The organism is Ruegeria marisflavi (assembly GCF_025673445.1).
In the GTDB taxonomy this organism is placed as follows: Bacteria; Pseudomonadota; Alphaproteobacteria; order Rhodobacterales; family Rhodobacteraceae; genus Ruegeria_B; species Ruegeria_B marisflavi.
On record NZ_JAOVQN010000004.1, the window covers coordinates 55173 to 111217 of the forward strand.

The window sequence follows — 56045 nt, forward strand, 5'->3', positions numbered from 1 at the left end:
CGGTGCGGCCGCCTTGCTTGCCGCTGGCGGCCTCGCGCCGCATGCGGGTGTTGGTGGCGCGCGGCAGCATGCCGTATTCGGCGGTGACCCAGCCCAGGCCAGAGCCCTTGATAAAGGGGGGCACGCGATCCTCGATAGTGGCGGTGCACAGCACATGCGTGTCGCCCATCTTGATCAGGCACGAGCCTTCGGCATGTTTTGTGAAACCGGTTTCGATTGAAACCGGGCGCATTTCGCTTAGATCTCGTCCAGAGGGTCGCATGGGTCATCCTTTGTCTGTTGCGCAGGGGATACCGCCCGCAGGGGCGGCGATGCAAGCCCGATTGACCTTTTCCGGACAGCGGATTTAATGACCTGACAGTCAGGGAAGACAGATGAGTGACGCACGCAAAATCCTGGACGATCTGAACGATCGCTCGCGCGAGGTGTTTCGTCTGATCGTCGAAAGCTATCTCGACAGTGGCGAACCGGTCGGCAGCCGGACCTTGACCCGCACGTTGAGCGAAAAGGTCAGCGCGGCCACGGTGCGCAACGTGATGCAGGACCTCGAATATCTGGGCCTGCTGGACAGCCCCCATGTCAGCGCCGGGCGGATTCCGACGCAGATGGGATTGCGGATGTTCGTCGACGGGTTGTTGGAGATCGGCGATCTGGACATGGGCGACAGGCAAAAGCTGGATGCCACCATGGGCGGTAACACCGGCGATGTCGGCGGCGCGCTGGACAAGATTGGTGCGGCTCTGAGCCGGGTCAGCCAGGGCGCCTCGCTGGTGCTGACGCCCAAGCACGAGACCGAGATCAAGCATATCGAGTTCGTATCGCTGGGTCATGACCGGGCGCTGGTGGTGCTCGTCTTTGCCGATGGGCATGTGGAAAACCGTCTGTTCATCCCGCCGCCGGGGCAGACTCCCAGTTCCATGCGTGAGGCGGCCAATTTCTTAAACGCGCTGATCGAGGGCAAGACGCTGAGCGATGTCCGCCGGATGATGCAGACCGAGATCCGCGCCCGCCAGCAGGAGGTCGACGGGCTGGCACGCGAAATGGTGGAAAGCGGCCTTGCCGTGTGGGAGGGGCAGGGGGCCGATACAGCGCGGCTGATCGTCCGGGGCCGGGCGAATCTGTTGGGCGGTGCTGGTCAGGAAGAGGAGCTGGAGCGTATCCGGACGCTGTTTGATGACCTGGAACGCAAGCGGGACATCGCCGAATTCCTGGAATTGACCGAACAGGGCGAGGGTGTGCGCATTTTTATCGGGTCCGAGAACAAACTTTTCTCACTTTCGGGTTCCTCTTTGGTGGTGTCTCCTTATATGAACGCTGACCGAAAGATCATCGGAGCGGTCGGGGTCATCGGACCCACCCGCCTGAACTATGGACGGATCGTGCCGATTGTGGATTACACGGCACAACTGGTCGGGCGGCTGATTTCCGACCGGAGCTAGAGGTAGAAGAATGGCAGAGTCGAAGAACGAAGAGTTTCTGGACGATATCGCAACCGCCGAAGCCGAGGAATATGCTGAGGACATGGCGGAGATCACCGGCGAGGCCGCCGAGGTCGATGCGCTGCTGGCCGAGCGGGACGAATACAAGGACAAGTTCATGCGGGCGCTGGCGGATGCCGAAAACGTCCGCAAGCGCGGTGAGCGCGCGCGGCGCGAGGCCGAGCAATACGGCGGCTCGAAACTGGCGCGCGACATGCTGCCGGTTTACGACAACATGAAACGCGCGCTGGAGGCGATGACCGATGAACAGCGGGCGGTTTCGGGCGCGCTGATCGAGGGGATCGAACTGACGATGCGGGCGCTGCTTGATGTGTTCGGCAAGCATGGTATCCAGGTCCTGTCGCCGCAGGTGGGCGACCGGTTCGATCCGCAGATGCACGAGGCGATGTTCGAGGCACCGGTGCCGGGTACCCGGGCGGGTGATATCATCCAGGTATCGGCCGAAGGCTTCATGCTGCACGACCGTCTGTTGCGCCCGGCGCAGGTTGGCGTATCGTCGATGCCTGCCGGCTGATTTTGGCTTCGCCAAGCCTCCGGCGGGAGTATTTTCAGCGAGATGAAGAGGCGGTCAGGATCTGGCCGCCTCTTTCAGTTTATAGAGTACTTCCAGCGCCTGGCGGGGCGTCAGCTCGTCGGGGTGGATGTCTTTGAGCATCGCGTCGGCGGGTGAGGTCTTTGGCGCGGGCGGCGGCGGTGGCGGCGCGGCGGAGAACAGCGGCAGATCGTCGATCAGCGCCTTTTGCTTGCCGCCTTCGCGTTCGGATTTCTCCAGCTGGTCCAGCACCACCCGGGCGCGGGCCACGACCGAGGGCGGCAGACCCGCCAGCTGTGCCACCTGCACGCCATAAGAGCGGTCGGCGGCGCCTTGGCGCACCTCGTGCAGGAAAATCACTTCTCCCTCCCACTCCTTGACCGCGACGGTCAGGTTTTCGACGCCGTCGAGGGTCGCGGCGAGCGCGGTCAATTCGTGGTAATGGGTAGCGAACAGAGCGCGGCAGCGGTTGGTCGCGTGCAGATGTTCCAGCGTGGCCCAGGCGATGGAAAGCCCGTCATAGGTGGCGGTGCCGCGGCCGATTTCGTCCAGGATGACCAGTGCGTGGTCGTCGGCCTGGTTCAGGATGGCGGCGGTTTCCACCATCTCGACCATGAAGGTCGAGCGGCCGCGTGCCAGATCGTCCGAAGCGCCGACGCGGCTGAAAAGCTGGCTGACCACCCCGATATGGGCGCTGTCGGCAGGCACGTAGCTGCCCATCTGGGCAAGCAGGGCGATCAGCGCGTTCTGCCGCAGATAGGTTGATTTACCGGCCATGTTGGGGCCGGTCAGCAGGCGGATTGCGGCGCCCTTGTCGGCGCTGAGGTTGCAGTCATTGGCCACGAACGGCTCGCCGCCCTGTCGGCGCAGGGCGTGTTCCACCACCGGGTGGCGGCCGCCCTCGATGGCAAAGGCGCGTGAGGCGTCGACGCTGGGTCGGCACCAGTTCTCGGCCCGTGCCAGATCGGCCAGCGCGGTCGCAAGATCAAGTTCGGCCAGGCCGCGCGCTGCGAGGTTGAGGCGGGCGGCGGCCTCTAGTATTGCGCCGGAAAGGCTGGAATAGAGCCGCTTTTCGATCTCGAGCGCGTGATTGCCAGCGTTCAGGATGCGGGTTTCCAACTCGCTCAACTCGACCGTGGTAAAGCGCACCTGATTGGCAGTGGTCTGTCGGTGGATATAGGTCTCGCTCAGCGGCGGGTTCAGCATCTTGGCCGCGTGCGTGGCGGTGGTTTCGATGAAATAGCCCAGCACGTTGTTGTGCTTGATCTTCAGCGAGGCGATGCCGGTATGTTCGGCATATTTCTGCTGCATCCCGGCGATGACGCCACGGCCCTTGTCGCGAAGCTCGCGCGCCTCGTCCAGTTCGCTGTCATAACCCGGCGCGATGAAGCCGCCATCGCGGGCCAGAAGCGGCGGCTCCGCTACCAGCGCGGTGTCGAGCAGGCCAAGCAGGTCGTCGAACCCGTTCAGATCGGCACAGGCATTGGCAATCAGCCCCGGCAGATCAAGCCCGTCGCAGAGGGCGGCAATCGCCTCGGCCTGGCCCAGCCCGTTGCGGATCGCGGCAAGGTCGCGCGGGCCGCCCCGGTCCAGCGCCAGGCGCGACAGGGCACGGTCCAGGTCGGGCGTCTTGCGCAGGGCGGCGCGCAGGTCGGCGGCCAGGGTGGTGTGGTCGATACAGAAGTCGAGCGCCGAGAGCCGTGCGTGGATGACGTCCAGATTGCGGGACGGGCTGGCGATGCGCTGTTCCAGCAAGCGGGCGCCACCGGGGGTGACCGTGCGGTCGATCACCGACAAGAGCGAGCCGCCGCGTTCGCCGGACAAGGAGCGGGTCAGTTCCAGATTGCGCCTTGTGGCGGCGTCGATCTGCATCACCCGGTCCTCGGCCTCTTGCACCGGAGGTTGCAGCAGCGGCAGTTTGCCTTTCTGGGTGAGGTCCAGATAGTCAATCAGCGCACCCATGGCCGACAATTCGGCGCGAGCGAAGGTCCCAAACCCCTCCAGCGAGCCGACCTTGTAAAGTTCGCACAGGCGCTTTTCGGCGGCCATGCTGTCGAAACTGGCCTTGCCCATCGGGGTCAGCGGAATGCGGTAATCATCGGCCAGCGGGCGCAGTTGCTGGAACACCGGTTCATCGACCACCAGCAGCTCAGAGGGGGCCAGCCGCGCAAGTTCCGGGCTGAGCCGGGGGCGGGTCACCGGCATCACGTGGAAATCGCCGGTCGAGATATCGGCCCAGGCCAGCGCCGCGCCACTGCGCACCTCGGCATATGCGACCAGGAAGTTGTGACGGCGCGCCTCCAGCAAGGCATCCTCGGTCAAGGTGCCGGGGGTCACCAGCCGCACCACATCGCGCCGGACCACGGATTTCGATCCGCGCTTCTTGGCCTCGGCCGGGCTTTCCATCTGTTCACAGACGGCGACGCGGAACCCTTTGCGGATCAGGGTCAGCAGATAGCCCTCGGCGGCGTGGACAGGCACGCCGCACATCGGGATATCCTCGCCCTCGTGCTTGCCGCGCTTGGTCAGCGCGATATCCAGCGCCTCGGCTGCGGCAATCGCGTCGTCAAAGAACATCTCGTAGAAATCGCCCATCCGGTAGAACAGCAAGGCGTCGGCATGGGCCTCTTTGATTTCCAGGTATTGGGCCATCATGGGTGTGACGGTTGTCAAGGCATTGTTCTCCGGCGGCTGGTGCGCGCGACCTTACAAATCCGGCCCCTGCGGCGAAAGGCGAAAACGCATTGTCGTTGAGGCGCGCGATTGCCTGCGCTATGACGCTGAAAGCCCGCATAGCAGAGAAACGACCCATCCCATGCCCAAAGCGAAGATCACAAACGAAGAGGCGCTGGCCTTTCACCTCGAACCGACCCCCGGCAAGTGGGAGGTGCAGGCCACCGTCCCCATGACCACGCAGCGCGATCTGTCGCTGGCCTATTCCCCCGGCGTGGCGGTCCCCTGCGAGGCGATCGCGGCCGATCCCGGGCTGGCATATGACTATACCAACAAGGGCAACCTGGTTGCGGTGATCTCGAACGGGACGGCGGTTCTGGGCCTGGGCAACCTGGGCGCGCTGGGCGGCAAGCCGGTGATGGAGGGCAAGGCGGTGTTGTTCAAGCGCTTTGCCGACGTGAACTCGATCGACATCGAACTGGATACCGAGGATCCGGATGAGTTCTGCCGCGCGGTGCGGCTGATGGGGCCGACATTCGGCGGCATCAACCTCGAAGACATCAAGGCGCCCGAATGTTTCATCATCGAGCAGCGCCTGAAGGAAGAGATGGACATTCCCGTCTTTCACGACGACCAGCACGGCACGGCGGTGATCTGCGCGGCGGGGCTGATCAACGCGCTACACATCTCGGGCAAGAAGATCGAAGATGTGAAGATCGTGCTGAACGGCGCCGGGGCGGCGGGCATCGCCTGTATCGAACTCTTGAAAACCATGGGTGCGCGGCACGAGAACTGCATCGTCTGCGACACCAAGGGCGTGATCTATCAGGGCCGTACCGAGGGCATGAACCAGTGGAAATCGGCCCATGCCATCAAGACCGAGCTGCGCAGCCTCGAAGAGGCGATGAAGGGGGCCGACGTGTTCCTGGGTGTCAGCGTCAAGGGCGCGGTGACGCAAGAGATGGTGCAGAGCATGGCCGACAACCCGGTCATCTTTGCCATGGCCAACCCTGACCCCGAAATCACGCCCGAGGAGGCGCACGAGGTGCGCCGCGACGCCATCGTCGCCACCGGGCGCAGCGACTATCCCAACCAGGTCAACAACGTGTTGGGCTTTCCCTATCTCTTCCGCGGCGCGCTGGATATTCATGCCCGCGCGATCAATGACGAGATGAAGATCGCCTGCGCTCATGCGCTGGCGGCGCTGGCGCGCGAGGATGTGCCGGACGAGGTTGCAATGGCCTATGGCAAGAGCCTGACGTTTGGCCGCGACTACATCATCCCGACCCCGTTCGACCCGCGCCTGATCCACCGCATTCCGCCCGCCGTGGCGCGTGCGGGTATGGATACCGGCGCGGCGCGGCGGCCGATCATCGACATGGATGCCTATGAGCTGGGCCTGAAATCGCGGATGGATCCGACCGCCAGCATCCTGCGCGGCATCAACGCCCGTGCCCGCAAGGCGCAAAGCCGGATGATCTTTGCCGAGGGCGACGACCCCCGCGTGCTGCGCGCGGCGGTGATGTATCAGCGCTCGGGCTATGGCAAGGCGCTGGTGGTGGGCCGTCATGACGACGTGAAGACCAAGCTTGAAGCTGCGGGCCTGGAGGATGCGGTGCGCGAGTTGGAGGTGGTGAACGCCGCCAACACCACGCATCTGGAGGCCTATAAGGAGTTCCTGTACTCGCGCCTGCAACGCAAGGGGTTCGATCAGAAGGATGTGCATCGCCTCGCCGCGCGCGACCGGCACGTGTTCTCGGCCCTGATGCTGGCACATGGGCATGGCGACGGGCTGGTGACCGGGGCGACCCGCAAGTCGGCGCATGTGCTGCACCAGATCAGCCATGTGTTTGACGCCGACGCCGCGCATGGGGCGGCGGGGATCACCGCATTGTTGCACAAGGGCAAGATTGTGCTGATCGGCGATACGCTGGTTCATGAATGGCCAAATGAATACGATCTGGCCACCATCGCCGAACGCGCCGCTGACGTGGCCCGCCATATGGGGCTGGAGCCGCGCGTGGCCTTTGTCAGTTTCTCGACCTTTGGGTATCCGATCTCGGAGCGGACCGAGAAGCTCACGAAAGCGCCCAAGGTGCTGGAAGAGCGCGGCGTGAATTTCGAGTTCGAAGGCGAAATGACCGTCGATGTGGCGCTGAACCCGCGCTCGAAAGAGGCCTATCCCTTCTCGCGTCTCACTGGCCCCGCGAATATCCTGATCGTGCCGGCGCGGCACTCAGCCTCGATTTCGACCAAGCTGATGCAGGAGATGGCAGGCGCCACGGTGATTGGCCCGATCCTGACCGGTGTCGACAAGCCGATCCAGATCTGTTCGACCGTCTCCACCGCCAATGACATTCTGAACATGGCGGTGCTGGCCTCGGCCGAGATCGGCTAGGCCATGGCGATCTGGAACCTCGGCTCGATCAATGCGGACATGGTTTATGCCGTGCCGCACCTGCCCGGGCCGGGCGAAACCCTGGCCGCCTCGGGGATGGAGCGGTTTCTGGGCGGCAAGGGCGCCAACATGTCGGTGGCCGCCGCCCGCGCGGGTTCGCATGTGCACCAAATCGGCGCGGTGGGGCCGGATGGGCGCTGGGCCGTCGACCGGCTGACCGAATATGGCGTCGATACCCGCCATATCGCGACGCTGGAGGCGCCCACGGGCCACGCCATCATCGCGGTTGAGCCGGGCGGCGAAAATCTGATCGTTCTGTTGCCCGGCGCCAACCGGGCGATATCACCCGAGCGGATCGCCAATGTGCTGGCGGATGCCACGCCGGGCGACCTGCTGGTGATGCAGAACGAGACCAGCGCCCAGGTTGAGGCGGCGCGGCTGGGTCGCGAACGCGGCCTGACCGTGTGCTATGCCGCAGCCCCCTTTGACGCGCAGGCGGTGCGGGATGTCCTGCCGTGGCTCGATTTCCTGATCCTGAACGCGGTCGAGGCCGAGCAGTTGCAACAAGCAACCGGCCTGTCGCCGGATCAGTTGCCGGTGCAGCATGTCATCGTGACACTGGGATCCAAGGGCGCGCGCTATTTCGACACTAATCGGGGGAAAACGGCGGAATACCCCGCGCATAAGGTCACTGCGGTCGATACCACCGGGGCAGGTGATACCTTTACCGGTTATGTCCTGTCCGGGATGGATCGCGGCCTTCCGATGCCGCAGGCGATTGCTCAGGCGATGCGCGCCGCCGCGCTGATGGTGATGCGTCACGGCACGGCCGATGTTATCCCCGATCTGAAAGAGGTTTTGGAGGCGCGGTTCTAGCTGCCCGCAAAGGGTGCCGCATCGCCCCAAAGCTGTTTCACCCGCGCATCGCGGCCACAGGAATTGCGATAAAGCTTGTACGCCGTGTGCTGTCGTTTCGGGCCGAACCGGGTGAGCACAAGGCTGTCGCCCTTGTAATAGTCCTGATGATACGCCTCTGCCGGATAAAAGGGCCCAGCATCCAGAACCGGGGTTACGACCTTTTGCCCCAACTGAGCTTCGGCCTTGGCCTTTGCTTGGGCCGCAAGCGCGGATTCTTCCTTGTTAGAGACAAATATCGCGGTGCGATAGCTGTCGCCGCGATCACAGAACTGGCCACCTGCATCGGTTGGATCGACCGAGCGGAAGAATAGATGCAGCAGGCGTTCACGTGAAACCCGGTCAGGGTCGAAGGTGATCTGCACCGCCTCAAAATGCCCGGTGCCACCGCGCGTGACCTGCTTGTAGGTGGGATTCTCGACCGTCCCGCCGGTATAGCCGGACACTGCACCCAGAACGCCGGGCACCTGTTCGAAATCGGATTCGACACACCAGAAGCAGCCGCCTGCCACGGTCAGAGTTTCGGCAGGGGCCGCCCGTGCAGGGGCGGGTTGCAGCACGGATGCCAGCGCCATGGCGGCAACAAGGGCGATGGATTTAAGCGTCTGGATCGGGGACATTTCGGACCTCCTCTTGCAGATATCTTCAGGCTGCCGCGATCGGACCCGTGCGACAAGCTGCCGACATGGTTTGTCACGCTCTGTTGATCGGCGGTTTACCCCTTGGAACCCGTGGGCGGGGCAGATAGCTTGCCCGCGAATTCACACCTTGAGGGGGCAGGGATGAAAATCGCGATGTGGTCGGGGCCGCGCAACCTGTCGACGGCGATGATGTACGCCTTTGGCGCCCGTACCGATTGCGCGGTAATTGACGAGCCATTCTATGCCGCCTATCTGGCGATGACCGGGCTGAACCACCCGATGCGGGAAGAGGTTCTGGCCGCCCAATCGCAGGACCCTGAGCAGGTGGCGGCGATGCTGGTCGGCGCCAATCCGGGCGCGCGGCCGTTCTGGTACCAGAAACACATGACCCAGCACATGATCCCCGGCATCCCGCGCGACTGGATGCGGTCGGTCTGCAACGTGTTCCTGATCCGCCATCCGGCGCGGGTGATCGCCAGCTATGCCGAGAAACGCGAAAACCCGACGCTTGAAGATATCGGATTCGCTCAGCAGGCGGAACTGTTTGACGAGGTATCGGGTTGGGGCGGCGACCCGGTGGTGATCGACAGCCATGATATCCGCGATAATCCGGCACAAATGTTGGAGCGGCTGTGTGACCGGATCGGCGTGCCGTGGTCGCCGCATATGCTGAACTGGCCCAAGGGTGGCCACAAGGACGATGGGGTCTGGGCGCGGCACTGGTACGGGGCCGTCTGGAACTCGACCGGGTTTGCCGGGCCCGAGGGCGAGTTGCCCGAGGTGCCGCGCGCGCTGCAACCGGTGCTGGATGCGGCATTGCCGTTTTACGAGCGGATGAAGGCAAAAAAGATCTGAACCGGGGAAAAGGGGCGCTGCCCCTCTGCGCCTTTGGCGCATTCACCCCGGGATAATTTGGGCAAGAGGAAAGGGCTATCGATGCGCAGATCTCTGGCTCATGTCGCGCTGGTTGTGCGGGATTATGACGAGGCCATCGGTTTCTATGTCGGCAAGCTGGGGTTCGAGCTGGTCGAGGACAGCTATCAACCGGAACAGGACAAGCGCTGGGTCGTGGTGCGGCCGGGCGCGGATAGCTGTTCGATCCTGCTGGCGCGGGCGTCCGACGCGCATCAGGCCCGATATATCGGCGATCAGGTCGGGGGACGGGTGTTCCTGTTTCTGAGAACCGATGATTTCTGGCGCGACTACCAGGCGTTTCGCGATCAGGGTATCGAATTTGTCCGCGAGCCCAGGGAGCAGCCTTATGGCATCGTGGCGGTGTTCCGCGATCTTTACGGCACGCTTTGGGATCTGGTCCAGTTTACAGACGGCAGGCCCTGAACGCAGGTCGTTACAGGAGCTGCCCCAGCTTCATCGCCACGGCCATGTTGCCGCTGATCTTGAGCTTGCCCATCATCACTCCGGTCATCGGGTTCAGCTTGCCGGTCAGCAGTTTGACCAGATTGTCCTGGCTCAGACGGATGGTGCAATCGGTGTCGCGGTCCTGGGTGCTGGCGGTGTTGTCGGCCAGAACGATCACGCCATCCTCGCCGCAATCGAATTTCAGCGATCCGTCAAAGCTTTTGCCCGCCAGTTCGGTCTGCATCTTGTCGGCGATGTCCTGAAGCATGTCGCACCCCTCGTGTTGCTGGGAAAAGCGGTAGGGGCCCGACGTAAGCTTGGCAAGCCTGACCAAGGGGCAGAGTCAGCCGCCCAGCGCGCTTTGTGTCAGGGGGCAGGGCGACCCGCCATAGAACCTGTCCAGAACAGCGCGGAACTCGCCCGGCGCGTCCGGCACCGCGGCAAACAGGGTCATGGAGGAGCGCAGTTTCCTGGCGTCGATACTGCCCAGGATATCCTCGGGCCGTTTGTCGGAGTGGCCGAGCATCAGGCGGCTGACCTCGACCAGGCGGGCGCGTAATATGGGGTGGGCCAGATAGGCGGCGGCCTCGTCCAGATCCTCGACTCCATAAAGCTGTGCCATATGCGACCGGCCCAGTTCGGCCAGTTGCGGAAAGACGAACCACATCCAGTGGCTCGTCTTCTGTCCCGCAGTCAGTTCACGCAGGACATCCGGCCAAACGGTGTCCTGCGCTTCGACGAACATCTCAAGTTCGTCGTCTTCGTCAAAGTCGTCTTCGGCGCTCACTTGTCCGCGACGCGACGGTTGCGGGTGGCGATCAGTTTCAGTCGCAGCGCGTTCAGCTGGATGAAACCTTTAGCATCCTGCTGGTCGTAGGCGCCCGCGTCTTCTTCGAAGGTCACGTGCTTTTCGGAATAGAGCGAATGATCCGACCAGCGGGCGACGGTACGTGCCGAGCCCTTGTAGAGTTTCAGCCGGACGGTGCCCGACACATGCTCTTGGCTCTTGTCGATCAGGGCCTGCAGCATCTCGCGCTCGGGGCTGAACCAGAAGCCGTTATAGATCAGCTCGGCATAGCGGGGCATGATCGAATCCTTCAGGTGGCCCGCGCCGCTGTCCAGCGTGATCTGTTCGATGCCGCGATGCGCCTCGAGCAGGATGGTGCCGCCGGGGGTCTCATAGACGCCGCGCGACTTCATTCCGACAAAGCGGTTCTCGACGAAGTCCAAGAGGCCGATACCGTGCTTGCCGCCCAACTCGTTCAGACGGGTCAGGATGGTCGCGGGCGACATCGCCTCGCCATTGATCGCCACCGCATCGCCTTTTTCAAAGGTGATTTCGATGAACTCGGGCGTGTCGGGGGCGTCTTCGACCGCGACGATGCGCTGGGCGACGTAATCGGGCGCCTCGACGCCCGGATCCTCCAGCACCTTGCCTTCGGACGAGGTGTGCAACAGGTTCGCATCGACCGAGAACGGCGCCTCGCCGCGCTTGTCCTTGGCGATCGGGATCTGGTTCTGTTCGGCGAACTCCAGCAGGCGGGTGCGGCTGGTCAGATCCCACAGGCGCCAGGGCGCGATCACCTTGATCTCGGGGTTCAGCGCATAGGCGGAAAGTTCGAACCGCACCTGATCGTTGCCCTTGCCGGTGGCGCCATGGGCCACCGCATCGGCGCCGTGTTCGGCGGCGATCTCGACCAAACGTTTCGAGATCAGCGGCCGCGCGATCGAAGTGCCCAGCAGATACAGCCCCTCGTACACCGCATTGGCGCGGAACATCGGAAAGACGAAGTCGCGCACGAACTCTTCGCGCACATCCTCGATATGGATGTTCTCGGGCTTGATGCCGAGCAATTCTGCCTTCTTGCGGGCGGGTTCCAGCTCCTCTCCCTGACCGAGATCGGCGGTAAAGGTAACAACCTCGCAGCCATATTCGGTCTGCAACCATTTCAGGATGATCGAGGTATCGAGGCCACCGGAATAGGCCAGGACAACTTTCTTGGGCGCGGACATCGGATTTCCCCTTAAACGCATGACGTGTGGGGCCTAGCGGGTTTTGCGGTTGGGGGCAAGTTGTGGCGTCGGATGTGCGACGAAATCGGGAGCAACCGGCGGCACACAAATGTATTCCTTGCCTCGGGCGCGGGGTTGCGGCAGTCAGGCGGAATGAGCGATTTCATGACCCGAGCCCGCGCTGCCGAACAGGCGATGCGCGATGTCTTTCCCGCCACGCCGTTGCAGCGCAACGACCATCTGTCGGCGCGTTATGGCGCCGATATCTGGCTCAAGCGCGAGGACCTGAGCCCGGTCCGGTCCTACAAGATCCGCGGTGCCTTCAACGCGATGCGCAAGCAGCCGGGGAAGGGGCTGTTCGTCTGTGCCAGTGCGGGTAACCATGCCCAAGGCGTCGCCTATATGTGCCGGCACATGGGGGTGCGCGGGGTGATCTTCATGCCGGTGACCACGCCGCAGCAGAAGATCCAGAAAACCCGCATGTTCGGCGGCGATCAGATCGAAATTCATCTGACTGGCGACTATTTCGACCAGACGCTGGCCGCCGCTCAAGTCTGGTGCGCGAAGGAGGGCGGGCATTTCCTATCCCCCTTCGACGATGCCGATGTGATCGAGGGGCAGGCCTCGCTGGCCGTCGAGATCGAGGAACAGTTGGGCGGGGTGCCTGATCATGTGGTGCTGCCGGTCGGCGGCGGCGGCATGTCGGCAGGGGTGGCGACCTGGTTCGGGGATCGCAGCCATTGCATCTTTGTCGAGCCCGAGGGCGGCGCCTGTCTGCGCGCGGCACTGGCGGCGGGGCATCCGGTGACGCTCGACCATGTGGACAATTTCGTCGATGGCGCGGCGGTGGGCCGGATCGGGGAAAAGACATTCGACCTGTTGAAGTCGCGGCACATGTCGGATGTGCTTGTGATGTCCGAGGATCGGATCTGCACCACCATCATAGAGATGCTGAATGTCGAGGGCATCGTGCTGGAACCCGCCGGCGCGCTGTCGGTCGAAGCGGTGGCCGATGTGCAAAGCTTCATCCGGGGCAAGACCGTGGTCTGCGTCACCTCGGGCGGCAATTTCGATTTCGAACGCCTGCCCGAGGTCAAGGAGCGCGCGCAACGGTATTTGGGGGTCAAGAAATACTTTCTGCTGCGTCTGCCGCAACGTCCTGGCGCGCTGAAGGAGTTTCTCAACATTCTTGGGCCGGATGACGATATCGCCCGGTTTGAATACATGAAGAAATCGGCACGCAACTTCGGATCTGTCCTGATCGGGATCGAGACCAGCAAGCCCGAGAATTTCGAGCGACTCTATGCCCATCTGGACGAGGCCGGGTTCACCTATACCGACATCACCCGCAACGAAACACTGGCCCAATTCGTAATCTGAGCACGCTTACACATGCGCGGCCAGTTCCGCCTGGAACACATCGCGCGACTGTTCGAAGTTTAGAAGCACCGCAGCAACATCTACCTCGTCCGCCCTGCCTGCGGCGGCCTTTCGTTCTCCATCCTGGCAAAGGGTGGAAAATGATCTGAATCCGAGGTTGAGCGCACTACCCTTGAGGAAGTGAAGATCGCTTTCCAATCTGTCTGAATCGGGATTCTCGCGCATCCGATCAATCACTTCTTCCACCTCTTCCAGAAACAGCTGCACCACTTCGCCGAAATCCTCGGCGCCGATCTCGTCCCTGAGTTGTGTAACGCGGGGCCAATTGATCATGAGGCACCTCCGACCAGCCTTTCTTTCACTCTTGGTTAGGGCATTGTCGGTAAACACCGGGTTAAGAGATCCGTGCAGTTGCTTAGAATTGTCCGTTTCACTGGATGTTAAGAGGCGTGTCCCAAACCTGCCTGTCATCAAACTTTGGTGTGTTCGGGGCGGGATCAGTGTTGCAGCGCAGGGAAATGGAGGCCCAGACCGAAATGGAACCCGGGGCAATCCGCAAGGTTCTGGTCGTCGACGACAGTCGGTTGCAGCGCCGAATTCTGTCCAGCTCTCTCAAGAAGTGGGGATTTGAGGTGATCGAGGCAGACAGCGCCGAACAGGCCATGGAAATCTGCGCGCACTCGATGCCCGACCTGATCGTCAGCGATTGGGTCATGCCCGGGATGACCGGGGTCGAATTTTGCCGCACGTTCCGGCGGCTAAATTCGGACAAGTATTGCTATTTCATCCTGCTCACCTCCAAAAGCGAAAAGAACGAGGTGGCCCACGGGCTGGATGCGGGCGCTGACGATTTCCTGATTAAGCCGGTTGATGCCGACGAATTGCGCGCACGGATTTCCGCAGGCGACCGGATCCTGGGAATGCAGCGAGAATTGTCGCGCAAGAACCAGATGATCGCCCGCGCGCTGGACGAACTCAAGGTCGCGCATGATGCTATCGACAAGGACCTGATACAGGCCCGCAAGATCCAGGAATCCCTGGTGCCAGATTTCACCCGCGATTTTGGTAGGTCGCGGGTCAGCTTGCTGTTGAAACCCTGCGGCCATATCGGCGGCGATCTTGTCGGTATGTTTTCTCCCGGAGAGAACCGGCTGGGATTCTACAGCATCGACGTATCCGGCCACGGTATTACATCTGCCATGATGACCGCGCGGCTTGGGGGGTATCTGTCGAGCCTTTATTTCGATCAGAACGTTGCGATGGAAAAGCGCTTCGGCAGATTTTATGCGCTGCGCCCACCGCAGGAGGTGGCCAGCACGCTGAACTCGCGCCTGATCGCAGATGCCGGGATCGAGGAATACTTTACCATGGTCTACGCCATCATGGATCTGCGCAGCGGGCTGTTGAAGATGGTACAGGCCGGGCATCCGCACCCTTTGCTGCTGCGTGCCGATGGCAGTGCCGAGTTCATTGGCGAGGGCGGCGTTCCGATCGGTCTGTTGCCGGATATCCCCTATACCCAATACCAGACCCAGATGCATCCCGGCGACCGTCTGCTGCTTTACTCCGACGGTTTCACGGAATGTCGGCTGGAAAACGGCGAAATGCTGGAACCCGAAGGTCTGTTGAGACTGGTTCGGGACTGCGATCCGCAACAGGGCGGGCAGGAGTTTCTGGATGACCTGTTCTGGCGGCTGACACAGGTCATGTCAGCCGAACATGGGCTGGAAGACGACGTTTCAGCCACGTTCCTGGAGTTCAACGGTCCCTGAGACGGCGAAGGTGCCGGGCGGCAAAGTGCCGGTCGCCCGCGTTGCCCAGCGCCTCGACCGCCGCGTCGGCGGCCATCCACAGCGCGGTATGGGCCGGTTCGGTCGGCGGTCCCAGGCGGCGTACCGGCCGGGCAGAGTAGATCAGACAGATCTTTTCCGCCCACAGGTCGTATTCCGGCATATAGGTGAACCGCCGGAACGTGCCGACGCGCCGCGGTGCCGCGATCAGCCAGCCGGTTTCCTCATAAACCTCGCGGTGCAGGGCGGTGATTGGCGATTCGCCCGGGTCGATGCCCCCGCCCGGCAGTTGCAGGTCCGGATCCGGATCCGTCTGGCACGTCAACAGCAGCGCATCACCGCGCGGCAACAGTGCATAGGCGCCAACCCGGCGGATATATGTCCGCCCCGGTTCCGGGGTTTCACCGAAACGTCTGATCATGTAAGGCCCCTTTCAACGCGGCTTGTCCGACCCTATATGGTCGCGATATGCCAAGACCTGGCGTACAAGGAAACCCCATGACTATCGGAACCAAAATCGCGTGGGACGACACGGTCCTGCCTTTTCAGTTGGATTTGCCCCAGATGCGCGGCCGTATCGCCCGGCTTGACGGGGTTCTCGAGGGCGTCCTGAAACAGCACGACTACCCACCCGTGGTCGAGGCGCTGGTGGCCGAAATGGCCCTGTTGACCGCGCTAATCGGCCAGACGATCAAGCTGCGCTGGAAACTGTCGCTTCAGGTGCAGTCGAACGGCCCGGTGCGGATGATCGCCACCGACTATTACGCCCCCAAGGTTGAGGGCGAACCGGCGCGCATCCGCGCCTATGCCAGTTTCGACCGCGACCGCCTGACCAACGAGGCGCCGTTTGCCCAGATCGGCAAGGGGTATTTCGCCATCCTGATCGACCAGGGCAAGGGCACCCAACCCTATCAGGGTATCACGCCGCTGGCGGGTGGATCGCTCAGCGCCTGTGCCGAGGCTTATTTCGCCCAGTCCGAACAATTGCCCACGCGGTTCGTGCTGCGGTTTGGCAAGTCCATCGAACCGGGTGTGCCCGAACACTGGCGCGCCGGGGGCATCATGCTGCAACACATGCCCACGGCGTCACCCTTTGCCGCCAGCGGTCCCGGCAATGGCGATATCCTGAGCGCCGACGATCTTGTCGATGGCGAAGAGGGCGAGAACTGGAACCGCGTCAATATCCTGCTCGACACCGTCGAAGAGTTGGAGCTGATCGGGCCGGCCCTACCGCCGACCGACTTGCTGGTGCGGCTGTTCCACGAGGAACAGCCGCGCGTTTACGATTCGCAATCGGTTCGCTTCGGCTGCACCTGTTCCGTCGACCGGGTACGCCAGAGCCTGTCGATCTATTCGCAAAAGGACATCGGCCATATGACGACCGAGGACGGCATGGTCACCGCCGATTGCCAGTTCTGCGGCGCCCATTACGTTCTGGACCCCGAGAGCCTCGGGTTCGAGGCGAACCAGGGTGAATGACACGGTCGCCTCTCTGCTGGCGGCGCTGTCGCGGCCGGGGCCGGGGTCGAGCGATTTCGACCTGAACCCCGGCACCGTCCTGCCCGAGGGGCGCAAGCTACGCCCGGCCGGGGTGCTGGTGCCGGTCACGCTGGCGCAGGGTGCGCCGCGGGTGATCCTGACCAAACGTTCCTCGGCGTTGAAACACCATCCCGGCCAGATCGCCTTTCCCGGCGGCAAGCAGGACGAGGGCGATGCCGATGTGATCGCCGCCGCCCTGCGCGAGGCGCATGAGGAAATCGGCCTGCCGCGCGATCTGCCGCAGGTGCTGGGCACGTTGCCCGCGCATGAAACCGTGACCTCGTTCATGGTGACGCCGGTGGTGGCCGTGATCGAGCACGGGTTCGACATCCGGCCCGAGCCGGGCGAGGTCGAAGAGGTGTTTACCGTTCCCCTGTCTCATCTCATGGCGCCGGGGAAATACTCGGTCCAGTCGCGCCGCTGGCGCGGACAGCGGCGGCATTACTATACTGTGCCCTGGGGCCCCTATTACATCTGGGGCGCGACCGCGCGGATGCTGCGCGGGCTGGCAGCAAGGATGCAGGACGAATGAAGATCACCGACCCCTGGCTGACCCACAAGGCGACGCAGGCGGTCTGCCGGGCCCTCACCGATGGCGGCGCGCAGGCGCTATTTGTTGGCGGTTGCGTGCGCAACGCGCTGCTTGGCGCCCCGGTCAGTGATGTCGACATCGCCACCGACGCCCGGCCCGAACGGGTGATGGATCTGGCCCAGGCGGCCGGGATCAAGGTGATCCCGACCGGGATCGAACATGGTACCGTGACGCTGGTCAAAGGCGGTATTCCGCACGAGGTCACCACCTTTCGCCGCGATGTGGAAACCGACGGGCGCCGTGCGGTGGTGGCATTTTCGGATTCGCTGCACGAGGATGCCGCGCGGCGCGATTTTACCATGAACGCGCTTTATGCCCGGCCGGACGGCAGCATTCTGGACCCGCTCGATGGCCTACCCGACCTGCAAGCGCGCCGGGTCCGGTTTATCGGCAATGCCACCGACCGCATCCGCGAGGATTACCTGCGCTCGCTGCGCTATTTCCGCTTTCATGCCTGGTATGGCGATGACGGGGCCGGGTTCGATGGTGATGCGCTGGCCGCAATTGCCGCCAATCTCGACGGGCTGACCCGGCTGTCGCGTGAACGGGTCGGGGCCGAACTGCTGAAGCTGCTCGGCGCCCCCGATCCGTCGCCCGCGCTGGCGGTGATGCGCACGACTGGGGTGCTGGCGCAGATCCTGCCCGGCGCGGACGACCGCGCGCTTGCCCCGCTGGTCCATCTCGAAGGCGATCTGCCTGCCGATCCAATCCGCCGCCTTGCCACGCTGGGCGAACCCGAAGTGATGGAGAACCTGCGGCTGAGCAAGGCGCAGATGACGGCGCTGGCCCGGTTGCGGGCAGCGGTGCCGGGCGCCGCCACGCCGGGGGAACTTGGTCACGAATTAGGGATCGCTGCCGCCCGCGATGCCTTGCTGCTGCGCGCCGCACTTCTGGAAACGCCCTTTGATCCCGCTTGCCTGACCGAGGTGGAGCGCGGCGCGGCGGCCATTTTTCCCATATCGGCCAAGGACTTGATGCCTGCCTATTCCGGCAAGGCGCTGGGCGAAAAATTGGCACAACTCAAGTCGCGCTGGATTTCGTCTGGCTTCACACTTGACCGCGCGGCGCTGTTGTCCGACCAATTTTGACGCAAGGTCAAGACTTTCCCTCGTGACAGACCGGTCCATTTCCGATTACGGTCGGCCCTGAAACCTGACAGGAGGGATGCGAATGTATTACGGGCTCTGGTTCGGCTAAGCCGGAATAACCGACCCGTTTGGGGTGGTGTTCCGCACGCCGCCTGCTTCGCATTTTCCAAGATTTCCGCTCAGTTGGAGCATACGTCATGTTTCGCTATTTCGAGAATCTCGTCGATCCTTTCATCGCCTATGACGAGACCGATACACCGCCCACCCGCCTGTGGCCTTTTCTGCTGGACTACTCTCGCCCGTTCCTGCGGGTCTTTTTCTGGACCGCGCTGTTGTCTGTCATCGTGGCCGGGGTCGAGATTGCGCTGATCTATTACATGGGCCGCGTCGTCGATGTGCTGAACGGTGAACCGATCGAGGTCTGGGCGCAGTACGGTACCGAGTTCATCGTGCTGGCGCTGTTCGTCTTGCTGATCCGGCCCGCGCTGCATGTGGCCGATGTGCTGCTTTTGAACAACGCGATCCTGCCCAATTTCGGAACCCTGATCCGCTGGCGGGCGCACAAGCACGTTTTGCGCCAGTCGGTCGGCTGGTTCGAGAACGATTTTGCCGGGCGTATTGCCAACCGGATCATGCAGACCCCGCCCGCCGCGGGCGAGGTGATCTTTCAGGTGTTCGACGCGATCTCGTTTTCGTTGGCCTATCTTCTGGGCGCGGCGGTCTTGCTGATGGCCGCCGATATCCGGCTGTTGCTGCCGCTTTTGATCTGGTTCGCGCTTTACGCGCTGCTGGTGCGCTGGACCATCCGGCGGGTGGGGCCTGCGTCGCAGGCCGCTTCTGACGCGCGCTCGACCGTGACCGGGCGGGTGGTGGACAGCTATACCAACATCCACTCGGTCAAGATGTTCGCCCACAGCAATCATGAGCTCGAATACGCCCGCGCGGCGATCGAGGAAACCCGCCGCACCTTTCAGGTGGAGATGCGGATCTTTACCATCATGGACGTTGTTCTGGTCACATTGAACGGGCTCTTGATCGTTGGCGTGGTCGGCTGGGCCATCGCACTCTGGATGCAGGGACAGGCAAGCGTCGGCGTCGTCGCCGCCGCTTCGGCCCTGACCCTGCGGCTAAATGCGATGACCGGCTGGATCATGTGGGCTTTGACCAGCTTCTTCCGGCAGTTGGGCGTTGTGGCCGAAGGGATGCAGACCATCGCACAGCCCATCGACCTGGTCGATGCGCCCGGCGCGGCTCCTCTGCGGTTGACCGAGGGTCGGATCGAGTTGCAGCAGCTTTCGCATCACTACGGGCGGGGCGCGGGCGGGCTCGACCGCATCGACCTGACCATCGCGCCGGGCGAAAAGATCGGCCTGATCGGCCGGTCGGGCGCGGGAAAGTCGACGCTGGTCAAGCTGCTGCTCAGGTTCTACGACCCCGACAGCGGCCGGATCCTGATCGACGGTCAGGATATCGCCCGGGTAACACAGGACAGCCTGCGCAGCCATATCGGCATGGTACAGCAGGACAGCGCGCTGTTGCATCGCTCGGTGCGGGACAACATCCTCTATGGTCGTCCCGACGCCACCGAGGAAGAGATGCTTGCCGCCGCCAGACAGGCCGAGGCGCATGACTTCATCCTCGATCTCGAAGACCCGCAGGGCAGGCGCGGATATGACGCGCATGTGGGCGAACGGGGTGTCAAGCTGAGCGGGGGCCAACGGCAGCGGGTGACGCTGGCGCGGGTGATCCTGAAGGACGCGCCGATCCTCCTGTTGGACGAGGCGACCAGCGCGCTAGATTCCGAAGTCGAGGCCGCCATTCAGGACACGCTCTATGGCATGATGCAGGGAAAGACGGTGATTGCCATCGCGCACCGGCTCAGCACCATCGCGCAGATGGACCGTATCCTGGTGCTGGATCAGGGCCATATCGTCGAGGAAGGCACTCATGCCGACCTCTTGGCGCGCGACGGGGTCTATGCGCAGTTCTGGGCGCGTCAGTCGGGCGGGTTCCTCAACACCGAGGCCGCCGAATGAGGCTGGCCGACCTTATCGACCCGTTCCGTGAGACGGACACGCCCCCGCCGCAACGGCTGGGGGCGTTCATCCGCTGGTGCCTGACCGGGGCCTGGCCCGTGCTGTTTGCAGCGGCGGCCTTTTCGGCCCTTGCGGGCATGTTCGAGGCGGGTACGGCCTGGATTCTGGGTCAGGTCATCGACACCGCCGTCGACAGCGGGCCGGGGGGCGTCTTAAGCGCCGAAAATCTTGGCCCGGTCCTGTGGGCGGCGGCGTTCTTCATGCTGATCCGCCCCGCGGCCTTTGGCCTCTCGGCCCTGTCGAACAACTATATTGTCATGCCGAACATCACGCCGCTGGTACTGGCGCGGCTGAACCGATGGACGCTGGGCCAGTCGGTCAGCTATTTCGACGACGATTTCGCTGGCCGCATCGCCCAGAAACAGATGCAGACGGCCAATGCCCTGGCCTCGGTCGTGTCGGAAACCATCAGCGCCGTCGTCTTTGCCCTAGCCTCGCTGGCGGGCAGCCTTGTGCTTTTGGGGGCAATCCATCCTTTGGTCATGGTGCCCTTTGTCCTGTGGCTGGGGGTCTATTTCACCCTGGTTCGCTGGTATCTGCCGCGCATCCGCAAGCGGTCGGCGGCGCGGGCGGGGGCGCGGGCGATGGTGTCGGGGCAGGTGGTGGACACCATCACCAATATCAAGACGGTCAAGCTGTTCGCCCATGCCACGCAAGAAGACAGCGCCGCGCGCAAGACCATGGTCGAGTTGCGCGAACGCTCGCTGGATTTCGGGCGGCTTTCGGCCAGTTTCCGGTTCATCTTGATGTTTCTGGCGGGTGTCCTGCCGGTATTGCTGATCGGGGCGACGCTGTTCCTGTGGCAGGGCGGACAGGCCAGCGCGGGCGATATCGTGGCGGCGGGCTCTGTCTCGGTCAGGATCGCGCAGATGACTGGCTGGGTCAGCTTCACGCTGATGGGGCTCTACGCCAATGTGGGCGAGGTCGAGAACGGCATGCACACCCTGGCCAAGGTGGTGCGGATCGAGGATGCGCGCGGTGCCACCGAACTGGCCGTGATCCGAGGCGAGATCGTGTTCGACGATGTAGGGTTCGCTTATGGCCGCGAAACCGGCGGGGTCGAGGCGCTGAACCTCACCATCGCACCGGGAGAGAAGCTGGGCATAGTCGGTGCCTCGGGGGCAGGCAAATCGACGCTCGTGTCGCTGCTGCTCAGGCTCTATGACGCCGAAACCGGTACGATCCGCATCGATGGCCAGGATATCGCGACCGTGACACAAGACAGCCTGCGCCGCCAGATCGGCACGGTCACGCAGGAGACCGCTATGTTCAACCGCTCGGCCCGCGACAACATCAAGTATGGCCGCCCCGAGGCCACCGAAGAGCAGATGATCGCCGCCGCCAAAAAGGCAGAGGCGCATGAGTTTATCCAGTCACTCGCGGATGCGCGCGGGCGCACCGGCTATGATGCGCATCTGGGCGAACGGGGGGTCAAGCTGAGCGGCGGTCAGCGGCAGCGCATCGCGCTGGCCCGCGCCATCCTCAAGGATGCGCCGATCCTGGTTCTGGACGAGGCCACCAGCGCGCTTGACAGCGAGGTCGAGGCCTCGATCCAGACCGCGCTGCACCGGGTGATGGAGGGCAAGACGGTGCTGGCCATAGCGCACCGCCTGTCGACCCTGTCCGAAATGGACCGGATCGTGGTGCTGGATCAGGGCCGCATCGTCGAAAGCGGCAGTCACGATGCGCTTTTGTCCAAGAACGGGCTTTACGCCCGGTTCTGGCATCGCCAGTCGGGCGGGTTTATCCGGACCGAGGCGGCGGAGTAGGGGCTTTCCCGGCGCCGCGCGCCCCTGTATCAGGCAGCCATGACACAGGAAATCACCATCACCCGGTTGGGCCATCAGGGCGACGGTATCGCCCCCGGACCGATCTATGTGCCGCGCGCCCTGCCGGGCGAGGTGGTCAGCGGCACGCCCGAGGGCGACACGCTGGCCGACATGCGGGTTGTTACCCCCTCGCCGCACCGGGTTTCGCCACCCTGCCGCCATTACCGCGCCTGTGGTGGTTGTCAGTTGCAACATGCCTCGGACGCCTTTGTTGCCGACTGGAAACAAGAGGTGGTGCGCGCCGCGCTCGGCGCACAGGGGGTCGATGCCCCACTACGCCCGATCCATACCTCGCCGCCGCAGTCACGCCGCCGGGCCACCATCGCCGTGCGCCGCACCAAGAAGGGCACGCTGACCGGGTTCCATGGCCGTGCCTCGGATGTGATCACCGAAATCCCCGATTGCCAGCTCCTCGATCCAGCGCTGCTCGCAGCCATCCCGGTGGCCCAGGCGCTGGCGCTTTTGGGGGGCAGCCGCAAAGGGGTTCTGGCGGTCACGCTGACCCTGTCCGAGGCCGGGCTCGACGTGTCGGTCAGCGGCGGCAAGCCGCTCGATGGCCCGTTCGAGGCATCGCTGGCCCTGATCGCCGAGCAGCACGGGTTGGCCCGGCTTGCCTGGGAGGGCGAGGTGATCGCCAGCCGCCATTCCCCGGTCCAGCGTTTTGGCAAGGCGAATGTCGTGCCGCCGCCCGGTGCATTTCTTCAGGCGACCAAAGACGGCGAGGCGGCGCTGCTTTCGGCCGTGCGCGAAATCGTGGGAAGTGCCAAACGCGTGGCTGACCTGTTTGCCGGCTGCGGCACCTTCTCGCTGCCGCTGGCCGAAACCGCCGAGGTGCACGCCGTCGAAGGCGAGGCCACGATGACCGCCGCGCTCGACCAAGGCTGGCGCCGGGCGCAAGGGCTGAAACGCCTCACGACCGAGGCGCGCGACCTGTTCCGCCGCCCGCTGCTGCCCGATGAGTTGAGCCGGTTCGACGCCGTGGTGCTGGACCCGCCCCGCGCCGGGGCAGAGGCACAGGTGGCCGAACTGGCCCGCGCCAAGCCGCCGGTTATCGCCTATGTCAGCTGTAATCCCGTCACTTTTGCCCGCGATGCCAAAACGCTGATCCAAGTCGGGTATCGCCTGAATTGGGTGCAGGTCGTCGACCAGTTCCGGTGGTCGGCGCATGTAGAGCTTGCAGCCTCCTTCTCGCTTGCCCATATCGGCGGTTGAGGAAAAGGAGCATTTGGCATGCAGGTTCGCCAGCAGTTGCAGGCATTTATCGACCGTCCCCAATTCGGGCAGGTCATCACCCTTGTCATCATGGTCAACGCCGTGGTGCTGGGGATGGAAACCTCGCCCTATCTGATGCTGCACTGGGGCGGCCTGATCCTGGCGATCGACAATGCTTGTCTTGCCATCTTCATCGCTGAAATCGGGCTGAAGCTGGCGGCACAAGGGCGGCGTTTCTTTACCAACGGCTGGAACCTTTTCGATTTTACCGTGGTCGCCATCGCGCTGGTCCCCAGCGCCGGCGGTCTCTCGGTCCTGCGGGCGCTGCGTATCCTGCGGGTACTTCGGGTGATCTCGGTCGCGCCGCGCCTGCGCCGCGTGGTCGAAGGCTTCATCACCGCGCTGCCCGGTATGGCCAGCGTGTTCCTGTTGATGACCATCATCTTCTATATCGGTGCGGTGATCGCCACCAAGCTCTTTGCCAGCAGCTTTCCCGACTGGTTCGGCGATCTGGGCCTGTCGGCCTATACGCTGTTCCAGATCATGACGCTGGAAAGCTGGTCGATGGGAATCGTCCGCCCGGTGATGGAGGTCTACCCCTATGCCTGGCTGTTCTTTGTCCCCTTCATCATGATCACAACGTTTGCGGTGGTAAACCTGCTGGTGGGCCTCATCGTCAACTCGATGCAGGACGCCCATCATGCCGAAGACGGCGTGCGCACCGATGCCTATCGCGACGAAGTGCTGACACGTTTGGATCAGATCGAAACTCGTATTAAGATACTCGGCGAAACCAAAAAGTGATTTTGCAATTCCGGGATTCGCCGCTATGCGGTGGCTCAAACAAACATAGGGCAGTGAGAACAATGGATCGTCGGCATTTTGGTCTGGCCGCAATCGCCACCCTGGGCTTGTCGGCCTGTGGCAGCGGGAACAGCAAGTTTCGCCGGTATTACGGGCCTGCGGTCACCTCGGTCGTGATCAACAAGGGTGCGCGCAAGATGTACCTGTTGAACGACCAAAAGGTGCTGAAGGAATTCAAGGTCGATCTTGGATTCGCCCCGGCCGGCCACAAGCAGTTCGAGGGCGACGGCAAGACGCCCGAAGGCACCTATCTGATCGACCGTCGCAACCCCAACAGCAAGTATCACCTGTCGCTGGGGATCTCGTACCCGAACGCGCGCGATGTCGCCTATGCCCAATCGCTGGGCAAACGGCCGGGCGGCGAGATCTTCATTCATGGCGAGCCGAACCTGCTGCGCGAACGCAAACGGGCGAAAAAAACCCAAGATTGGACCGCGGGCTGCATCGCGGTCAAGAATGACGAGATCGAAGAGATCTATGCCATGGTGCGCGACGGCACGGTCATTACCCTGCGCGCCTGACTGCTGCCGGTCCCGGTTGTTCAAAGACCAGACCATTCATTGGCGAGACCCACACCGTCGTGGCGCCGGTGCTGCGACGGGGGTCCACCTGAAACCCGATATCGGCCAGCAGATGCGGCCCACTTTCGGCCAGGCGGACAAGCCCGGCCTCCAGCGTTGCGCAGTCCAGATTTGGCTCGTGTCTAGTAAAGCTGATCCATCCAAAGGGCCAGACGTGCCCGTGCGGCTGGGTTTTGGTGCGTGTCGGTGAAGTATCACACAGTACCATAGTGTTTCCTGTCATAGGCTCTTTCAAACCTTAGATTGGGCACGCATGTGCTTGCCTTCAACGCAAGCTTTCTCGTAGCATGGACCAGAAAACCTGATCCAAAGGATTTGCGATGCGATTGCCGCCGCTGAACGCATTGCGCGCCTTCGAAGCCGCCGCGCGCCACAACGGCTATATTGCCGCGGCCGAGGAACTATGCGTGACCCGGGGCGCTGTCAGCCGCCATATCAAGCTGTTGGAGGAGCATCTGGGCGTTGCCCTGTTTCACCGCAACCACCGGGGCGTCGACCTGACCGCAGCGGGGCGGCAGCTGCTGCCGGTGTTGACCGAGACCTTTGCCCGGATCGCGCGCGAAGCCGAACAGATCTCTGCCATGACCCGCGATGTCCGGATCATCTGCCCGCCCGCGCTGTCCATCCGCTGGCTGTTTCCGAGACTTGAGCAGTTCCAGGCCGCGCATCCCGACATCCGTGTCCGCCTGACCACCGAGTTCTACAGCGCCAAGGGATTTGACGGCACCGAATACGATCTTGGTGTTTCGGTCGAACATGTTCCGGGCCGGTCCGCCGAGATTGCCAGTATGCCACTTTTTCCGATGGTTCTGGCCCCGGCCTGTTCGCCAAGGCTTCTCAGCCAACAGCGGCTGACCTCACCGGCAGACCTGGCGCGGATGGTCCTGCTGCACGAAACACCGCAACGCCGGGACTGGGCGCATTGGCTGACCCATTTCGGCGTGAAGGGCGTGGATGCCAGCAGCGGCCCGACCTTTCCCAATCTGGATATGGCCGCCAGGGCCGCCGTGATGGGATCGGGTGTGGTCATGGCGGACCTTGCCCTGTGTCGCGAAGAACTGCGGGCCGGGACGCTGGTGCTGCCCTTCCCCGAGATGACCTGTGTCACACCGCAAGGGGGCTATGTGCTGATTGGTCGGCGCGAGCGGTGGGACAAACCCCATCTGCGGGCGTTCCGCGACTGGGCCGCCAGCACCTGCGCCGATCTTGCTCCAGATCTCGCGACCTAGCCGGCCGCTGTCCCGTCTGACCATTTGCCAAAGCCGAAAACGATATAGTCGCGCTGATACACATCCGCCGCCAGCGCCTCGAGCGCGTCATCATAGATATCGGCCAGCGAAACCGGTGTATCGGCTGGTGCCATGGCGGGTTCGGGCGGTTCGGTATGACCAAACCGCCGCGCCAGCGCCGGCAGGGCCTCGGCCATTTCATCCTCGCGCAGGATCAGGTCTGGATTGACGAAATCCGAAAAGCTGCCGATGGCCTGCGCCTGGCTGCACCATGACCCGTCGATACGGATCGCGGTCTGCCCGGCCAGGTTCATCCGCAGGAATTCCAGAAACGCCTCGAACGCGGCGCGGTGATCGGCGCGGCCATAGTCGGGGCCGGGCGTGTCCTCGGGGATGGGCAGGTTGAACTGCCGCCGAAGGGTGTTGCGGATCTTGGTGAAACAGCCCGGCCCCTTGTTCAGGATCCGATGGCAAAAGGCCGCATGCGCCCGCGCCAGCGGGTGCCGGACCACAGTGAAACAGCGGTGCCCCTCGTTGCCCTTGAGCCATTGGCGCACCTGTTTCTGGTTCAGCCCTGTGCCCAGCGCCGCGTCGACCACCCCGTCCAGATCGGCCATCCAGCGCCGCACCTCATCCTCGGGCCCGCCCCGGATCGGCAGGTACATCAGCGGCGTCACCGCGCCGGTGACATAGGTTGGCACCGCCGGACCTCGGCGCGGTTCAAAATTCGGGGTCCGGGTCAGGTTGAACCGGTCCAGACCGCTCAGCGCCTGGATCATCTCGTCGGCATTGACCACTTTCGAGGTCAGCGGGCTGGGGTTCTGCCGTTTCAGACTGTCGTCCAGCCCCTCCAGCCGCGCCGGAACACCCAGCCACTGCGCCAGACCGTTCAGCACGCCAAGGTCCTGCAAGTCTTCATAGGCGATGTAGAACGGCGTCTGACCGCCGCGTTGCAGGCTGTTCAACAGGAATACCTGGAAATCCTGCAACTCCTCGACATGGCGAGCGAATTCCTCGGCATCGAACCGGGCCTGTGCCTCTTTCCGTTTCTTGATATTGGTCAGCTTCCACTGACCGGTCTCCTTGGCGATCTTCCAGGACACATAGCTGTCCAGCGGATTGCGCGTCAGGATGATCTTGGCGCAGCGCGGATCGCTTAGAACCGTATCCAGGATGCGCGGATCGTGGTCATGGAAATAACGAAACCCCCCCAGAATGCCGCGCGCATCCCGGATCGCATCCAGCAGGCACTGGGGGTCGGCATCGCGCATCGCCTGACTGATTTCCAGGATCTCGGTCTTGTTCGGATAACCGATGAAATGCGGATTGAACGCCTCGCCGAAACAGCCCACGCCATCCAGCGCGTTCAGGTTGGTTTCGAGAAAGTTGGAGCCGGTCCGCATCTCCGCGAACACGACAAAGTAATCAAAGGGGCTGCTCATTCGGGCTTATCGCACCAGGTAGGGTTTACGGTTCGTTTTCGGCGTGTTGACCGGCGGCTGTTCAACCGGGAAATCACCCATCAGATAGGGGTGCATGCCCTGGTTCTTGAGGTTTTGCAGGAACTGCCCAAACCCAGTCAGATCGACCATGGTCGGGGCCTCGGTCAGGCGTCGGGGATTGGCGGGCCCGATCTCGTCGACGATGGTCTGGATCGGCTCCATCGGTGCTTCGATGAATTCAGCCATGGTCCAGATGCGCACGCGCGCCTTGGTCCAGACCGACCGCAGGATCTCAAGTTGCTTGGTCTCGGTCTGCTGCAGCTTGGCCGCCTCCTTGCGGATATCGGCGAAATTGCGGTTCGACTTGAACAGCGGCACCGCCCAGGCGCCGGTGATCACCGAAATCTGCGCATTTGGGTCGCGCGCCAGCAGCCAATTGATTTCCTGGTTGTCAGCCGGGCCGAACTGGAAACACTGCCGCTCGCCCCGGGTGTTCCAGATCAGCGAGGTCAGAAAGCTGATCGGGTTATAGTCGCGGATCGCAGCATTGTCGCTAAGCGCGCCGTTGATCATCGTCTGTCCGCCTGCGAATTCGACCCGTTCGGGGCCAAACAGGTGGCCATGCACCCGCGCGCCGGTAGCCCGTGCCAGCCAGGGTTCAAAATCCTCAAAAAGTTCGGAGAACCCCTGGAACATCGAATAGGGGTTTGAGGTGAGCCCGTTTTCGTTGCCGTGCCGGGGAAACCGGCTCTGCATATACAGCCCGTCACGTCCCCGCGTTCGCCGCTCGACCGCCTTGGCAAAGATGCGGTCGATCTTGCCGGGATTCGGTTCGGTCCGTTTCATTGCTCCGCTCTTGTCGGTCAGGAACGCATCGTACAGCCGGTTCGCATTTGGCCAGATCTTGCGCGCGACGAAACAGTCGGATCGGCGCAAAAGCTGCAAGTGATCGTCGTAAAAGATGTGGGGCTTACCCTGAAAATCGAACTTGGACAGGGTCAGCGAGCGGCTTTCGATACTGCTCGAATACTGCCGTGCAAGCGTCTGGAAATAGCTTTCATCGGGAATCCAGACCTTCTTGAAATAGCGGTCATACATTGGCCGGTCGGGATCTTGCAGGATCGCGGACAAGGTCTGGCGGGTCAGGCACCACCACTGGCTACCCATATGTGGAACGATGTCTGCCGGAACCTTGCGTTTGAACCCCAGGCGCCGTTGCAGATGCACATATTTGTCGAACAGCCAGCGCTGCTTTTTCCATGAGAACGGAAACCGCAGAGTGAACCGCTCGTGGTCGAGACCGCCAACCGTCCAGGGCACGTCCGCAGTGGTCGCGCTTTCGATGAAATCCGTGCGCGGACGGCTGGCAAGATAGTCGATCAGCTCTTGCACCGGGCGCAGCGGCAGGCACGAACCCGACGCCAGATAGACATGTCGGATATCGGGAAACTCGGCCAGGATCAGTTCGGACGCCGATTGCGACGCGGCCACGATCCCCCATGTACCCCAGTCACAGCGGTGGCGGCTGCAAAACCGGATCAGCGGATCCTTGATGCAGGCGTCGTGAAAGACGCGATAGGTACGACGCGGGACCTTCTTGTCTACGTGGATGACTACCGGACAGCCCGATGCGGTCCAGTGATGCGCCACCTGTTGGGCCCGGCCCAAAGCCGTGTGAACCAGCATGACGATGCCCACCGTGCTCATGCCCAGTTCCCCTTGGACATGAGGCCCAGGATCTCAAGCTGGCGCCAGTTGATGTACTTCTCGGACCATTTGCACCACAGGTCGGGCTGCGATTTCACACTCTCGGCATAGGCCGTATACTCGATCGAGTTGGAGTAATGCTGCTTTCGCGTCAGCTCCTCGGCCGCCTTCTGGGTAAAGGTGTCCAGGAACTTGGTGTGCAACAGCGCGCCGCTGGCCTTTTCGCCACCCCATTCCTCATAGACCTGGTTCAGGCCGCGAGGCAACAGCGCATGGGTTGAACTGACATAGGCATAGCGCTTGTTCCACTTGACCAACGGTATCTTGTTCAGCGCCGGTGCTTTCTTGGGCTGGTCAGAGAAAAACACCCGGCTACGCGGGCCGCCCTGTATCCACAGGTTGCCGTAATCGGGGTTCTTCTTGATCGTATAATTGCCGCTGTCGAACCAGTTGGTGATGTCCAGCGGGTTCTGTCCCTCGACATAGGGTGTTTCGTCGATCTTGCCCTTGGGATAGAGGTCGACCAGCATTGCGCTGAACGACCGGATCGAGGAATTGTCTAGCCAATCGGTCAGTGCCTGTATCGGGCGGGTGTCGCAGAACGGGTAGATAAAGAACTCGTCAGGGTCCACGACCAGAACCCAATGCCCATGGGCATAGGTCCGTTTAAGCCAGTTCATCCAGTCGACGCCATATGTCGCCGACTTGTAGCTATGGGTGGTGTGCCAGACCGATACATCCGACTGGCCAGAGAGATAGGCCAGCGTGCCGTCCGTGCTGTCGTTGTCGACGATCAGGAAATGATCGATCCCCATATCGCGGTAATACCGAAGGAAATACGGCAGCCGGATCTTCTCGTTTCGAACGGTGCTGACCAGCAGGACATCGCCCGGACGGATGGCGGCGGTGTTGTTCTGGACCGATCGCAATTCGCGCGACTTGCGCAGGCAACGCAAAAGACGGCGCTTGCGCCGCACTCGCATTTTATACGATCCCCAAAGGCTCACGCTGTTATCCAACCATCAATCTATGCGCGCCCGACCGCACCAAAACACCAGAAAACCAAGTGGTACGAGCCGTTTATGTCACCGAAACAACTTTCAGGGCAACGGGTTTAGGAAGCGTTACGCCGGGCTTGACAATTCTGCCACGAAAATCACCGCGCTCCTGTTGTGTTTTGATCATCGCGCACAATCTAGGGAAGAAATCAGGCCAAGCTCCTCCAATTGCTGCCACCCGGTCAGACGAACCGAGGCCGGGGTCCAGAAATCCGGCGAGGCCATCAGATCGTCGTAATAGTGATCGAAATCCGCTGGGGCATGGAAATGCTGTTGCCGGGATTTTTCGGTCTCGGATCTGGAAACAATGTCGGGCAGCAGCTTGGTATGCAGCAACACCCCCGAGGGCGCGGCGCCCCCCGGCCCGCCATAGGCGCCGTTCAGATGCCGGGGCAGGGCGGAATGGCAGGAATTCACATAGGCATAACGCCGGCTCCAGCGGACCAGCGGGATCTTGTTCAGCGTTGGCGAGCGCAGCGGCTCATCCGCAAAGAACATCCGCTCGCGGGCGCCGCCCTGAACCCACAGGTTGCCCATCGGCTGTTGCCGCCGGGCGCGATAGGGTCCGGCGTCAAACCAGCACAAGATCGCCAGCGGATCGTCCCCGGCGGCAAAGCTCTGCGCGCCCACCGGACCCTTGGGATAGAGGTCCAGCATATGCGCGCCAAAGGTGTCGTGCCCTTCGCTGTCCAGCCAGCCAGCCAGCCTGTGCAAGTCGCAACGATCATGATCGGCATAGATCAGCAACTCGTCGACATCGACCATCAGGCTCCAGTGCCCGTGCGCGTGCCGCATCTGCAACCATGTCAGCCAGTCCAGCCCGAACCGCGCCGCGCGATAGCTCGCCCTGGTTTGCCACAGCGACACGTCCGGCTGCTCCGCCAGCATCTCGACGCTGCCATCGTCGCTGCCGTTGTCGACCATCAGAAAGTGATCGACGCCCAGTGTCCGGTAGTGTTCCAGAAAACCGGGCAGGCGCAACGCCTCGTTTCTGAGCGTGGTGAAAGCCAGCACATGACCGGGCCGGATCGTGTTGGTCCGGTCCGCCAATAGGGTCAGCGCATGCCGGCTGCGAAATGACCGCCAGAGCAGCCGACGCCGTTTCCATCGCAGCCGATAGGCATCGGCCCATCCGATCGGCTGCAATGTCGGCGCTGGGCTGATGGTCATCGTGCCCCTCGCGCTATTCCAGCCCCATCGCGGCCATCATGCCCTCGATCCGGGCCACGTCAGCGGGGTTGTTCAGCTCCCAGAACTGCCGCCCGCGGGCCTCGACCTCGACACACAGAACCTTGCGCCCGTTTTCCATGAAACGCAGTTGCTCCAGTCCCTCCAGCGTTTCCAGCGGTCCCATCGGCCAGGTCGGGTATTCCGCCAGCGCGCCGGGCCGATAAGCATAGACGCCCACATGGTGGAACACCGGGGTCGGCGCGTCATCAGCATAGACTTCCGAGGTATAGGGGATCACCTCTTTCGAGAAATAAAGCGCGCTGCGGTCGGTGGCGAACACCGCCGTGGTGCCGCCGACCCGGCCATGCTTGCGGTCGTTCAGAAAGCTGTTCAGCGCCATCCCGTCACAACGCAGGACCGGCGTGGCGATATCGGCCTCGGGCGCGGCGCGCAGCCCCGAAATCAGGTCTTCGACAAACCAGTGGGGCGTCAGCGGCGCATCGCCTTGCAGGTTGACCACGATGTCATGCCAGGCTCCCAGCGCCGCATGCGCCTCGGCGCAGCGCTCGGTGCCGTTGACGCAGTTGGACGAGGTCATGACGACCTCGGCCCCGAACCCTTCGGCCACCTCGCGGATGCGGTCGTCATCAGTGGCGACCACCACCCGGTCGGCGCCGCTCACCGCCATCGCCGCTCGCCACGAGCGTTCGATCAGCGTCATCGCCTTGCTGGTGGCGCCGGTCAGGCTGACCAAAGGCTTGCCGGGATAGCGGGTCGAGGCATAGCGGGCGGGAATGGTGATGAGAACGGACATTCAGGCTTCCTTGAGCGTGACGCTGGGCGCATAGGCGATGAAGAACGGGTTGGCATAGCCGTCCTTGCCATAGGCCAGCGGCTGGTGATTGTCGAAACGTACCACCTTACCCCCCGCGCCGGCCAGCACCGCGTGACCGGCGGCGGTGTCCCATTCCATGGTGCGGCCAACACGCGGATACAGATCCGCCTCACCCGTGGCCACAAGGCAGAATTTCAGCGAGGAACCGGCGCTCTTGCTGTCCTTGACGGCGTATTTTCCGATGTAATCCTCGGTCGCCTGGTCGCGGTGGGATTTCGACGCCACCACCATCAGCGCGGCATTGTCTGCCTGCGCCACCCGGATCGGTGAGAGGTCGCCGGGCGTTTCCTTGTCCAGCGCGCCGGTCTCCTCGACCGATGAACCGTCAGCCAGAGTATAGAACATCCGCCCCTTGGCCGGGGCATAGACCACGCCGCGCGTGGGCGTGCCGTTTTCCACCAGCGCGATATTCACCGTAAAATCGCCGCGCCGGTTGATGAATTCTTTGGTCCCGTCCAGCGGATCGACGATCAGGAAGGTGTCGCCCCTCTGACCGTGCGAGGCGGCCTGTTCCTCGGTCACCAGCAGGATATCGGGGAATGCTGCCCTGAGCCCGGCCGAGATCAGCGCATCCGCGGCTTCATCCGCTTCGGTCACCGGGCTCGCGTCCGACTTGACCTTCACTTCGAAATCATCCGCGTTGTAAATCTCCATGATCTTGTCACCTGCCTCCAATGCAAGACGCCGAATGACAGGAATAAGGTCGGTATAAGTCACAAATTTGCTCCGATCTCGTGATTTGTTGATCTGCAATGCAGCTGCCCTTATGCTGTGATGGCAAGGGATCGGCAAGAATTCCATGCAATTTTCGAAGGCAGAACAACAGGAACTGGCAGCGTGTTCAAATTCAGGCAGCATAATTCCCTTCTGAGCGGTGCCTTCACCATGGCCGAGCTCATTTTTCACAATGTTGTCCGCAGTGTGCGCCAGGGTCATTCCAACGCCTATGCCGCGATCGGCAAGAACATGATGCAAGTCTTGGTCTTTGTGCTGGTCTTCTACATGATGTTCTCGATCCTCGGCTTGCGTGGGTCGGCGATACGGGGCGACTTTCTGCTCTACATCATGTCGGGTATCTTTCTATTCATGGTCCATATTAAGACGGTCGGCGCTGTCGCTGGCGCCGAGGGGCCGAACAGCGCGATGATGAAACACGCGCCGATGAACACGATTGTGGCGATTTTGTCGGCGGCATTTGGCTCGCTCTATACCCAGTTGCTGACCTTAATCTTGATCCTCTTCGGCTATCACGTCGCGTTCAAACCGATCTATATCGACGATTGGGGTGGCGCTTTCGCCATGCTGATGCTGGCATGGTTCACCGGCTTTGCGGTAGGGTTGGTATTCCTTTCGATCAAGCCTTGGGCGCCAACAGTCGTCGGTGTGGCAACGACGATCTATCAGCGGGCCAACATGATAGCCTCGGGTAAGATGTTCGTGGCGAATACCCTACCGGGTTACATGCTTGCCATGTTCGACTGGAATCCACTTTTTCATGCCATCGACCAATGTCGCGGCTTCGTTTTCAAGAATTACTTCCCGCACAACAGTAATTGGCACTATTCGCTGTGGCTCGGTATCGTCCTGGTCATGATCGGGCTGATGGGCGAGTTCTATACCCGCCGCCATGTCTCGGCCAGCTGGTACGCGCGGCGATGATCAGGGCGTTTGCGATACTGTTGGCGCTGATCGCGGCACCCACATTGCGGGCCGATCCTGTTCCGGCATTGTTCGACGTCACGGGAGTGGCCGCCAACGATGTACTGAACCTGCGCGCCGAGCCGTCGGCCAGTTCCGAGAAACAGGGTGAACTGGCCGCCAATGCCACCGGGGTCGAGGTGGTGGACCTGACCTTTGATGGCAAATGGGGGCGGGTGAACGCAGGCGAGATCGCCGGATGGGTCGCGATGCGCTATCTAACACGGCGCCCCGATCACCCAAGCCTCTGGCTAACCCCGCGTCTGGTCTGTTCCGGGACCGAGCCGTTCTGGTCACTGACCATCGACCAGGGGGTTTCCGCCCGGTTCGATCCGATGGCGGATCAGGCGCAGAGCATGCCTGCCGGTACCTTGAAACCGGGGGTTGCCGTGGTGAACCGGTTCATGATCGCACTGGGCGACAACCTGGCCATCATCCGGCAGGAACAATGCCATGACGGCATGTCGGATCGCGCCTATGGGCTGGAGATTTCCCTGGTGCTGGGCGACTCGCTCTATTCCGGCTGCTGTTCGCTGGTGGCGGATTAAACCGCGACCCGCAGCGTCAGGTTGATCCGCCCGCCCTTGGGCAGCAACCGGGATGAGCCGAACCGGATCCGGTCGATCCCGTGATAGACCAGCCGCGCCGGTCCCCCCATCACCACCACGTCGCCAGAGTTCAGCCAGACCGATTCCGTCTTGCCGCCCCGCACCGTGTCACCGATGCGGAACAGCGCATCGTCGCCCAGCGAAACCGACACCACCGGCCAGGAAAAATCCGCCTCGTCCCGATCCTGGTGCAGGCCCATCTTGGCGCCCTCGCCATAATAGTTGATCAGGCAGCAATCGGGCGTCCGGCCGTGTCCCGTGACGTCACGCCAGATGTCCAGAACCGGATCGGGGATCGCTGGCCATGCACTGCCGCGCGGATGTGTCGGCTGATAGCGATAGCCACCCTTGTCCGACACCCAGCCCAAACCCCCGGCCGAGGTCATCCGCACCGACATCGCCTTGCCATTGGCCGTCACCGGCGAAAACAGCGGTGCCGCCTTCAGCACCGGGCGCAGGGCGTCGATCAGCCGGACCTGGGCCGGGCCGTCCAGCGCGCCCTTGCGGATCTCGACGCCGCGCACCATCAGCCTTGTCATTCAACCCGGTCCTTCCTTGACGCAGCCTTGCCAAAAACCACGCAGATTCCCGAAAACCTGCAATTCAGCATGCTTGCAGCCCCTGTTTTCGCCCCCTATATACGCCGAGACGCGCTGTGGTGTAGTGCCATTGCGCAAACAGATCGGGGCCGGAATGCCAAAACGGGTTCGGGTTTCGAGCCATCGCCTTGAAGAGAAAGGGATCGAACAATGGGAAAAGTAATCGGTATTGACCTTGGCACCACCAACTCGTGCGTTGCCATCATGGACGGCGCCCAGCCGAAGGTCATCGAAAACGCCGAAGGGGCACGCACCACGCCCTCGATCGTCGCCTTCACCGAAGACGAGCGACTGGTCGGGCAGCCGGCAAAACGCCAGGCGGTCACCAACCCCTCGAACACCATCTTTGGTGTCAAGCGCCTGATCGGCCGCCGCGTCGATGACGCCGAGGTCACCAAGGACAAGAAAATGGTGCCGTTCAACATCGTGAACGGCGGCAATGGCGACGCCTGGGTCGAAGCCCGGGACGAGAAATATTCGCCCTCGCAAATCTCGGCCTTCATCCTTGGAAAGATGAAGGAAACCGCGGAATCCTACCTGGGCGAGGACGTGACCCAGGCCGTGATCACCGTGCCCGCCTATTTCAACGACGCCCAGCGTCAGGCCACCAAGGATGCAGGCAAGATCGCCGGTCTCGAAGTGCTGCGGATCATCAACGAACCGACTGCCGCCGCGCTCGCCTATGGCCTGGACAAGAAGAACAGCCAGACCATCGCGGTCTATGACCTTGGCGGCGGTACCTTCGACGTTACCATTCTGGAAATCGACGACGGTCTGTTCGAGGTCAAATCGACCAACGGCGACACCTTCCTGGGTGGCGAAGACTTCGACATGCGCATCGTCAACTACCTCGCCGAGGAGTTCAACAAAGAGCATGGCGTCGACCTCAGCAAGGACAAGATGGCGCTTCAGCGCCTGAAGGAAGCCGCCGAAAAGGCAAAGATCGAGCTTTCCTCGACCACCCAGACCGAGATCAACCAGCCGTTCATCTCGATGGGCGCCAACGGCCAGCCGCTGCACATGGTCATGAAACTGACCCGCGCCAAGCTGGAAAGCCTAGTGGGCGACCTGATCAAGAAGTCGATGGACCCCTGCAAGGCCGCGCTCAAGGATGCCGGCATCTCGGCCTCCGACGTTGACGAGGTGGTCCTGGTCGGCGGTATGACCCGCATGCCCAAGGTCATCGAGGAAGTGACCAAGTTCTTCGGCAAGGAGCCGCACAAGGGTGTAAACCCGGACGAGGTTGTCGCCATGGGTGCCGCCATTCAGGCCGGCGTTCTGCAAGGCGACGTCAAGGATGTGGTCCTGCTCGACGTGACCCCGCTGTCGCTGGGCATCGAAACCCTGGGCGGCGTGTTCACCCGCCTGATCGACCGCAACACCACGATCCCGACCAAGAAGTCTCAGGTCTTCTCGACCGCCGAGGACAATCAGAACGCGGTGACCATCCGCGTGTTCCAGGGCGAGCGTGAAATGGCCGCCGACAACAAGATCCTGGGCCAGTTCAATCTCGAAGACATCCCGCCCGCACCGCGCGGCATGCCTCAGATCGAGGTGACATTCGACATCGACGCCAACGGCATCGTGTCGGTCTCGGCCAAGGACAAGGGCACCGGCAAAGAGCACAAGATCACCATCCAGGCGTCGGGCGGTCTCTCGGACGAGGACATCGAAAAGATGGTCAAGGACGCCGAGGACAACGCCGAAGCCGACAAGGCGCGCAAGTCGCTGGTCGAGGCGCGCAACCAGGCCGAAAGCCTCATCCATTCGACCGAGAAATCGGTCGAAGAGCATGGCGACAAGGTCGACCCGACCACCGTCGAGGCGATCGAACTGGCCATTGCCGCGCTCAAGGACGACCTTGAAAAAGACGGCATCAGCGCCGAAAAGATCAAGTCGGGCATCCAGAACGTGACCGAAGCGGCGATGAAGCTGGGCGAGGCGATCTACAAGGCACAAGCCGAAGGCGGCAATGACGAGCCGGCGGCGGCCGATGCCGAAGGACGCGACGAGGACATCGTCGACGCCGATTTCGAAGATCTCGGCGAAGACAAGCGCAAGTAACCGGTCATCCGGGCCAGAACGGGCCGGTCCGTTCAACCGGACCGGCCCGCATTCGTTGAGGCAGAAGGAAAATCGGATGTCAAAACGCGACTATTACGACGTGCTCGGTGTGTCCAAGGGCGCGTCGGCGGACGAGATCAAGAAGGCCTTCCGCACCAAGGCCAAGGAACTGCACCCCGACCGCAACAAGGACAATCCCGAGGCCGAGGCCAAGTTCAAGGAAGCGAACGAGGCTTACGACATTCTCAAGGACGCCGACAAAAAGGCAGCCTATGACCGGTTCGGCCATGCCGCGTTCGAAAACGGCACCGGTGCGGGTGCACGGCCCGGTGGCGGTTTCGGCGGCGGCGATTTCTCCAGCGCGTTTTCGGACGTGTTCGAGGATCTGTTCGGCGATTTCATGGGCCAGCGCGGTGGCGCTGGCGGCGGGCGCCGCGCCGCGCGCGGCTCGGACCTGCGATATAATCTGCGGGTCACACTCGAGGATTCCTTCTCGGGCATGCAAAAAACCATCAACGTGCCCACCGCCGTCAGCTGTTCGGCCTGCGAAGGGACCGGCGCCGAAGGCGGGGTTGAGCCTACCACCTGCCCGACCTGTTCGGGCATGGGCAAGGTGCGGGCGCAACAGGGGTTCTTTACCGTTGAACGCACCTGTCCCACCTGTTCCGGCCTGGGTCAGATCATCAAGAACCCGTGCAAATCCTGCCGCGGCGCAGGCCGGGTCGAAAAGGACCGCTCGCTCAGCGTGAACATTCCCGCAGGCGTCGAAACCGGTACCCGCATCCGCCTGGCCGGTGAGGGCGAGGCCGGGATGCGCGGCGGTCCGCCGGGCGATCTCTATATCTTTGTCGAGGTGACCAAGCACGACCTGTTCGAACGCGACGGCGTGAACCTCTATTGCCGGGTGCCGGTCAGCATGGCCAAGGCGGCGCTGGGCGGCGCCATCGAGGTGCCGACCATCGACGGCGGCCGTGGCCGGGTGCAGGTGCCCGCAGGCAGCCAATCGGGCCGTCAGATGCGCCTGCGCGGCAAGGGCATGCCCGCCCTGCGCGGCGGCGGTATCGGCGACATGTTCATCGAACTGGCGGTGGAAACCCCCGTCAACCTGACCAGCAAGCAAAAGGACCTGCTGCGCGAGTTCGAGGAGTTGAGCGAGGATAACAATCCCGAGACCAAGAGCTTCTTTTCCTCGGTCAAGTCGTTCTGGGATGGGATGAAAGGCTAGGGGGCGCTGCCCCCGTCGCCTGACGGCGACTCCCCCGGAGTATTTTCAGCGAAATGAAGACAAGGGCGGGCGCCATACGGTGCTCGCCTTTTTTGTAACGATTCGCTCTTGATTGTCGTCGCGTCACCTGAGATTGTCCGGCCAACCGTTGGGGTGCCCTGTGTGGGGCTGAGAGGCGCGATTGCGTCAACCCATCGAACCTGATCCGGGCAATACCGGCGTAGGGAACGGTCTCGCACTTTCGGACGTTTTCCATGCCCCCGTTGCCCCCGAACCGGAGTGACGGATATGACGGCGATTGCCCTGACGATTGCGGGGTCCGACAGCGGCGGCGGCGCGGGCATCCAGGCCGACCTCAAGACGATGTCGGCGCTGGGCGTCTATGGTGCCTCGGTCATCACGGCGGTGACCGCGCAGAACACACGCGCGGTGACGTCGGTACACGGCATCCCGGCGCAGGTGATCCGGGCACAGATCGACGCGGTTCTGGACGATCTTAACGTGAAGGCGATCAAGATCGGCATGCTGGCGACGCCCGAGATCATCAGCACCGTGGCCGATGCTATCGCCGGGTTTGACGGGCCCATCGTGCTGGACCCGGTGATGGTGGCGAAATCAGGCGATGCGCTTTTGGCCGAGGCGGCGGTGGCCAACCTGCGTGACCGGCTCTTGCCGCGCGCAACCCTGCTGACGCCGAACCTGCCCGAGGCCGCGCGCCTGTTGCGGGTCGCGGATGCCGACAGCCCGGATGACATGGTCGCTCAGGCCCAGGCGTTGCTCGCCCTGGGCGCGGGCGCCGTTCTGATGAAGGGCGGTCATGGCCGGGGCACGGTGTGCCATGATCTGCTGGTGACACCTGCGGGCGTGCGGGCCGAGCTTACCGCGCCGCGCCGGGCAACGAAGAACACCCATGGCACCGGATGCACGCTCAGTTCGGCGATCGCCGCCGGTCTGGCCAAGGGTCTGCCGCTGAAATGCGCGGTGCAAGAGGCGCATACCTATCTGCAAGGCGCGATAATCGCTGCCGACGATCTGCAAGTGGGCCACGGCCACGGCCCGGTGCATCATTTCCATCGGGTCCGGCCCGCATGACGCTTTGGTCGGTCATAGGCGCGGGCGTTGCCGGCCTGGCGGTAGCGACCGAACTGGTCGCGCGCGGCGCACAGGTGCAGGTGTTCGACCCCTCCGGCCCGCCTGGCCCGCATGGGTGCAGCTGGTGGGCGGGCGGCATGCTGGCGCCCTGGTGCGAGTATGAAAACGCCGAAGAACCGGTGTTGCGCCTGGGTCAGCAGGCCATCGCCTGGTGGGCGAAGCACACAACGGTCACCCGGCGCGGCACGCTCGTGGTCGCCAACCCGCGCGACCTGGCGGACCTGCGCCGCTTTGCCCGCCGGACCGAAGGGTTTGCCGAGGTCAATCGCGCCGAAATTACTGAGTTAGAGCCTGATCTCACTGCCTTCTCAAAGGGTCTCCATTTCCCAGACGAGGCGCATCTGGACCCGCGTCGCGCGCTCTCGGACCTTTATCGCGGCCTCATCGACAAGGGGGCTGCGTTTCACCGCAAACCCGCCCCCGCCGGGCTGGAGAATGCCATCGACTGTCGTGGCCTGCACGCGCGCGAGGTGCTGCACGACCTGCGCGGCGTCAAGGGAGAGATGCTGGTCATCCGCGCGCCGGATGTGGCTCTAACACGGCCCGTTCGTCTGTTGCACCCGCGCATGCCGCTTTACGTCGTACCGCGCAGCGACCATGTCTACATGCTGGGCGCGACGATGATCGAGAGCGAGGACAGCGGCCGTATCACCGCGCGCTCGATGCTGGAACTCCTTAGCGCCGCCTATGCCCTGAACCCCGCCTTTGGCGAGGCCGAGGTGCTGGAAATCGGCGTCGATCTGCGCCCGGCCTTTCCCGACAACCTGCCGCGCATCCGGCGGTTGGGGCGGGTAATCTATGCCAATGGCCTCTATCGCCACGGTTATCTTCTGGCGCCCGCGCTGGCGCAGGGGGTCGCGGATCTGGCGCTCAGCAACACACATACGGAGTTGGTCGATGAAGATCGTGCTTAATGGCGAGCCGCGCGAGGTCGAGTCCGAAACCCTTTCCGCACTGCTGGTCGAATGCGGCCTGTCAGGCCGCGTTGCTACTGCGGTGAACGAAAGCTTTGTGCCCTCGTCCCTGCGCGGCGCGCATCGGCTCCACGATGGCGACCGGGTCGAGGTGCTCGCCCCGATGCAGGGGGGCTGAGACATGCGTGCTTTCTACGGAACCGAATTGCCGAACCCGCTGATGCTGGGCACCGCGCAATATCCCAGCCCCGCGATCCTGGAACAGGCGTTTCGCGCCAGCGGGGCGGGCGTGGCCACCGTGTCGCTGCGGCGCGAATCCGGTGCCGGACAGACATTCTGGTCGATGATCCGCGACCTTGGCGTGCTGATCCTGCCCAACACCGCCGGCTGCCACACGGTGAAAGAGGCGGTGACCACCGCCCATATGGCGCGCGAGGTGTTCGGCACGCCCTGGATCAAGCTGGAGCTGATCGGCCATACCGACAGCCTGCAACCGGATGTCTTCGGCCTGGTCGAGGCCGCGCGCATCCTGACCGAGGACGGGTTTCAGGTGTTCCCGTACACCACCGACGACCTGATCGTCGGCGAGCGCCTGTTGGCGGCGGGGTGCGAGGTGCTGATGCCCTGGGGCGCTCCTATCGGCTCGGGCCGGGGGCTGAACAACGAATATGCGCTGCGCGCCATGCGGGCCGAGTTTCCCGATGTGCCGCTGGTGGTCGATGCAGGCATCGGCCTGCCCAGCCATGCCGCCCGCGCGATGGAGCTTGGCTATGACGCCGTCCTGCTCAATACCGCCGTGGCCCGCGCGGGCGACCCGGCAGATATGGCACGTGCCATGGCGCTGGCGATCGAGGCCGGGCAACTGGCGCATCGCGCCGACCCGATCGAGGCGCGCGATATGGCCAGCGCCTCGACCCCTGTGATCGGAAAGGCATTCCTGTCATGACGCTCGACCGTTTCTATCCGATCTTCGACCATACCGACTGGCTGCGCCGGATGCTGCCACTGGGGGTCAAGCTGGTGCAACTCAGGATCAAGGACCAGCCCGACGCAGTGATCCGCGCCGAGATTGCCACCGCGCGCGACCTTTGCCGCGCGCATGGTGCGGTGCTGGTCATCAACGACTATTGGCAGGTTGCGATCGACGCGGGCTGCGACTGGCTGCATCTGGGGCAAGAGGATCTGGACGAGGCCGATCTGCCCGCGATCCGCAAGGCGGGTCTGCGGCTGGGCGTCTCCACTCATGACGATGACGAACTGGAGCGGGTGCTGGGAATGGATCCCGACTATGTGGCCCTTGGCCCGGTCTATCCGACCATCCTGAAACAGATGAAATGGCATCAGCAGGGCCTGCCGCGCGTCACCGAATGGAAAGCGCGAGTAGGTTCCATCCCGCTGGTCGGTATCGGCGGCATGAGTGTCGAGCGTGCGCCGGGCGTTCTGGCCGCCGGGGCCGATATCGTCTCGGTCGTCACCGACATCACTTTGAACGCCGACCCCGAGGCACGGGTGCGCCAATGGGTCGAGGCCACCAGATGAGCCGTTATGCCCGCCAGATGATGCTGCCGCAGGTCGGGGCCGAGGGCCAGGCCCGGCTCGCCGCCGCCCGCGTGCTGGTGGTCGGGGCCGGGGGGCTGGCGGCGCCCGCGCTGCCGATCCTTGCCGGGGCAGGGGTGGGGCGCATCGATGTCTTTGACGGTGACGCGATCGAGCTGTCGAACCTGCACCGCCAGACGCTGTACACCGAGGCCGACGTCGGCCGGGCCAAGGCCGAGGTCGCCGCCGAACGCTGCCTCGCGCTCAATTCCGGAAATGTTGTGACCGGTACAAAACGGTCAATCACCCCTGAAAACGTGGTACAAAACAGTCAAAACGCCGATCTGGTGCTGGATTGCGCCGACAGCTATGCCGCCAGCTATCTGCTCAGCGACACCTGTTTAGCGCTGGGCAAACCGCTGATCAGCGCCTCGGTTCTGGGACTCGGCGGCTATGCGGGCGGCTTCTGCGGCGGTGCGCCCAGCCTGCGCGCGGTCTTCCCCGAGGCACCGGACAGTGCGGCCAGTTGCGCAACTGCTGGCGTGTTGGGGCCGGTTGTCTCCGTATTAGGCTCTATTCAGGCGCAAATGGCGCTTTCGGTGCTTCTCGGCCTGGAACCTTCGCCCCTTGGCCAGATGGTGCAGATCGACGCGCAAACCTGGCGGAACAGTACGTTTCGCTTCGACGCCGCGCCGGAACCGGTCACCGCTTTCCGCTTTGTCGCGCCTTCGGAACTGACAGCCGATGACCTCATTTTCGAACTGCGATCCGAGGCGGAAGCGCCGCATCCGGCGCATCCATCTGCACGGCGCATGACGACATCCGAAATATTAATGACAGACACTAACAATAAAAAACGACTGGCTTTGTGCTGCGCCACCGGCCTCCGGGCCTGGCGCATGGCAGAGCGGTTGCAACCGGATTGGCCCGGCGAGATCGTCCTCGTCGCGGCCGCCACATCATGAAAGGAAACGCGACATGAAACACCTGGTAACTGCACTGGCACTGCTGGCCGCAACGCCCGCATTGGCGCAGGATAAGATGACCCTTCTCTTGGATTGGTTCATCAACCCCGACCACGGCCCGATCATCGTGGCACAGGAAAAGGGATATTTCGCAGAACAGGGTCTAACAGTGGAAATCGTGGCCCCTGCCGACCCCTCTGCCCCGCCGCGCCTGGTGGCCGCAGGTCAGGCCGATCTGGCAGTCAGCTATCAGACGCAACTGCACCTGCAAATCCACGAGGGGCTGCCGCTGAAACGGGTCGGCACTCTGGTCGCCACGCCGCTCAACTGCCTTCTGGTGCTAGAGGACGGCCCGATCAAATCGCCCGCAGACCTCAAGGGAAAGAAGATCGGCTTCTCTGTCGCCGGTGTCGAAGAGGCGATCCTGATCACGGTTCTGGGCAAATACGGTGTTGCCCTGAGCGATGTCGAGATGATCAACGTCAACTTCTCGCTTTCGCCCGCCTTGATGAGCGGTCAGGTCGACGCGGTGATCGGTGCTTACCGGAATTTCGAGTTGAATCAGATGGATATCGAAGGGGTGCCGGGCCGCTGCTTCTATATCGAGGAGGAGGGCGTGCCGTCCTATGACGAGCTGATCTACGTCGCCAACCCTGACCGGATGGATGCCGACAAGATCGCCCGCTTCCTTGAGGCGACCGAGAAGGCGACGCAGTTCATCGTCAACAACCCGCAGGCCAGCTGGGAGGTCTTCTCGGCCACTTCGCCCGAGTTGCAGGATGAGCTGAACAAGCGCGCCTGGGCCGATACACTGCCGCGCTTTGCGCTGCGTCCCGCCGGGTTCGACGCGGGCCGCTATGCCCGGTTCGAGGCGTTCCTGAAGGACACCGGCCTGATTGACAGTGTCAATCCGGTCTCGGCCATCGTCATCGACGTGAGCGCTGAATGAGCGCGCCGGACTATGGCCGCGCCTTTGGCCTAATGCGTGCGGCGGCTGGCCAGCCGTGGCGGGATTATACCCGCCACGCCTTTGTCGAGGGGATGAAGGACGGCAGGCTGCCGCATGATGCTTTCCTGCACTATCTGCGGCAGGACTACGTGTTCCTGATTCACTTCGCCCGCGCCTGGGCGCTGGCGGTGGTCAAGGGCCAGACCCATGCCGAAATGCTCGCCGCCGTCGGCACCGTGAACACGCTGTTGGCCGAGGAGATGCAGCTCCATATTGGGGTGTGCGAGGCGGCCGGGATCTCGAAGGACGAGCTGTTCGCCACGCCCGAGCGGCCCGAAAACCTCGCCTATACCCGCTTCGTGCTCGAGGCCGGGTATAGCGGTGATCTGGCCGATTTGCTGGCGGCGCTGGCGCCCTGTGTCATGGGCTATGGCGAAATCGGCGTGCGGCTGGCGGCAGATGCGACGAGTGATTGCTACAAGAGCTGGATTGATACCTATGCCGGGCCTGACTATCAAACTGCCTGCAAGGCGGTGGGTAAACTGATGGATCAGGCTCTAACAAGGCGAATTGGCCCCGATTTCGAAACCTCACCCCGTTGGGGCCGGCTGTGCCGGACCTTCTGCACCGCGACCGAGCTTGAAGTTGGTTTCTGGCAGATGGGGCTGACACCGTGACACCGGCCCCCGCGATCACCCTCATCGGTAGCGCCAGCATCGACTGTGCGCCCCTGTTCGCGCCGCTGACATTGCGGTTGGAGGCGGCGCAATGGACCTGCCTCTTGGGTGGGTCCGGCGTCGGCAAGTCGACGGTGTTGCGGTTGATCGCGGGGCTGGAGACCGGGGCGGAGTTCAGCGGTACGATCACCGCGTCGGATGATTCTCCGGTGGTGGCGCGAGTGGCCTATATGGCGCAGGACGACCTGCTGTTGCCCTCGGCAACCGTCGCGCAGAACGTTGCGCTGGGCGCGCGGCTGCGGGGAGAACAGGTGGACCGCGTGCGGCTGAACGATTTGCTGCGCCGGGTACGGCTGAGCGATCACGCCGCCAAACGCCCGGCAGAGCTGTCCGGTGGTCAGCGCCAGCGGGTGGCGCTGGCGCGCACCCTGATGGAGGACAAGCCGGTAGTGCTGCTGGACGAACCGTTCTCGGCCCTCGATGCCCGGACCCGCGCGGACATGCAGGAGCTTGCCGCCGAGCTGCTGGCCGGGCGGACGGTGCTGCTGGTGACCCACGACCCGGCAGAAGCGGCTCGGTTGGGTCATTCGATCCAGGTGATGGCCGCCGGGGGGCTGACCGCGGTTGCACCGCCAACGGCAGAGATGCCGCGCGCGGTGGATGACGGTGCGACGCTGGAGTGTCAGGCTGCGCTGCTCCGGATGCTGCGGGAGGGCGGGCGATGACGCGCTGGCTCCCCGCTGTTGCGGCAACCCTTTTTGCTTTGGCGATCTGGCAGGCAGCGGTGAGCCTGACCGACCTGCCGCGCTTCATCCTGCCGGGGCCGGTGCTGGTCGCCGAAGCCTGGTGGCAGAACCGCTGGCTGATCGCCGAGCATACGGCGGTGACGGCGCTGGAGGTTCTGATCGGCCTTGCCTGCGGCGCGGTGCTGGGCGTGACGACGGCGCTGCAACTGGCCAGTTCGCGGATCGCGCGGGTGCTGGTGCAGCCGATGCTGGTCTTTACCCAGGCGTTGCCGGTCTTTGCACTGGCGCCGATCCTGACGCTGTGGCTGGGCTATGGGTTGTGGTCCAAGGTGGCGATGGCGGTGCTGATCATCTATTTCCCGATCACGGCGGCATTCTTCGACGGGCTGATGCGGACGCCTGTGGGATATCTGGACCTTGCCCGCACCATGCAAGCCAGCCCGCGCGCGGTGCTCTGGCATATCCGGGTGCCGGCAGCGCTGCCGGAACTCGCCTCGGGCCTGCGACTGGCGGCGGTCTATGCGCCGATCGGCGCGGTGATCGGTGAATGGGTGGGCGCGTCAAAGGGGCTGGGCTACCTGATGCTCCTGGCCAATGGCCGCGCCAAGACGGACCTGATGTTTGCCGCGATGCTGACACTGGGGGTGCTGTCGGTGCTGCTGCATCTGGCGATGCGGCGGGCGACCCGGCGGATGGCGGGCGAGCGTTAACCTTTCGGAAAGCGATTCGGGGCGAGGCTGATTGCCATGCGCCAGACTGGTCTGTCCGAGGCCCCGATGCTGTTCGAAATGGACGAAGCGCCGGAGATGCCGCTGCCTTCGGGGCGGTTGCCGTCCTATATCCGGGACCATCGCAAGCGGCTGCGGGACAGGTTCATGGCCGGCGGCGCTGCGGCGCTGCCGGATTACGAACTACTAGAACTGGTGCTGTTCCGCTCGATCCCCCGCCAGGACGTGAAACCGCTGGCGCGGCTGCTGCTTGATACGTTTGGCGATTTCAACCGGGTGCTGACCGCCCCGGCGGAACGGCTGGCCGAGGTCAAGGGCGTGGGCGAGGCGGTGATCACCGACCTCAAGATACTTGAGGCCAGCGCCCACCGGATGGCCCGCGCACGGGTGATGCAGCGGCAGGTGATCTCCAGCTGGGACGCGCTGCTGGATTATTGCCACACCACCATGGCCCATCGTGAGACCGAGCAGTTCCGGGTCTTCTATCTCGACCGCAAGAATGTGCTGATCGCGGATGAGGAACAGGCGCGCGGGACGGTCGATCACGTGCCGGTCTATCCGCGCGAGGTGGCCAAGCGGGCGCTGGAGCTGAACGCCTCGGCGCTGATCCTGGTACACAACCACCCATCAGGGGACCCGACCCCGTCGCAATCAGATATCGACATGACGACGCGGATCCGCTCTGCCTGCGAGGCATTGGGCCTTACGCTGCATGACCATCTGATCATCGGTAAATCGGTCGAGCTGAGCTTTCGTGCCGAAGGATATCTTTAGGGGGCTCTGCCCCCGGTGCAAAATTCGTAGAATTTTGTCACCTCCCCCGGAGTATTTCAGGCGGAATGAAGGGTCATTTCACCCAGACCTCGACCCGGCGGTTGACTTGACGGCCCCAGTCGCTGTCATCGCAGGCCATCGGCAGCGCCTCTCCAAAAGCATCGACCGAGATCTCGACCCGCGCCAGGTCAAGCGTTTCGGCCGCCTGCAACACCGCGTCACGCACCGCCTCGGCCCGTTTCAGGGCGATGCGGGCGTTGCCCTCGGCAGCGCCATCGCCGTCGCTGAACCCCACAAAAAGCAGCTGGCGTGCGTCATATGCGCCACTTTCCAGTGCCTGCGCCAGTTGCGCGATATTGGTGCGCGATTGCGCGTCGGGGCGTGAAGAGCCGGTTTCGAACCGGAAAGACAGGCTGAGCCGCTGCATTCCCGACAGGGTCGAGACCAGCCGTTGCAGTTCGGTCAGCGGCACCTCTACCCCGGCGGCGGCGATGGCATTGGCCAGACGGTTGCCCTGTCCCGCGACGGAAATCAGTTCGGGCGCTTGATCGACAAAACCGGCGCGGCGGATAACGATCTGGGCGGCCGGGCTGCGCATATAGGCCAGAAACTCGCGCGCTACCTTCGGCAGGCGTCGCGCGGGCATATAGAGAAACATCGGCGAGTTCAGTGGGTAATCCTCGGTCTTGATGTTGCGACGGGTTGCCGCCAGTGAAAAGCCGCAATCCCCGGTCAAAGTCAGCGCTCGTGCGGTACCAGTCTCGGCAAAGCTGGAGATACCGATAGCAAACGGGTCGATAGTGACGGCGCGGGACAGAAGGCTGGAGCGGTTGTGGCGGACCACGTCATCGGGAAGCGTCTTGCGGACCGGGGCCAGGAGGAGATCCTCGACCGCCTGCGCCAGGCCGGATCCGGCGGTTGGTAGATGCAGCGCGATGGGTGCATCGGGTCCGCCCAGGACCGCCCAGTTGTCGATTTCACCGGCAAATACACGCGCCAGCATCGGCATCGAGATGCTTTGTACGGGATTGGCCGGCGCCACCACGGGCACCATCGCATCCAGCGCCAGAACCCGTGAGCGGTTGTTGTCGGTCATGTCGCCCAGGCCGAGTTCGAGCGCCCGCCTGCGCTCCTCGGGACGGATCTCGCGCAGGGCCATAACCAAGTCGGCCTCGTCGGCCAGAAGATCGGCAAAGCCTTCGTCGGTGGTAGTCACGCGAAACGAAAACACGGCTTGGGGACGCCTCGAGTCGTTTTGGAACAGGAGATAGCTGAACCGCGTTTCATCCTCGGTTTCGCGCCGCGTCTGATAGCGATTGCGCAGGGCAAAGCCTTCGATCAGGGCGGGGAGCAGCACTTCGGCCATGGTAGAGGAGCCGCTGAGCGTCAACTCTGCGATATAGTCGGTCAAGCTGGGGCAGGCGGGGCCATCGCAAGTGACCCCGGACCCGTCCACGGTCAGCGCTCCGTATCGGGTTTCAACCCGATAGAACTCGCCATCGAAACCCAGAAGGGTTCCGGTGATCTCGACCTTGCCGTCATGCGAGGTGAGCGTGATGTCCTGCGCGGCACAAGGGCCGGCCGGTACAAAGGAAAGTGCGGCGAGAGCCGCCGCACGGAACAAATTCATGGGGAACCTGAAATTACCTGCGGATCATTTGGCGGCAATCTTCAGGTCTTCGATCAGATTATTCAACACCAGAAAATCACCGGCCGCAGAACAATCGGGGATGGACAACACCAGATCATGGGTTCCAAGCGTTCCGTCACCGCGCAACTCGATGGATTGCGCTGAAATGTCCCGGCCACAATTGGTCGCCGCGACCTCTGCTTCGAGCGACAAAGCGATGGTTCCGCTGACTGGGCTGTCAGCGGATGGGAAGCTGTAGATTTCCGCGAATTGCGGCGCCAGTGTGCCGGGTTCGCCAAGGCGCACCACCTGACCGTGCCCCTTGGCGGTGGTGTCGGCCCATACGTGACCGGTGTCTCCATAAGATGCCCCGAATTCGCGTGCATGCAACTGAAGTCCCGCCGCGCCCGACCACTGAACGGCTACGCGGGCAATCTGATTCAGGTCCTCGACCCGGGTTGTGGCCACGGCGCCGCGGCCGTTCTGCAAGGCTACAACAAAAACCGCATCCGCCGACAGGACCGGCACCGTCACAGCCAGGTTGCCCGCGTCGTCGGTCGTTTCGGTAAAGATCAGGCCGCTGTGATGCACGGTAACCCGCTGGTTGCCATAGCATGGGGCGCTGACCGAAAGCTTGGCGCTGGCCATGGGGGCGGGCTCGGCCACCGCCTGAATCGCGCAGCCCAATTGCGGTTCAGTGGGATCCAGCGGCGTTTCCGGCAGAACCTCGCCCTTGACCGGAAACGGGCTGACCTGTTCCAGCGCGGGCGCAGGCAGGCGGCCTGGCTGGCTCATTTCGACGGATGCGGCGGCCAGCGACAGGCCCACGGCCCGTGTCACCGCGTGGTCCTGGACATCGGTCACGGCTTCGGGCTGCTGAACCGCCTGCTGGATGACCGCCTTGCGCGGAGCAAGTTGTCGCGTCTCGCGGGCGGCGTTTTGTTGCATCAGAAACCCGATAAGTGCCGCACACAGCACTGTTCCGCCCGCTGTCAGGATCTTGCGATTCTTTCTCGCCATTTCCGCACTCCATCACCCGATATCCCGTCTGGAGTGTCGAAAACAAAGGCGGCCAAGATATGGCCGCCTGTGGGAGTCATTGTGTCAGTGGGGGTCGGCCTCAGGCTAGGCGACCATGGCAATGCTTGAACTTCTTGCCTGATCCGCAGGGGCAGGTATCGTTCCTCGCCGGGTTGCCCCAGGTATCAGGATTTGCCTCGTCAAAACCGGGGCGCGCATCGCCCGAGGCCTTGGCCTCGGCGATCTCTTCGGCGCGCTGGCCGGCTTGTTGCACCTGAGCCTGCTGGGCCAGCATCTGCGCCATCATCTGGCGCTGTTCCTCTTCGGTCAGCATCCGCACCCGCGACAATTGCTGCGTCACGGTTTCGCGCAGACTGTCCAGAAGTCCCTCGAACAGCTGGAAGCTTTCGTTCTTGTATTCGTTCAGCGGGTCGCGCTGCGCATAGCCGCGGAAGCCCACGACCGAGCGTAGGTGCTCCAGCTTCAGCAGGTGTTCGCGCCATTTGCTGTCGATAGTCTGCAACAGAACCTGCTTTTCGACATTGCGCATGTTCTCGGCGCCAAAGTCGGCAGCCTTCTTTTCCATGAACTCGTTGCCGGCCTTGATCAGACGATCGCGGATCTCGTCGTCGTCAACGCCCTCTTCGGCGGCCCATTCGATGACCGGGACGTCGATACCCAACTTCTCGATCACCGCGGCATAAAGCCCGTGCGTGTTCCATTGATCGGCATAGCTCTTGGGCGGCATGAATTCGTCGATCAGGTCGTCGATCACCTGTTCGCGCATGTCAGCCACGATCTCGGACAGATCCTCGGCCGCCATAATCTCGCGCCGCTGGCTAAAGATCACCTTGCGCTGGTCGTTCATCACGTCGTCGAACTTCAGCACGTTCTTGCGCATGTCAAAGTTGCGGCCTTCGACCTTGGCCTGGGCGCGCTCCAGCGACTTGTTCACCCAAGGGTGAATAATCGCCTCACCTTCCTTCATGCCCAGCGTGGTCAGCACCTTGTCCAGCCGTTCCGACCCAAAAATGCGCATCAGGTCGTCTTCGAGGCTAAGGTAGAACACCGTGCGGCCCGGGTCACCTTGGCGGCCGGAACGGCCGCGCAGCTGGTTGTCGATGCGGCGGCTTTCGTGCCGTTCCGATGCCATGACGAACAGGCCGCCGGCGTCCAGCACCTTTTGCTTTTCCTCGGCGTGACGGGCCTCTTCGGCGGCGCGCAGCTCGACCGGGTCTGCCTCGGGGTTCTCGGCCAGGGCTTCCAGCACCTTCATCTCGACGTTGCCGCCCAGTTGGATGTCGGTGCCGCGACCGGCCATGTTGGTGGCGATGGTCACTGCGCCGAACCGGCCTGCTTCGGCCACGATCTGCGCCTCGCGCTCGTGCTGACGGGCGTTCAGGACGTTGTGCGCGATGCCTTCCTTGGTCAGCATCTGGCTCAGCATCTCTGATTTCTCGATCGAGGTGGTGCCCAGCAGCACTGGCTGCCCCTTTTCATGCGCCTTCTTGGTCTCGGCGATCATGGCGGCGTATTTCTCGGCCGCTGTGCGATAGACCTGGTCGTCCTCGTCCTTACGCGCAATCGGCCTGTTGGTGGGCACTTCGACAACGCCCAGGCCATAGATCTCGGCAAATTCCTCGGCCTCGGTCAGGGCGGTGCCGGTCATCCCGGCCAGCTTGTCGTAGAGGCGGAAATAGTTCTGAAAGGTCACGCTGGCCAGCGTCACGTTCTCGGGCTGGATCTGGACGTTTTCCTTGGCTTCGATGGCCTGATGCAGCCCGTCCGACAACCGGCGGCCAGGCATCATGCGGCCGGTGAATTCGTCGATCAGCACAACCTCGCCATCGCGGACGATGTAATCCTTGTCGCGCTGGAACAGCTTGTGCGCCCGCAGCCCCTGGTTGACGTGATGCACAATGGTCGTGCTTTCAGGGTCATAAAGCGACTGCCCATCGGGCAGCAGGCCACGCGCGACCAGCTGCGCCTCCAGAAACTCGTTGCCCTCGTCGGTAAAGGTGACGTTGCGAGTCTTTTCGTCCAGTTCGTAGTGACCCTCGGACAGCGAGGGCAGCAGCGCGTCGATGGCGACGTAAAGTTCCGACCGGTCCTGCGCCGGGCCTGAGATAATCAGCGGCGTGCGGGCCTCGTCGATCAGGATCGAGTCGACCTCGTCCACGATCGCGAAATTGTGCTGCTTCTGATAGACCTCGCTCAACTCGCCCTTCATGTTGTCGCGCAGATAGTCGAAGCCAAGCTCGTTGTTGGTGGCATAGGTGATGTCGCTTTGATAGGCGGCCATCTTCTGGTCGTCGGGCTGGCCCGACCAGATCACGCCGGTGGTCATGCCAAGCGCGGCGAACACCTTGCCCATCCATTCCGAGTCGCGCTTGGCCAGGTATTCGTTCACCGTGACCACATGCACGCCCTTGCCGGTCAGCGCGTTCAGATAGGCGGGGAAGGTGGCGACCAGCGTCTTGCCTTCGCCCGTCTTCATTTCGCTGATATTGCCCTGATGCAGGAACATCCCGCCCATCAGCTGCACGTCAAAGGCCCGCAGACCCAGCGCGCGACGGGCCGCCTCGCGGCAGTTGGCGAATGCCTCGGGCAACAGATCGTCCAGGCTCTCGCCGTCCAGGGCGCGCTTGCGCAGCTCCTCGGTTTTCGCCTTCAGCCCGTCGTCGGACAGTTTGGCGAATTCCTCTTCCAACCCATTGATCCGGGCGATCACCGGGCGGGTTGCCTTGATCTTGCGGTCGTTCGGTGTTCCGAACACCTTTTTAGCAAGCGTTCCAAGTCCCAGCATATGCACTCCAGCGGATCTGTTCGGTCATGGTTACGACAGGCTTGCCCGCCATGTGCGCAACCCATAGATACGGGGGGTGAAGGCGGTCCTGTCAAAGGCTTCAAGCGATGTAAGCGGCAGGCTCCAGAGTGTCAACGCCGTGCCCCGTCGCGGCCCGTGAATAGGATGAATTCAATGCCCAAAGGTCTCACTTTCCTGCCATCGCTGGCGCTTGCGCTGGTCCTGGCCCTGCCGGTCTCGGCCGAGACCAAGGCCGAGGCCGACACAGTGGTTGCCCGCGTCAATGGCGAAGAGATCACGCTGGGCCACCTGATCGTCGCGCGGGCCACCCTGCCGCAGCAGTACCAGCAGCTGCCAGACGAGGTGCTGTTCGACGGTATTCTCGACCAGCTGATCCAGCAGACCCTGCTAAAACAGGTGCAGAGCGGCAACTTGCCCCGTCAGGTCGCGCTGTCTCTGGAGAACGAGGAACGCTCGCTGCTGGCAGGCGAAACCATCGAGCAGATCATGTCCTCGGTCACTACCGACGAGGCGCTTCAGGCCGCTTACGATGCCAAATATGCCGACGGGTTCGGCGAGGACGAATTCAATGCGTCTCATATCCTGGTGCCGTCCGAGGACGAGGCCAACGCTGTGAAGGACCTGATCGACAATGGTGCCGATTTCGCCGCCACCGCACGCGAGAAATCGACCGGCCCGTCCGGCCCCAACGGTGGCGAGCTGGGCTGGTTTGGCGCCGGTGCCATGGTGCCCGAGTTCGAGGCTGCGGTGATTGAGCTTGAGGTCGGCAAGGTTTCGGCCCCGGTGCAGACCCAGTTCGGCTGGCATGTCATCAAGCTCAACGACAAGCGCAAATCGACCGCGCCCGAACTGGACGAGGTGCGCGAAGAGCTTGCCGGTCAGATCCAACAGGATGCAATCGAAGCGCGTCTGGCCGACCTGACCCGTGACGGCAATATCGAAAAACCCGATCTCAGCGGCATCGGCCCGGATGTGCTGCGTCAATTCGAACTCGTGCAGGAGTGATCCTCTGAAATGGCCAAGATAACCAAGGTTTCTCCGCTGGCACCTGCCAGTTTCCCGTCTTTGCCGGAAATCGGTGGCCTGCGTCTGGCCACCATCGCCGCCGGTGTGCGCTATCAGGGTCGTACCGACGTGATGATGGCGGTGATGGATCCCGGCACCTCGGTCGCGGGTGTGTTCACCCGCTCGGCCACGCGCTCGGCCCCGGTGCTGGATTGCCAGGCCAAGATCGGCGGTGCCAGTGACGGACCGGCGGCTATCGTGGTCAACTCGGGCAATTCCAATGCTTTTACTGGCCACTACGGCCAGACCTCGGTGGCCGAGGTCACCCGTGCGGTGGCCGAAGTCACCGGCGTGCCGGTCGAACGGGTCTTTACCTCTTCGACCGGAGTCATTGGCGAGCCGATGAAGCACGAGCGCATTGTGGCCAAGCTGGGCGAGCTGAACGCGACGCTGCGCCCTGACGCGTTGGAAGAGGCGGCGCGCGCCATCATGACGACCGACACCTTCCCCAAGGGAGCCAGCAAGACGGTCGGGATCGACGGCAAGACCGTCAAGATCGCGGGGATTGCCAAGGGTTCGGGCATGATCGCGCCCGACATGGCGACGATGCTGGTCTATATCTTCACCGATGCCCGCGTCGAACAGGGCGCGCTTCAGTCCATGCTGTCGGCGATGACCGACCGGACTTTCAACTGCATCACCGTGGACAGTGATACCTCGACCTCGGACACGTTGTTGTTGGCCGCGACCGGTGCCTCGGGGGTTGATGCGACCGGCAATGCCGAGTTCGCCGCAGGGCTCGAAGACGTGATGCTGGACCTGGCCAAGCAGGTCGTGCGCGACGGCGAAGGTGCCACGAAATTCGTCGAGATCCGGGTGACCGGCGCGGCCTCTGATGCCGATGCAAAGGTGCACGGCATGGCTATCGCCAATTCGCCGCTGATCAAGACCGCGATTGCGGGCGAGGATCCCAATTGGGGCCGTGTCGTCATGGCCATCGGCAAATCCGGCGCCGCCGCCGACCGCGATCTGCTCAGCATTTCCTTTGGCGATATCCTGGTGGCGGAAAAAGGCTGGGTCAGCCCCAACTACCAAGAGGCCGAGGCCGCCGCCTATATGAAGGGGCAAGAGTTGGTGATCGGCGTCGATCTGGGGCTGGGCGAGGGGCAGACGACTGTATGGACCTGCGATCTGACCCACGGGTACATCGAGATCAACGCGGATTACCGGTCGTGAAAACTGTCCTTGTTTCCGCCGTCGCCCTGATCGACGTGGACGGCCGGGTGCTGCTGGCGCAGCGCCCGGAGGGCAAGTCGATGGCCGGTCTGTGGGAGTTTCCGGGCGGCAAGGTCGAGCCCGGCGAAACACCGGAACGCGCCTTGATTCGTGAACTGGATGAGGAACTGGGGATCAATACCTGGGCCTCGTGCCTGGCGCCGTTGACCTTTGCCAGCCATAGTTATGACGATTTTCACCTGCTGATGCCGCTATTTGCCTGCCGCAAATGGGAGGGCGTTCCGCAATCGCGCGAAGGTCAGGCGCTAAAATGGGTCCGGGCCCGGGACCTGCGGGACTATCCAATGCCCCCGGCCGATGTTCCCCTGATCCCGATTCTCAGGGATTGGCTATAAACCTGCCTCTTGATGCTTTTGCATGAATGTACGTGCATCTAATCATCCCATGTTGCAACTCCAGTAACATTGGAACCCGCATTTTGTCCTCTTGTAACCAAAAGAGAGTATTTACTACACAATTTTGAAATGATTTGTACGCTTCGCCTATGTTATACAAACGGTGTCAAATTCCGTGGGGAGGATGTGACATGCTGCGAACAATTGCTGTCGGCAGTTGTGTTTTGATACAGGGCCTTTTCGTCCGTGCCTATGCGAACGGCACGATATCGGTAAAGGTCGGCGACCAAATCTTTACCGGGCGCCCAGTTCAGGCCGAAGTCGCCTGACGACGAACCGACTTTCAAGACCACCACTCACTAAGGTCTTGCTGGCGAGAGGTAGCCGACGGCTGCACTCGCCTGACTTTTATTTTTTGGCGGGAGAAGAAAGAAAAAGGCGACCAAACTGGTCGCCTTTTTTGATCTGTTCTTCGCCGGATCACACCAATGTGCGGGTGACTTCCTCGCGCTCGAAGATTTCGATGACGTCGCCGGGGCGAATATCGTCGTAATTCTCGAATGCCATACCGCATTCCTGACCCGACTGGACCTCGGAAACTTCGTCCTTGAACCGCTTGAGGGTCTTCAGCGTTCCCTCGTGGACCACCACGTTGTCACGTAGCAGGCGCACGCCCGCCGAACGGCGCGCAATGCCTTCGGTCACCAGACAGCCGGCAACCTTGCCGACGCCGGACACCTTGAAGACTTCCTTGATTGTCGCGTAACCGATGAAGTTCTCGCGGATCTCGGCGCT

Annotated in this window: 54 protein-coding genes and 1 riboswitch (2 of these 55 cut by a window edge); of the genes, 35 read left to right on the plus strand and 19 right to left on the minus strand. The window is 62.9% G+C overall.

The window, feature by feature from the left end:
* On the minus strand, positions 1–262 hold the 5' end (the start) of the coding sequence (gene rph / locus OEZ49_RS05560) for a ribonuclease PH (protein ID WP_164131456.1). The gene continues 452 nt to the left of window position 1, outside the view; the window shows 262 of its 714 coding nt (coding positions 1–262); its start codon is at positions 260–262; its stop codon lies off the left edge, out of view.
* A 112-nt stretch (positions 263–374) separates the two neighbouring features.
* On the opposite strand from rph, the gene hrcA reads away from it, so the two are divergent.
* Both hrcA and OEZ49_RS05570 read left to right on the plus strand, forming a co-directional pair.
* Positions 375–1439 carry a heat-inducible transcriptional repressor HrcA gene (hrcA, locus tag OEZ49_RS05565; RefSeq protein WP_263387390.1) on the plus strand — a complete coding sequence of 355 codons (1065 nt, stop codon included), beginning with the start codon at positions 375–377 and terminating at the stop codon, positions 1437–1439.
* A 10-nt stretch (positions 1440–1449) separates the two neighbouring features.
* On the plus strand, positions 1450–2013 hold the full coding sequence (locus tag OEZ49_RS05570) for a nucleotide exchange factor GrpE (protein WP_263387391.1): 564 nt from the start codon (positions 1450–1452) through the stop codon (positions 2011–2013).
* Positions 2014–2067: 54 nt separating this feature from the next.
* Here OEZ49_RS05570 and mutS read toward each other — a convergent pair whose 3' ends face one another.
* A complete protein-coding gene (gene mutS / locus OEZ49_RS05575; RefSeq protein WP_263387564.1) occupies positions 2068–4686 on the minus strand; it encodes a DNA mismatch repair protein MutS in 2619 nt (872 codons plus the stop codon).
* A 160-nt stretch (positions 4687–4846) separates the two neighbouring features.
* Between mutS and OEZ49_RS05580 the strand changes: the two genes are divergently transcribed.
* Positions 4847–7102, plus strand: coding sequence for an NADP-dependent malic enzyme (locus OEZ49_RS05580; RefSeq protein ID WP_263387392.1), 2256 nt, complete (start codon positions 4847–4849; stop codon positions 7100–7102).
* Between the two features lie 3 nt (positions 7103–7105).
* A complete protein-coding gene (locus OEZ49_RS05585; RefSeq protein ID WP_263387393.1) occupies positions 7106–7978 on the plus strand; it encodes a ribokinase in 873 nt (290 codons plus the stop codon).
* Here the strand turns inward: OEZ49_RS05585 and msrA are convergent.
* Positions 7975–8637 carry a peptide-methionine (S)-S-oxide reductase MsrA gene (gene msrA, locus OEZ49_RS05590; protein WP_263387394.1) on the minus strand — a complete coding sequence of 221 codons (663 nt, stop codon included), beginning with the start codon at positions 8635–8637 and terminating at the stop codon, positions 7975–7977. The two genes, OEZ49_RS05585 and msrA, sit on opposite strands and share 4 nt — an antisense overlap.
* Positions 8638–8799: 162 nt before the next feature.
* On the opposite strand from msrA, the gene OEZ49_RS05595 reads away from it, so the two are divergent.
* Both OEZ49_RS05595 and OEZ49_RS05600 read left to right on the plus strand, forming a co-directional pair.
* Complete coding sequence (locus OEZ49_RS05595) at positions 8800–9513, plus strand: sulfotransferase-like domain-containing protein (RefSeq protein ID WP_263387395.1); 714 nt, start codon at positions 8800–8802, stop codon at positions 9511–9513.
* An 81-nt stretch (positions 9514–9594) separates the two neighbouring features.
* Positions 9595–9996, plus strand: coding sequence for a VOC family protein (locus OEZ49_RS05600; protein WP_263387396.1), 402 nt, complete (start codon positions 9595–9597; stop codon positions 9994–9996).
* Between the two features lie 10 nt (positions 9997–10006).
* Here the strand turns inward: OEZ49_RS05600 and OEZ49_RS05605 are convergent, their stop codons facing one another.
* The 3 genes from OEZ49_RS05605 to OEZ49_RS05615 form a co-directional block, all read right to left on the minus strand.
* Positions 10007–10285 (minus strand): SCP2 sterol-binding domain-containing protein, encoded by a 279-nt coding sequence (locus tag OEZ49_RS05605; RefSeq protein WP_263387397.1) that lies wholly within the window; start codon positions 10283–10285, stop codon positions 10007–10009.
* 75 nt (positions 10286–10360) lie between these two features.
* Complete coding sequence (locus tag OEZ49_RS05610) at positions 10361–10804, minus strand: DUF1810 domain-containing protein (protein WP_263387398.1); 444 nt, start codon at positions 10802–10804, stop codon at positions 10361–10363.
* A complete protein-coding gene (locus OEZ49_RS05615; protein WP_164131465.1) occupies positions 10801–12030 on the minus strand; it encodes an argininosuccinate synthase in 1230 nt (409 codons plus the stop codon). Before OEZ49_RS05615 ends, OEZ49_RS05610 begins: the two co-directional genes overlap by 4 nt.
* 153 nt (positions 12031–12183) lie before the next feature.
* Here OEZ49_RS05615 and ilvA point away from each other — a divergent pair, with 153 nt between their 5' ends.
* A complete protein-coding gene (gene ilvA, locus OEZ49_RS05620; RefSeq protein WP_263387399.1) occupies positions 12184–13410 on the plus strand; it encodes a threonine ammonia-lyase IlvA in 1227 nt (408 codons plus the stop codon).
* A 6-nt stretch (positions 13411–13416) separates the two neighbouring features.
* Here the strand turns inward: ilvA and OEZ49_RS05625 are convergent, their stop codons facing one another.
* On the minus strand, positions 13417–13743 hold the full coding sequence (locus OEZ49_RS05625) for an Hpt domain-containing protein (RefSeq protein WP_263387400.1): 327 nt from the start codon (positions 13741–13743) through the stop codon (positions 13417–13419).
* 185 nt (positions 13744–13928) lie between these two features.
* Here OEZ49_RS05625 and OEZ49_RS05630 point away from each other — a divergent pair, with 185 nt between their 5' ends.
* A complete protein-coding gene (locus tag OEZ49_RS05630; RefSeq protein WP_263387565.1) occupies positions 13929–15182 on the plus strand; it encodes a PP2C family protein-serine/threonine phosphatase in 1254 nt (417 codons plus the stop codon).
* Here the strand turns inward: OEZ49_RS05630 and OEZ49_RS05635 are convergent.
* Positions 15169–15621, minus strand: coding sequence for an NUDIX hydrolase (locus OEZ49_RS05635; RefSeq protein WP_263387401.1), 453 nt, complete (start codon positions 15619–15621; stop codon positions 15169–15171). The two genes, OEZ49_RS05630 and OEZ49_RS05635, sit on opposite strands and share 14 nt — an antisense overlap.
* 77 nt (positions 15622–15698) lie before the next feature.
* Here OEZ49_RS05635 and hslO point away from each other — a divergent pair, with 77 nt between their 5' ends.
* From hslO to OEZ49_RS05680, 9 genes are all read left to right on the plus strand, one after another.
* Positions 15699–16679, plus strand: a complete 981-nt coding sequence (gene hslO, locus OEZ49_RS05640) for an Hsp33 family molecular chaperone HslO (RefSeq protein WP_263387402.1) — start codon at positions 15699–15701, stop codon at positions 16677–16679.
* Positions 16672–17271, plus strand: a complete 600-nt coding sequence (locus tag OEZ49_RS05645; protein WP_263387403.1) for a CoA pyrophosphatase — start codon at positions 16672–16674, stop codon at positions 17269–17271. Before hslO ends, OEZ49_RS05645 begins: the two co-directional genes overlap by 8 nt.
* Positions 17268–18419: a CCA tRNA nucleotidyltransferase gene (locus OEZ49_RS05650; protein WP_263387404.1), complete on the plus strand. Its 1152-nt coding sequence runs from the start codon at positions 17268–17270 to the stop codon at positions 18417–18419. The genes OEZ49_RS05645 and OEZ49_RS05650 overlap by 4 nt, the downstream gene beginning before the upstream one ends.
* 197 nt (positions 18420–18616) lie before the next feature.
* Entirely contained in the window at positions 18617–20455 is a 1839-nt protein-coding gene (locus OEZ49_RS05655) for an ABC transporter ATP-binding protein (protein WP_263387405.1), read from the plus strand.
* Positions 20452–22284: an ABC transporter ATP-binding protein gene (locus OEZ49_RS05660; protein WP_263387406.1), complete on the plus strand. Its 1833-nt coding sequence runs from the start codon at positions 20452–20454 to the stop codon at positions 22282–22284. Before OEZ49_RS05655 ends, OEZ49_RS05660 begins: the two co-directional genes overlap by 4 nt.
* 39 nt (positions 22285–22323) lie before the next feature.
* On the plus strand, positions 22324–23556 hold the full coding sequence (locus OEZ49_RS05665) for a class I SAM-dependent RNA methyltransferase (RefSeq protein WP_263387407.1): 1233 nt from the start codon (positions 22324–22326) through the stop codon (positions 23554–23556).
* Between the two features lie 18 nt (positions 23557–23574).
* The gene (locus OEZ49_RS05670) at positions 23575–24360 is read left to right on the plus strand and encodes an ion transporter (RefSeq protein WP_263387408.1); all 786 of its coding nucleotides are present in this window, start codon (positions 23575–23577) and stop codon (positions 24358–24360) included.
* Between the two features lie 62 nt (positions 24361–24422).
* Complete coding sequence (locus tag OEZ49_RS05675; protein ID WP_164131476.1) at positions 24423–24941, plus strand: L,D-transpeptidase family protein; 519 nt, start codon at positions 24423–24425, stop codon at positions 24939–24941.
* Positions 24942–25321: 380 nt separating this feature from the next.
* Positions 25322–26230: a LysR substrate-binding domain-containing protein gene (locus tag OEZ49_RS05680; protein WP_263387409.1), complete on the plus strand. Its 909-nt coding sequence runs from the start codon at positions 25322–25324 to the stop codon at positions 26228–26230.
* Here OEZ49_RS05680 and OEZ49_RS05685 read toward each other — a convergent pair.
* The 6 genes from OEZ49_RS05685 to cysQ form a co-directional block, all read right to left on the minus strand.
* A complete protein-coding gene (locus OEZ49_RS05685; protein ID WP_263387410.1) occupies positions 26227–27672 on the minus strand; it encodes a sulfotransferase family 2 domain-containing protein in 1446 nt (481 codons plus the stop codon). The two genes, OEZ49_RS05680 and OEZ49_RS05685, sit on opposite strands and share 4 nt — an antisense overlap.
* 6 nt (positions 27673–27678) lie before the next feature.
* Positions 27679–29379, minus strand: a complete 1701-nt coding sequence (locus tag OEZ49_RS05690; RefSeq protein ID WP_263387411.1) for a beta-1,6-N-acetylglucosaminyltransferase — start codon at positions 29377–29379, stop codon at positions 27679–27681.
* Entirely contained in the window at positions 29376–30362 is a 987-nt protein-coding gene (locus tag OEZ49_RS05695) for a glycosyltransferase family 2 protein (protein WP_263387412.1), read from the minus strand. The genes OEZ49_RS05690 and OEZ49_RS05695 overlap by 4 nt, the downstream gene beginning before the upstream one ends.
* 198 nt (positions 30363–30560) lie before the next feature.
* On the minus strand, positions 30561–31607 hold the full coding sequence (locus OEZ49_RS05700) for a glycosyltransferase family 2 protein (protein WP_263387413.1): 1047 nt from the start codon (positions 31605–31607) through the stop codon (positions 30561–30563).
* Between the two features lie 13 nt (positions 31608–31620).
* Entirely contained in the window at positions 31621–32421 is an 801-nt protein-coding gene (locus OEZ49_RS05705) for a 3-deoxy-manno-octulosonate cytidylyltransferase family protein (protein ID WP_263387414.1), read from the minus strand.
* A complete protein-coding gene (cysQ, locus tag OEZ49_RS05710) occupies positions 32422–33219 on the minus strand; it encodes a 3'(2'),5'-bisphosphate nucleotidase CysQ (RefSeq protein ID WP_263387415.1) in 798 nt (265 codons plus the stop codon). It lies immediately after the preceding gene.
* A gap of 120 nt (positions 33220–33339) precedes the next feature.
* Here cysQ and OEZ49_RS05715 point away from each other — a divergent pair, with 120 nt between their 5' ends.
* Both OEZ49_RS05715 and OEZ49_RS05720 read left to right on the plus strand, forming a co-directional pair.
* Positions 33340–34161 (plus strand): ABC transporter permease, encoded by an 822-nt coding sequence (locus OEZ49_RS05715; protein WP_397545649.1) that lies wholly within the window; start codon positions 33340–33342, stop codon positions 34159–34161.
* Positions 34158–34748, plus strand: coding sequence for a COG3650 family protein (locus OEZ49_RS05720; RefSeq protein WP_263387417.1), 591 nt, complete (start codon positions 34158–34160; stop codon positions 34746–34748). The genes OEZ49_RS05715 and OEZ49_RS05720 overlap by 4 nt, the downstream gene beginning before the upstream one ends.
* Here OEZ49_RS05720 and OEZ49_RS05725 read toward each other — a convergent pair.
* The gene (locus OEZ49_RS05725) at positions 34745–35347 is read right to left on the minus strand and encodes an alpha-ketoglutarate-dependent dioxygenase AlkB family protein (RefSeq protein ID WP_263387418.1); all 603 of its coding nucleotides are present in this window, start codon (positions 35345–35347) and stop codon (positions 34745–34747) included. The genes OEZ49_RS05720 and OEZ49_RS05725 overlap by 4 nt on opposite strands.
* A 210-nt stretch (positions 35348–35557) precedes the next feature.
* On the opposite strand from OEZ49_RS05725, the gene dnaK reads away from it, so the two are divergent.
* From dnaK to radC, 13 genes are all read left to right on the plus strand, one after another.
* Entirely contained in the window at positions 35558–37471 is a 1914-nt protein-coding gene (dnaK, locus tag OEZ49_RS05730) for a molecular chaperone DnaK (protein WP_263387419.1), read from the plus strand.
* Positions 37472–37547: 76 nt separating this feature from the next.
* Complete coding sequence (gene dnaJ / locus OEZ49_RS05735) at positions 37548–38696, plus strand: molecular chaperone DnaJ (RefSeq protein ID WP_164131488.1); 1149 nt, start codon at positions 37548–37550, stop codon at positions 38694–38696.
* Positions 38697–38835: 139 nt separating this feature from the next.
* A riboswitch (TPP riboswitch) is annotated at positions 38836–38940 on the plus strand.
* A 44-nt stretch (positions 38941–38984) separates the two neighbouring features.
* On the plus strand, positions 38985–39788 hold the full coding sequence (gene thiD / locus OEZ49_RS05740) for a bifunctional hydroxymethylpyrimidine kinase/phosphomethylpyrimidine kinase (RefSeq protein WP_263387420.1): 804 nt from the start codon (positions 38985–38987) through the stop codon (positions 39786–39788).
* Entirely contained in the window at positions 39785–40762 is a 978-nt protein-coding gene (locus tag OEZ49_RS05745; RefSeq protein ID WP_263387421.1) for an FAD-dependent oxidoreductase, read from the plus strand. The genes thiD and OEZ49_RS05745 overlap by 4 nt, the downstream gene beginning before the upstream one ends.
* Positions 40746–40940 (plus strand): sulfur carrier protein ThiS, encoded by a 195-nt coding sequence (thiS, locus tag OEZ49_RS05750; RefSeq protein ID WP_263387422.1) that lies wholly within the window; start codon positions 40746–40748, stop codon positions 40938–40940. The genes OEZ49_RS05745 and thiS overlap by 17 nt, the downstream gene beginning before the upstream one ends.
* Positions 40941–40943: 3 nt before the next feature.
* The gene (locus OEZ49_RS05755; protein ID WP_263387423.1) at positions 40944–41708 is read left to right on the plus strand and encodes a thiazole synthase; all 765 of its coding nucleotides are present in this window, start codon (positions 40944–40946) and stop codon (positions 41706–41708) included.
* On the plus strand, positions 41705–42301 hold the full coding sequence (locus OEZ49_RS05760) for a thiamine phosphate synthase (RefSeq protein WP_263387424.1): 597 nt from the start codon (positions 41705–41707) through the stop codon (positions 42299–42301). The genes OEZ49_RS05755 and OEZ49_RS05760 overlap by 4 nt, the downstream gene beginning before the upstream one ends.
* Positions 42298–43263 (plus strand): HesA/MoeB/ThiF family protein, encoded by a 966-nt coding sequence (locus tag OEZ49_RS05765; protein WP_263387425.1) that lies wholly within the window; start codon positions 42298–42300, stop codon positions 43261–43263. Before OEZ49_RS05760 ends, OEZ49_RS05765 begins: the two co-directional genes overlap by 4 nt.
* Before the next feature lie 13 nt (positions 43264–43276).
* Positions 43277–44212: an ABC transporter substrate-binding protein gene (locus OEZ49_RS05770; RefSeq protein ID WP_263387426.1), complete on the plus strand. Its 936-nt coding sequence runs from the start codon at positions 43277–43279 to the stop codon at positions 44210–44212.
* A complete protein-coding gene (gene tenA, locus OEZ49_RS05775) occupies positions 44209–44889 on the plus strand; it encodes a thiaminase II (protein ID WP_263387427.1) in 681 nt (226 codons plus the stop codon). The genes OEZ49_RS05770 and tenA overlap by 4 nt, the downstream gene beginning before the upstream one ends.
* Entirely contained in the window at positions 44886–45614 is a 729-nt protein-coding gene (locus tag OEZ49_RS05780) for an ABC transporter ATP-binding protein (protein ID WP_263387428.1), read from the plus strand. The genes tenA and OEZ49_RS05780 overlap by 4 nt, the downstream gene beginning before the upstream one ends.
* Positions 45611–46345 (plus strand): ABC transporter permease, encoded by a 735-nt coding sequence (locus OEZ49_RS05785; protein WP_263387429.1) that lies wholly within the window; start codon positions 45611–45613, stop codon positions 46343–46345. The genes OEZ49_RS05780 and OEZ49_RS05785 overlap by 4 nt, the downstream gene beginning before the upstream one ends.
* Before the next feature lie 36 nt (positions 46346–46381).
* The gene (gene radC / locus OEZ49_RS05790) at positions 46382–47137 is read left to right on the plus strand and encodes a RadC family protein (RefSeq protein WP_397545650.1); all 756 of its coding nucleotides are present in this window, start codon (positions 46382–46384) and stop codon (positions 47135–47137) included.
* A gap of 73 nt (positions 47138–47210) precedes the next feature.
* Here radC and OEZ49_RS05795 read toward each other — a convergent pair whose 3' ends face one another.
* The 3 genes from OEZ49_RS05795 to secA all read right to left on the minus strand — a co-directional run bounded on the left by OEZ49_RS05795 (position 47211) and on the right by secA (position 52593).
* Positions 47211–48767 (minus strand): phosphate ABC transporter substrate-binding/OmpA family protein, encoded by a 1557-nt coding sequence (locus OEZ49_RS05795; protein ID WP_263387430.1) that lies wholly within the window; start codon positions 48765–48767, stop codon positions 47211–47213.
* 24 nt (positions 48768–48791) lie between these two features.
* The gene (locus OEZ49_RS05800; protein WP_263387431.1) at positions 48792–49787 is read right to left on the minus strand and encodes a hypothetical protein; all 996 of its coding nucleotides are present in this window, start codon (positions 49785–49787) and stop codon (positions 48792–48794) included.
* A 100-nt stretch (positions 49788–49887) separates the two neighbouring features.
* On the minus strand, positions 49888–52593 hold the full coding sequence (secA, locus tag OEZ49_RS05805; protein WP_263387432.1) for a preprotein translocase subunit SecA: 2706 nt from the start codon (positions 52591–52593) through the stop codon (positions 49888–49890).
* A 174-nt stretch (positions 52594–52767) separates the two neighbouring features.
* Here secA and OEZ49_RS05810 point away from each other — a divergent pair, with 174 nt between their 5' ends.
* From OEZ49_RS05810 to mutT, 3 genes are read left to right on the plus strand one after another with little or no spacing between them, the layout of a single operon-like run.
* Positions 52768–53619 carry a peptidylprolyl isomerase gene (locus OEZ49_RS05810; protein ID WP_263387433.1) on the plus strand — a complete coding sequence of 284 codons (852 nt, stop codon included), beginning with the start codon at positions 52768–52770 and terminating at the stop codon, positions 53617–53619.
* Between the two features lie 9 nt (positions 53620–53628).
* On the plus strand, positions 53629–54855 hold the full coding sequence (gene argJ / locus OEZ49_RS05815) for a bifunctional glutamate N-acetyltransferase/amino-acid acetyltransferase ArgJ (protein WP_263387434.1): 1227 nt from the start codon (positions 53629–53631) through the stop codon (positions 54853–54855).
* Complete coding sequence (mutT, locus tag OEZ49_RS05820; RefSeq protein WP_263387435.1) at positions 54852–55250, plus strand: 8-oxo-dGTP diphosphatase MutT; 399 nt, start codon at positions 54852–54854, stop codon at positions 55248–55250. The genes argJ and mutT overlap by 4 nt, the downstream gene beginning before the upstream one ends.
* 480 nt (positions 55251–55730) lie before the next feature.
* Here mutT and infB read toward each other — a convergent pair whose 3' ends face one another.
* On the minus strand, positions 55731–56045 hold the 3' portion of the coding sequence (gene infB, locus OEZ49_RS05825) for a translation initiation factor IF-2 (RefSeq protein ID WP_263387436.1). It continues 2193 nt past the right edge of the window; 315 of the gene's 2508 nt are visible here — the last part of the coding sequence; its start codon lies beyond the right edge, outside the window; its stop codon occupies positions 55731–55733.

What these genes read in the sequence shown, in the direction of transcription:
- hrcA (WP_263387390.1), top strand. Translation starts at nt 375, where the DNA reads ATGAGTGACGCACGCAAAATCCTGGACGATCTGAACGATCGCTCGCGC.
- OEZ49_RS05570 (WP_263387391.1), top strand. Translation starts at nt 1,450, where the DNA reads ATGGCAGAGTCGAAGAACGAAGAGTTTCTGGACGATATCGCAACCGCC.
- mutS (WP_263387564.1), bottom strand. Translation starts at nt 4,686, where the DNA reads ATGATGGCCCAATACCTGGAAATCAAAGAGGCCCATGCCGACGCCTTG.
- OEZ49_RS05580 (WP_263387392.1), top strand. Translation starts at nt 4,847, where the DNA reads ATGCCCAAAGCGAAGATCACAAACGAAGAGGCGCTGGCCTTTCACCTC.
- OEZ49_RS05585 (WP_263387393.1), top strand. Translation starts at nt 7,106, where the DNA reads ATGGCGATCTGGAACCTCGGCTCGATCAATGCGGACATGGTTTATGCC.
- msrA (WP_263387394.1), bottom strand. Translation starts at nt 8,637, where the DNA reads ATGTCCCCGATCCAGACGCTTAAATCCATCGCCCTTGTTGCCGCCATG.
- OEZ49_RS05595 (WP_263387395.1), top strand. Translation starts at nt 8,800, where the DNA reads ATGAAAATCGCGATGTGGTCGGGGCCGCGCAACCTGTCGACGGCGATG.
- OEZ49_RS05600 (WP_263387396.1), top strand. Translation starts at nt 9,595, where the DNA reads ATGCGCAGATCTCTGGCTCATGTCGCGCTGGTTGTGCGGGATTATGAC.
- OEZ49_RS05605 (WP_263387397.1), bottom strand. Translation starts at nt 10,285, where the DNA reads ATGCTTCAGGACATCGCCGACAAGATGCAGACCGAACTGGCGGGCAAA.
- OEZ49_RS05615 (WP_164131465.1), bottom strand. Translation starts at nt 12,030, where the DNA reads ATGTCCGCGCCCAAGAAAGTTGTCCTGGCCTATTCCGGTGGCCTCGAT.
- ilvA (WP_263387399.1), top strand. Translation starts at nt 12,184, where the DNA reads ATGAGCGATTTCATGACCCGAGCCCGCGCTGCCGAACAGGCGATGCGC.
- OEZ49_RS05625 (WP_263387400.1), bottom strand. Translation starts at nt 13,743, where the DNA reads ATGATCAATTGGCCCCGCGTTACACAACTCAGGGACGAGATCGGCGCC.
- OEZ49_RS05630 (WP_263387565.1), top strand. Translation starts at nt 13,929, where the DNA reads ATGGAGGCCCAGACCGAAATGGAACCCGGGGCAATCCGCAAGGTTCTG.
- OEZ49_RS05635 (WP_263387401.1), bottom strand. Translation starts at nt 15,621, where the DNA reads ATGATCAGACGTTTCGGTGAAACCCCGGAACCGGGGCGGACATATATC.
- hslO (WP_263387402.1), top strand. Translation starts at nt 15,699, where the DNA reads ATGACTATCGGAACCAAAATCGCGTGGGACGACACGGTCCTGCCTTTT.
- OEZ49_RS05650 (WP_263387404.1), top strand. Translation starts at nt 17,268, where the DNA reads ATGAAGATCACCGACCCCTGGCTGACCCACAAGGCGACGCAGGCGGTC.
- OEZ49_RS05655 (WP_263387405.1), top strand. Translation starts at nt 18,617, where the DNA reads ATGTTTCGCTATTTCGAGAATCTCGTCGATCCTTTCATCGCCTATGAC.
- OEZ49_RS05660 (WP_263387406.1), top strand. Translation starts at nt 20,452, where the DNA reads ATGAGGCTGGCCGACCTTATCGACCCGTTCCGTGAGACGGACACGCCC.
- OEZ49_RS05665 (WP_263387407.1), top strand. Translation starts at nt 22,324, where the DNA reads ATGACACAGGAAATCACCATCACCCGGTTGGGCCATCAGGGCGACGGT.
- OEZ49_RS05670 (WP_263387408.1), top strand. Translation starts at nt 23,575, where the DNA reads ATGCAGGTTCGCCAGCAGTTGCAGGCATTTATCGACCGTCCCCAATTC.
- OEZ49_RS05675 (WP_164131476.1), top strand. Translation starts at nt 24,423, where the DNA reads ATGGATCGTCGGCATTTTGGTCTGGCCGCAATCGCCACCCTGGGCTTG.
- OEZ49_RS05680 (WP_263387409.1), top strand. Translation starts at nt 25,322, where the DNA reads ATGCGATTGCCGCCGCTGAACGCATTGCGCGCCTTCGAAGCCGCCGCG.
- OEZ49_RS05685 (WP_263387410.1), bottom strand. Translation starts at nt 27,672, where the DNA reads ATGAGCAGCCCCTTTGATTACTTTGTCGTGTTCGCGGAGATGCGGACC.
- OEZ49_RS05690 (WP_263387411.1), bottom strand. Translation starts at nt 29,379, where the DNA reads ATGAGCACGGTGGGCATCGTCATGCTGGTTCACACGGCTTTGGGCCGG.
- OEZ49_RS05695 (WP_263387412.1), bottom strand. Translation starts at nt 30,362, where the DNA reads ATGCGAGTGCGGCGCAAGCGCCGTCTTTTGCGTTGCCTGCGCAAGTCG.
- OEZ49_RS05700 (WP_263387413.1), bottom strand. Translation starts at nt 31,607, where the DNA reads ATGACCATCAGCCCAGCGCCGACATTGCAGCCGATCGGATGGGCCGAT.
- OEZ49_RS05705 (WP_263387414.1), bottom strand. Translation starts at nt 32,421, where the DNA reads ATGTCCGTTCTCATCACCATTCCCGCCCGCTATGCCTCGACCCGCTAT.
- OEZ49_RS05720 (WP_263387417.1), top strand. Translation starts at nt 34,158, where the DNA reads ATGATCAGGGCGTTTGCGATACTGTTGGCGCTGATCGCGGCACCCACA.
- OEZ49_RS05725 (WP_263387418.1), bottom strand. Translation starts at nt 35,347, where the DNA reads ATGACAAGGCTGATGGTGCGCGGCGTCGAGATCCGCAAGGGCGCGCTG.
- dnaK (WP_263387419.1), top strand. Translation starts at nt 35,558, where the DNA reads ATGGGAAAAGTAATCGGTATTGACCTTGGCACCACCAACTCGTGCGTT.
- dnaJ (WP_164131488.1), top strand. Translation starts at nt 37,548, where the DNA reads ATGTCAAAACGCGACTATTACGACGTGCTCGGTGTGTCCAAGGGCGCG.
- thiD (WP_263387420.1), top strand. Translation starts at nt 38,985, where the DNA reads ATGACGGCGATTGCCCTGACGATTGCGGGGTCCGACAGCGGCGGCGGC.
- OEZ49_RS05745 (WP_263387421.1), top strand. Translation starts at nt 39,785, where the DNA reads ATGACGCTTTGGTCGGTCATAGGCGCGGGCGTTGCCGGCCTGGCGGTA.
- thiS (WP_263387422.1), top strand. Translation starts at nt 40,746, where the DNA reads ATGAAGATCGTGCTTAATGGCGAGCCGCGCGAGGTCGAGTCCGAAACC.
- OEZ49_RS05755 (WP_263387423.1), top strand. Translation starts at nt 40,944, where the DNA reads ATGCGTGCTTTCTACGGAACCGAATTGCCGAACCCGCTGATGCTGGGC.
- OEZ49_RS05760 (WP_263387424.1), top strand. Translation starts at nt 41,705, where the DNA reads ATGACGCTCGACCGTTTCTATCCGATCTTCGACCATACCGACTGGCTG.
- OEZ49_RS05765 (WP_263387425.1), top strand. Translation starts at nt 42,298, where the DNA reads ATGAGCCGTTATGCCCGCCAGATGATGCTGCCGCAGGTCGGGGCCGAG.
- OEZ49_RS05770 (WP_263387426.1), top strand. Translation starts at nt 43,277, where the DNA reads ATGAAACACCTGGTAACTGCACTGGCACTGCTGGCCGCAACGCCCGCA.
- tenA (WP_263387427.1), top strand. Translation starts at nt 44,209, where the DNA reads ATGAGCGCGCCGGACTATGGCCGCGCCTTTGGCCTAATGCGTGCGGCG.
- OEZ49_RS05785 (WP_263387429.1), top strand. Translation starts at nt 45,611, where the DNA reads ATGACGCGCTGGCTCCCCGCTGTTGCGGCAACCCTTTTTGCTTTGGCG.
- radC (WP_397545650.1), top strand. Translation starts at nt 46,382, where the DNA reads ATGCGCCAGACTGGTCTGTCCGAGGCCCCGATGCTGTTCGAAATGGAC.
- OEZ49_RS05795 (WP_263387430.1), bottom strand. Translation starts at nt 48,767, where the DNA reads ATGAATTTGTTCCGTGCGGCGGCTCTCGCCGCACTTTCCTTTGTACCG.
- OEZ49_RS05800 (WP_263387431.1), bottom strand. Translation starts at nt 49,787, where the DNA reads ATGGCGAGAAAGAATCGCAAGATCCTGACAGCGGGCGGAACAGTGCTG.
- secA (WP_263387432.1), bottom strand. Translation starts at nt 52,593, where the DNA reads ATGCTGGGACTTGGAACGCTTGCTAAAAAGGTGTTCGGAACACCGAAC.
- OEZ49_RS05810 (WP_263387433.1), top strand. Translation starts at nt 52,768, where the DNA reads ATGCCCAAAGGTCTCACTTTCCTGCCATCGCTGGCGCTTGCGCTGGTC.
- argJ (WP_263387434.1), top strand. Translation starts at nt 53,629, where the DNA reads ATGGCCAAGATAACCAAGGTTTCTCCGCTGGCACCTGCCAGTTTCCCG.